The 56,738-nt window shown below is 70.3% G+C and carries 47 protein-coding genes (1 of these 47 running past the window's edge); 28 read left to right on the forward strand and 19 right to left on the reverse strand.

Features of this window, described 5'->3' with window-relative positions; translation table 11 throughout:
* Positions 1–656, reverse strand: a 656-nt coding sequence (locus tag D7Y13_RS03115; protein ID WP_120630631.1) for a GAF domain-containing protein, incomplete at its 3' end; no start/stop codon positions are given.
* Between the two features lie 329 nt (positions 657–985).
* Between D7Y13_RS03115 and D7Y13_RS03120 the strand changes: the two genes are divergently transcribed.
* The gene (locus D7Y13_RS03120) at positions 986–2,833 is read left to right on the forward strand and encodes a potassium transporter Kup (RefSeq protein ID WP_120531564.1); all 1,848 of its coding nucleotides are present in this window, start codon (positions 986–988) and stop codon (positions 2,831–2,833) included.
* A gap of 419 nt (positions 2,834–3,252) precedes the next feature.
* On the forward strand, positions 3,253–4,266 hold the full coding sequence (locus D7Y13_RS03125) for a hotdog family protein (RefSeq protein ID WP_199732684.1): 1,014 nt from the start codon (positions 3,253–3,255) through the stop codon (positions 4,264–4,266).
* A gap of 51 nt (positions 4,267–4,317) precedes the next feature.
* Here the strand turns inward: D7Y13_RS03125 and D7Y13_RS03130 are convergent, their stop codons facing one another.
* Both D7Y13_RS03130 and D7Y13_RS03135 read right to left on the reverse strand, forming a co-directional pair.
* Positions 4,318–4,899, reverse strand: a complete 582-nt coding sequence (locus D7Y13_RS03130) for a DUF2378 family protein (RefSeq protein ID WP_120582623.1) — start codon at positions 4,897–4,899, stop codon at positions 4,318–4,320.
* Positions 4,900–5,107: 208 nt separating this feature from the next.
* Positions 5,108–5,845: a metallophosphoesterase gene (locus tag D7Y13_RS03135; protein WP_120531567.1), complete on the reverse strand. Its 738-nt coding sequence runs from the start codon at positions 5,843–5,845 to the stop codon at positions 5,108–5,110.
* A gap of 431 nt (positions 5,846–6,276) precedes the next feature.
* On the opposite strand from D7Y13_RS03135, the gene D7Y13_RS03140 reads away from it, so the two are divergent.
* Positions 6,277–7,896, forward strand: a complete 1,620-nt coding sequence (locus D7Y13_RS03140; protein ID WP_120531568.1) for a golvesin C-terminal-like domain-containing protein — start codon at positions 6,277–6,279, stop codon at positions 7,894–7,896.
* A 76-nt stretch (positions 7,897–7,972) separates the two neighbouring features.
* Positions 7,973–9,025 carry a TolB family protein gene (locus tag D7Y13_RS03145; protein WP_370451633.1) on the forward strand — a complete coding sequence of 351 codons (1,053 nt, stop codon included), beginning with the start codon at positions 7,973–7,975 and terminating at the stop codon, positions 9,023–9,025.
* Here the strand turns inward: D7Y13_RS03145 and D7Y13_RS03150 are convergent.
* The 3 genes from D7Y13_RS03150 to D7Y13_RS45635 all read right to left on the reverse strand — a co-directional run bounded on the left by D7Y13_RS03150 (position 9,022) and on the right by D7Y13_RS45635 (position 13,342).
* Positions 9,022–11,016 (reverse strand): sensor histidine kinase, encoded by a 1,995-nt coding sequence (locus D7Y13_RS03150; protein WP_158620298.1) that lies wholly within the window; start codon positions 11,014–11,016, stop codon positions 9,022–9,024. The genes D7Y13_RS03145 and D7Y13_RS03150 overlap by 4 nt on opposite strands.
* A gap of 242 nt (positions 11,017–11,258) precedes the next feature.
* Entirely contained in the window at positions 11,259–12,101 is an 843-nt protein-coding gene (locus D7Y13_RS03155) for a carboxypeptidase regulatory-like domain-containing protein (RefSeq protein ID WP_120531571.1), read from the reverse strand.
* 260 nt (positions 12,102–12,361) lie between these two features.
* The gene (locus D7Y13_RS45635; RefSeq protein WP_158620297.1) at positions 12,362–13,342 is read right to left on the reverse strand and encodes a hypothetical protein; all 981 of its coding nucleotides are present in this window, start codon (positions 13,340–13,342) and stop codon (positions 12,362–12,364) included.
* 197 nt (positions 13,343–13,539) lie between these two features.
* On the opposite strand from D7Y13_RS45635, the gene D7Y13_RS03165 reads away from it, so the two are divergent.
* Positions 13,540–14,541 carry a hypothetical protein gene (locus D7Y13_RS03165; protein WP_120582621.1) on the forward strand — a complete coding sequence of 334 codons (1,002 nt, stop codon included), beginning with the start codon at positions 13,540–13,542 and terminating at the stop codon, positions 14,539–14,541.
* 61 nt (positions 14,542–14,602) lie between these two features.
* On the opposite strand, the gene D7Y13_RS03170 is transcribed toward D7Y13_RS03165, so the two are convergent.
* Positions 14,603–15,274: a DsbA family oxidoreductase gene (locus D7Y13_RS03170; RefSeq protein WP_120531573.1), complete on the reverse strand. Its 672-nt coding sequence runs from the start codon at positions 15,272–15,274 to the stop codon at positions 14,603–14,605.
* A gap of 203 nt (positions 15,275–15,477) precedes the next feature.
* Positions 15,478–16,497: an ATP-grasp domain-containing protein gene (locus tag D7Y13_RS03175; RefSeq protein ID WP_120582620.1), complete on the reverse strand. Its 1,020-nt coding sequence runs from the start codon at positions 16,495–16,497 to the stop codon at positions 15,478–15,480.
* A 77-nt stretch (positions 16,498–16,574) separates the two neighbouring features.
* Between D7Y13_RS03175 and D7Y13_RS03180 the strand changes: the two genes are divergently transcribed.
* The 5 genes from D7Y13_RS03180 to D7Y13_RS03200 all read left to right on the forward strand — a co-directional run bounded on the left by D7Y13_RS03180 (position 16,575) and on the right by D7Y13_RS03200 (position 25,381).
* Positions 16,575–18,008, forward strand: coding sequence for a sigma 54-interacting transcriptional regulator (locus D7Y13_RS03180; protein WP_199732682.1), 1,434 nt, complete (start codon positions 16,575–16,577; stop codon positions 18,006–18,008).
* A 68-nt stretch (positions 18,009–18,076) separates the two neighbouring features.
* Positions 18,077–18,382 carry a hypothetical protein gene (locus D7Y13_RS03185; protein WP_120531575.1) on the forward strand — a complete coding sequence of 102 codons (306 nt, stop codon included), beginning with the start codon at positions 18,077–18,079 and terminating at the stop codon, positions 18,380–18,382.
* 89 nt (positions 18,383–18,471) lie between these two features.
* Positions 18,472–21,366, forward strand: coding sequence for an isoleucine--tRNA ligase (gene ileS, locus D7Y13_RS03190; RefSeq protein WP_120582619.1), 2,895 nt, complete (start codon positions 18,472–18,474; stop codon positions 21,364–21,366).
* 65 nt (positions 21,367–21,431) lie between these two features.
* On the forward strand, positions 21,432–24,242 hold the full coding sequence (locus tag D7Y13_RS03195; protein WP_120582618.1) for a xanthine dehydrogenase family protein molybdopterin-binding subunit: 2,811 nt from the start codon (positions 21,432–21,434) through the stop codon (positions 24,240–24,242).
* Positions 24,239–25,381 (forward strand): (2Fe-2S)-binding protein, encoded by a 1,143-nt coding sequence (locus tag D7Y13_RS03200; protein WP_120582617.1) that lies wholly within the window; start codon positions 24,239–24,241, stop codon positions 25,379–25,381. Before D7Y13_RS03195 ends, D7Y13_RS03200 begins: the two co-directional genes overlap by 4 nt.
* A gap of 1 nt (position 25,382) precedes the next feature.
* Here D7Y13_RS03200 and D7Y13_RS03205 read toward each other — a convergent pair whose 3' ends face one another.
* A complete protein-coding gene (locus D7Y13_RS03205; protein ID WP_120582616.1) occupies positions 25,383–26,144 on the reverse strand; it encodes a Mut7-C RNAse domain-containing protein in 762 nt (253 codons plus the stop codon).
* Between the two features lie 255 nt (positions 26,145–26,399).
* On the opposite strand from D7Y13_RS03205, the gene D7Y13_RS03210 reads away from it, so the two are divergent.
* Positions 26,400–27,680 (forward strand): endonuclease/exonuclease/phosphatase family protein, encoded by a 1,281-nt coding sequence (locus D7Y13_RS03210; RefSeq protein WP_120582615.1) that lies wholly within the window; start codon positions 26,400–26,402, stop codon positions 27,678–27,680.
* Positions 27,681–27,753: 73 nt separating this feature from the next.
* Here the strand turns inward: D7Y13_RS03210 and D7Y13_RS03215 are convergent, their stop codons facing one another.
* Positions 27,754–28,107 carry a hypothetical protein gene (locus D7Y13_RS03215; protein ID WP_120582614.1) on the reverse strand — a complete coding sequence of 118 codons (354 nt, stop codon included), beginning with the start codon at positions 28,105–28,107 and terminating at the stop codon, positions 27,754–27,756.
* A gap of 140 nt (positions 28,108–28,247) precedes the next feature.
* Here D7Y13_RS03215 and lspA (D7Y13_RS03220) point away from each other — a divergent pair, with 140 nt between their 5' ends.
* The 6 genes from lspA (D7Y13_RS03220) to D7Y13_RS03245 all read left to right on the forward strand — a co-directional run bounded on the left by lspA (D7Y13_RS03220) (position 28,248) and on the right by D7Y13_RS03245 (position 32,925).
* Positions 28,248–28,880 (forward strand): signal peptidase II, encoded by a 633-nt coding sequence (lspA, locus tag D7Y13_RS03220; protein ID WP_120531582.1) that lies wholly within the window; start codon positions 28,248–28,250, stop codon positions 28,878–28,880.
* Between the two features lie 32 nt (positions 28,881–28,912).
* The gene (gene lspA / locus D7Y13_RS03225) at positions 28,913–29,521 is read left to right on the forward strand and encodes a signal peptidase II (RefSeq protein ID WP_120582613.1); all 609 of its coding nucleotides are present in this window, start codon (positions 28,913–28,915) and stop codon (positions 29,519–29,521) included.
* Between the two features lie 110 nt (positions 29,522–29,631).
* The gene (locus tag D7Y13_RS03230) at positions 29,632–30,933 is read left to right on the forward strand and encodes a prolipoprotein diacylglyceryl transferase (RefSeq protein WP_120582612.1); all 1,302 of its coding nucleotides are present in this window, start codon (positions 29,632–29,634) and stop codon (positions 30,931–30,933) included.
* 39 nt (positions 30,934–30,972) lie between these two features.
* Complete coding sequence (locus D7Y13_RS03235; protein WP_120582611.1) at positions 30,973–32,040, forward strand: MXAN_5187 C-terminal domain-containing protein; 1,068 nt, start codon at positions 30,973–30,975, stop codon at positions 32,038–32,040.
* 12 nt (positions 32,041–32,052) lie between these two features.
* Complete coding sequence (locus D7Y13_RS03240; RefSeq protein WP_120531586.1) at positions 32,053–32,574, forward strand: KdsC family phosphatase; 522 nt, start codon at positions 32,053–32,055, stop codon at positions 32,572–32,574.
* Between the two features lie 27 nt (positions 32,575–32,601).
* Complete coding sequence (locus tag D7Y13_RS03245) at positions 32,602–32,925, forward strand: energy transducer TonB (protein ID WP_120582610.1); 324 nt, start codon at positions 32,602–32,604, stop codon at positions 32,923–32,925.
* Positions 32,926–32,928: 3 nt separating this feature from the next.
* Here the strand turns inward: D7Y13_RS03245 and D7Y13_RS03250 are convergent, their stop codons facing one another.
* On the reverse strand, positions 32,929–33,549 hold the full coding sequence (locus D7Y13_RS03250) for a cupin domain-containing protein (protein ID WP_233595338.1): 621 nt from the start codon (positions 33,547–33,549) through the stop codon (positions 32,929–32,931).
* A gap of 223 nt (positions 33,550–33,772) precedes the next feature.
* Here D7Y13_RS03250 and D7Y13_RS03255 point away from each other — a divergent pair, with 223 nt between their 5' ends.
* Positions 33,773–34,198 carry a hypothetical protein gene (locus tag D7Y13_RS03255; RefSeq protein ID WP_341870392.1) on the forward strand — a complete coding sequence of 142 codons (426 nt, stop codon included), beginning with the start codon at positions 33,773–33,775 and terminating at the stop codon, positions 34,196–34,198.
* 7 nt (positions 34,199–34,205) lie between these two features.
* Here the strand turns inward: D7Y13_RS03255 and D7Y13_RS03260 are convergent, their stop codons facing one another.
* Entirely contained in the window at positions 34,206–35,033 is an 828-nt protein-coding gene (locus D7Y13_RS03260) for an SDR family NAD(P)-dependent oxidoreductase (protein WP_120582609.1), read from the reverse strand.
* A 229-nt stretch (positions 35,034–35,262) separates the two neighbouring features.
* Here D7Y13_RS03260 and D7Y13_RS03265 point away from each other — a divergent pair, with 229 nt between their 5' ends.
* The 3 genes from D7Y13_RS03265 (at position 35,263) to D7Y13_RS03275 (ending at position 37,247) form a co-directional block, all read left to right on the forward strand.
* On the forward strand, positions 35,263–35,475 hold the full coding sequence (locus D7Y13_RS03265) for a hypothetical protein (protein ID WP_120531602.1): 213 nt from the start codon (positions 35,263–35,265) through the stop codon (positions 35,473–35,475).
* Entirely contained in the window at positions 35,472–36,392 is a 921-nt protein-coding gene (locus D7Y13_RS03270; RefSeq protein WP_120531589.1) for a tetratricopeptide repeat protein, read from the forward strand. The genes D7Y13_RS03265 and D7Y13_RS03270 overlap by 4 nt, the downstream gene beginning before the upstream one ends.
* A 105-nt stretch (positions 36,393–36,497) precedes the next feature.
* Entirely contained in the window at positions 36,498–37,247 is a 750-nt protein-coding gene (locus tag D7Y13_RS03275; protein ID WP_120582608.1) for an SDR family NAD(P)-dependent oxidoreductase, read from the forward strand.
* A gap of 22 nt (positions 37,248–37,269) precedes the next feature.
* Here the strand turns inward: D7Y13_RS03275 and D7Y13_RS03280 are convergent, their stop codons facing one another.
* From D7Y13_RS03280 to gloA, 4 genes are all read right to left on the reverse strand, one after another.
* The gene (locus tag D7Y13_RS03280; RefSeq protein ID WP_120582607.1) at positions 37,270–38,178 is read right to left on the reverse strand and encodes a DUF6929 family protein; all 909 of its coding nucleotides are present in this window, start codon (positions 38,176–38,178) and stop codon (positions 37,270–37,272) included.
* Positions 38,179–38,215: 37 nt separating this feature from the next.
* Entirely contained in the window at positions 38,216–39,544 is a 1,329-nt protein-coding gene (gene mgtE / locus D7Y13_RS03285; protein ID WP_120531592.1) for a magnesium transporter, read from the reverse strand.
* A gap of 193 nt (positions 39,545–39,737) precedes the next feature.
* Positions 39,738–42,485 carry a YncE family protein gene (locus D7Y13_RS03290; RefSeq protein ID WP_120582606.1) on the reverse strand — a complete coding sequence of 916 codons (2,748 nt, stop codon included), beginning with the start codon at positions 42,483–42,485 and terminating at the stop codon, positions 39,738–39,740.
* A 123-nt stretch (positions 42,486–42,608) separates the two neighbouring features.
* Complete coding sequence (gene gloA / locus D7Y13_RS03295) at positions 42,609–42,995, reverse strand: lactoylglutathione lyase (RefSeq protein WP_120531603.1); 387 nt, start codon at positions 42,993–42,995, stop codon at positions 42,609–42,611.
* Between the two features lie 192 nt (positions 42,996–43,187).
* Here gloA and hemL point away from each other — a divergent pair, with 192 nt between their 5' ends.
* From hemL to D7Y13_RS03320, 4 genes are all read left to right on the forward strand, one after another.
* Positions 43,188–44,483, forward strand: coding sequence for a glutamate-1-semialdehyde 2,1-aminomutase (hemL, locus tag D7Y13_RS03300; protein ID WP_120531594.1), 1,296 nt, complete (start codon positions 43,188–43,190; stop codon positions 44,481–44,483).
* Complete coding sequence (locus D7Y13_RS47695; RefSeq protein ID WP_244222308.1) at positions 44,467–46,686, forward strand: serine/threonine protein kinase; 2,220 nt, start codon at positions 44,467–44,469, stop codon at positions 46,684–46,686. The genes hemL and D7Y13_RS47695 overlap by 17 nt, the downstream gene beginning before the upstream one ends.
* Before the next feature lie 70 nt (positions 46,687–46,756).
* Positions 46,757–47,179, forward strand: coding sequence for a cupredoxin domain-containing protein (locus tag D7Y13_RS03315; protein WP_120585507.1), 423 nt, complete (start codon positions 46,757–46,759; stop codon positions 47,177–47,179).
* Between the two features lie 66 nt (positions 47,180–47,245).
* Positions 47,246–50,185, forward strand: coding sequence for a helicase C-terminal domain-containing protein (locus D7Y13_RS03320; RefSeq protein ID WP_120585508.1), 2,940 nt, complete (start codon positions 47,246–47,248; stop codon positions 50,183–50,185).
* A gap of 75 nt (positions 50,186–50,260) precedes the next feature.
* Here the strand turns inward: D7Y13_RS03320 and D7Y13_RS03325 are convergent, their stop codons facing one another.
* A complete protein-coding gene (locus D7Y13_RS03325) occupies positions 50,261–51,166 on the reverse strand; it encodes a LysR family transcriptional regulator (RefSeq protein WP_120585509.1) in 906 nt (301 codons plus the stop codon).
* Positions 51,167–51,436: 270 nt separating this feature from the next.
* Here D7Y13_RS03325 and D7Y13_RS03330 point away from each other — a divergent pair, with 270 nt between their 5' ends.
* Both D7Y13_RS03330 and D7Y13_RS03335 read left to right on the forward strand, forming a co-directional pair.
* Positions 51,437–52,681 (forward strand): MFS transporter, encoded by a 1,245-nt coding sequence (locus D7Y13_RS03330; RefSeq protein WP_120585510.1) that lies wholly within the window; start codon positions 51,437–51,439, stop codon positions 52,679–52,681.
* A 60-nt stretch (positions 52,682–52,741) separates the two neighbouring features.
* Positions 52,742–53,833, forward strand: coding sequence for an alpha/beta hydrolase (locus D7Y13_RS03335; RefSeq protein ID WP_120585511.1), 1,092 nt, complete (start codon positions 52,742–52,744; stop codon positions 53,831–53,833).
* A 36-nt stretch (positions 53,834–53,869) separates the two neighbouring features.
* Here the strand turns inward: D7Y13_RS03335 and D7Y13_RS03340 are convergent, their stop codons facing one another.
* Together D7Y13_RS03340 and D7Y13_RS03345 are read right to left on the reverse strand one after the other, a co-directional pair.
* Positions 53,870–55,012 carry a cysteine desulfurase family protein gene (locus tag D7Y13_RS03340; protein ID WP_120585512.1) on the reverse strand — a complete coding sequence of 381 codons (1,143 nt, stop codon included), beginning with the start codon at positions 55,010–55,012 and terminating at the stop codon, positions 53,870–53,872.
* A 51-nt stretch (positions 55,013–55,063) separates the two neighbouring features.
* Complete coding sequence (locus D7Y13_RS03345; protein WP_120532838.1) at positions 55,064–55,786, reverse strand: TetR/AcrR family transcriptional regulator; 723 nt, start codon at positions 55,784–55,786, stop codon at positions 55,064–55,066.
* Between the two features lie 124 nt (positions 55,787–55,910).
* Here D7Y13_RS03345 and D7Y13_RS03350 point away from each other — a divergent pair, with 124 nt between their 5' ends.
* Positions 55,911–56,738: the 5' portion of an SDR family oxidoreductase gene (locus tag D7Y13_RS03350; protein WP_120585513.1), read on the forward strand. The gene runs 45 nt beyond the window's last position; 828 of the gene's 873 nt are visible here — the first part of the coding sequence; it begins with the start codon at positions 55,911–55,913; its stop codon lies beyond the right edge, outside the window.

Consider the following 56,738-nt stretch of genomic DNA (forward strand, 5'->3'; position numbering starts at 1 on the left):
AGCACCACCTCCGCCACGCGCGCGGCGGTGAGCGCCTCCGACAGCTCCGCGGTGACGTGCTGCAGCCGCGAGAGCCTGCCCGCCGCCACCTCCGCCGCCTGACGGGCCTGCCGCTCCGCCGCGTACGCCCGCGCCACGTCCAGCGCCATCGCCGCCCGGTCCGCCAGCTCCTGCAACAGCAGCTGCTCTCCGGGGTCGAACGGCTCGAACGGTTCGCTGGTCCGGGGCTCCGGCGCGTCCCGCCACACCGTCAGCGTCCCCATCGCTCGCCCGCGCGCCCGCAGGGGCAGCACCAGCACCGCCTCCACCCGCTGCGCCTCGCCCGTGTCCAGCACCTCCGCCGCCACGCCCTCGTCCGCGCGCATCCGCTGGGAGATGAGCGCCTGGAAGCGCACCCGGGACTCCGGCGCCGATGACGCCGACGCCACCGTGCGCAGCCACAGCCCGTCCTCCGAGAGCAGCCGCAGCGCGCACGCGGTCCCCAACAGCGGCACCACCAGCCCGCACAGCCGCTCCATCACCGCGGGAGGCTCCAGCGATGCATCCGCCAACACCCTGGAGGCCTCGGCCAGAAGCGCCAGCCGCTCCTCGATCTCCGGGGCATGCGCCCCGAAATGCCGCGCCTCGCCCAGCCTGCTGGTCGCCACCATCGTCATGCCATCCCCCCGCTGCCCCTCCATGGAACCACGTTCGCCCTCTGCACGCAGTGCGTCCCGGGTCCCGCCATCCCCGCTTTCACGGATGCAGGACACCCAAACCCCGGAACCGTTGGTGGACCGCACGCGCCTCGTTCCCGGGAGCGGCGCCCTGGGGGGCAAGGGGGGCGGTGCCCACATGGGAACACCCGGCGGTGCTTGGAAAGCAGAGGAGGGACGTGGCCACGGTTGCGGCGGCCCGGGGTTCGGCTAAAGCGGGGGCCGTGAACGCACCCTCGGATTCAACGGCCCCCTCCTCGGAGGGGCCGGATTCCCCCAAACGCATCGCGATGCTGGCGCTGGGCGCGGTAGGCATCGTCTACGGAGACATCGGCACCAGCCCGCTGTACGCCCTGCGCGAGTGCTTCACCGGCACGCACGGCGTCACCCCGACGCCGGCCAACGTGCTGGGCGTGCTGTCGCTCATCGTCTGGTCGCTCATCATCATCGTGTCGGTGAAGTACCTCATCTTCGTGATGCGCGCGGACAACCGGGGCGAGGGCGGCATCCTGGCGCTGATGGCCCTGGCCATGCAGCGCCCCCGAGGCCAGTCGCACCGCGCGCGGCCCCTGCTCATCACCCTGGGCCTGTTCGGCGCGGCGCTCATCTACGGCGACGGGGTCATCACCCCGGCCATCTCCGTGCTCAGCGCGGTGGAGGGCCTGAGCGTGGCCACCCCCGTCTTCGAGCCGTACGTCATCCCCATCTCGCTCGTCATCCTGGCGCTGCTGTTCCTGGTGCAGCGCAAGGGCACGGCCGGCATCGGCGCGGTGTTCGGTCCCCTGATGTGCGTGTGGTTCCTGGTGCTGGCGGTGCTGGGCGTGAAGGAGCTCATCCACAACCCCGCGGTGCTCTGGTCGCTGTCGCCCGTGCACGCCGTGACCTTCTTCATGGACAACGGGTGGCACGGCTTCCTGGTGCTGGGCGCCGTCATCCTGGTGGTGACGGGCGGCGAGGCGCTCTACGCGGACATGGGCCACTTCGGCGCGGGGCCCATCCGGCGCGCCTGGTTCATGCTGGTGCTGCCGTCGCTGGTGCTCAACTACCTGGGACAGGGCGCGCTGCTCTTGCGCCACGCGGAGGCCGCCCGCAACCCCTTCTTCCTGCTGGCTCCTGACTGGGCGCTGTACCCGCTCGTCGCCCTGTCCACCGCCGCCGCCGTGATTGCCTCGCAGGCCCTCATCTCCGGCTCCTTCTCCACCACCCGGCAGGCGATGCAGCTGGGCTACTGCCCGCGCATGGAGGTGGTGCACACGTCCGCGGAGGAGATGGGGCAGATCTACCTGCCCGGCCTCAACAGCGCGCTGCTGGTGGGCGTGGTGGCGCTGGTGCTGGGCTTCGGCTCCTCCAGCCGGCTGGCGGCCGCGTACGGCATCGCGGTGACGACGACCATGGGCATCACCACGATGCTCGCCTACGTGGTGGCCCGCGAGCGCTGGGGCGTCCGCCGCGCCGTGGCGCTGCCCATCGCGGGGCTGTTCATGCTGGTGGACCTGGCCTTCTTCGGCGCCAACGCCACGAAGATCGTCGACGGCGGCTGGTTCCCGCTGCTGCTCGCCGTCTGCATCTTCACCCTGATGACCACGTGGAAGCGGGGGCGCGACATCCTCGCGGCCAAGCTGCGCGCGTCGAGCATCAGCCTCAAGGACCTGCTGGGCAGCTTCGGGGACCACCCGCCGGTGCGCGTGCCCGGCACCGCCATCTTCATGACGGGCAACCCGGAGGGCACCCCGCCCGCGCTCCTGCACAACCTCAAGCACAACAAGGTGCTGCACGAGCAGGTGGTGCTGCTCACCATCATCTCCGAGGAGATTCCCCACGTGGTGGGCGCCGAGCGCGTGGAGGTGGAGCCCCTGGAGCAGGGCTTCGTGCGCGTCATCGCCCGCTACGGCTTCATGGAGAACCCCAGCATCCCGGACATCCTCAAGCGCTGCCGGGAGAAGGGCCTCCAGTTCCAGCTCATGGGCACCAGCTTCTTCCTGGGACGCGAGACCCTCATCCCCACCAAGAAGCGCGCCATGGCCGGCTGGCGCGAGGCCCTCTTCTCCTGGATGAGCCGCAACGCCCGCAGCGCCACCGCCTACTTCCGCATCCCGCCCAACCGCGTGGTGGAGCTGGGCAGCCAGGTGGAGCTGTAGGCCGGCGCCAGGATTTCCGGCGCCCCGGAACCTGACGCACGAGGACTTCACCCCGCGAAAAGAGAATCTTCTCACTCTTCACGCGGGGTCATTTCTTTGTTCCGAACACCTTTCGAGGTACAAGCCCCTGGAATCATTGGGATTTCAGGGGTTGCCCTGGGGTCGGAACGACCCTTCAGTGGCCGACAGTGGGGTCCAACCAGGGCTTTACGCAGGCGCTCGGCTGCTTCATCTTGCACCGCCGACGTCTACGAATTCCGGTTTGGATAAAAAAATACGGTAGGGCAGCAACACTTTGGCCGATGAATCGAGAATCTTTTCGCGGGGCAGAAATAATCCTGTCCCGGCGTACGAGAACTTGGTTACCCTGCGGCCAGGTGTCCCCCGACACCCGGCGTCTGAAACGAGGTCAGCCTTCCATGCTCCAGGCCATCGCCCCTGCCTCCATGTCCTCCTCGGTTTCCGCCGTGAAGTCCGTCATGCCGTGGGCCGAGCGCCCGCTGATGCCCCTGTCGGAGGCGGCGCCGTACACGGTGCTGAGCGCGCAGGAGCTGTACCCGCGAATCTGCGTGCGTGATCCGTACTTCGCGCTCAAGGACGTGACGGTGCTGCCGGGTGAGGTGGTGGCTCGGGTGCCGGTGCAGATGGACCCCGACGCGCAGGCGATGCCGATTGGACTGGGCGAGGCGGGCCGTCACCTGGCCATCCTGGGCTCCTGTGCCTCCGCGCTGGTGGCGCCCAAGGACGGGCAGCACTTCTACCTGGCGAGCGCCGCGCGCGGTCAGTGGCTGTCGTCGCAGCCGCAGGAGCGCACCACGGACCTGCTGTGGGCGCTGGCGCAGGCGGAGTACACGGGCAAGCGCACCTGCACGGCGCGCACGCTGCTCTCCGCGTCGGACGGCACGCCGCTGTTCCGGCTGGAGGTGGACTACAACGTGCTGTCCGCCGCCGCCTTCACCCGCCTGTTCGGTCAGGCGAAGCTGGAGATGCGCGCCGCCCCCCGCCCCGCGGACAACGTGCAGCGCACCCCGGAGGAGTGGGCGAAGCTGCGGCAGAACCCGTACAGCAAGCCGCTGGAGCTGTCGGACTGGCGGATGGACGGGGACACCCTGCGCTCGTCGCTGGTCGTCACGACGGAGCTGTGCAAGGGCCACTTCGCGATGCACCCGGTGATGCCGGTGGCCGTCGTCGCGGGCGGGATGACGCGCATGGCGACCACGCTGGGCCGCTCGCTGGAGCAGTGCGACACCGCCCGCTTCGTGGCGAAGGACGTGAAGCTGTCCGCGGACAGCCTGGCCTACGCGGGGCAGACGGTGGTGTTCGGCTCACGCCGCACCAGGGTGCGCGGCGCGGACCACACGTTCGAGTGCTTCGCGTCCGTCGGCGAGCGCGTCGTCGCGCAGCTGGATGTGACCTTCACCCGCGTCGACTGAAGCAGCGGCGACGCGGTGCGGGGAGCGGCGGGCGCGGGAGGACCGCGGCCCTCAGCTCCACTGGATGTCGTAGTCCACGCGGTCCAGGCCCTGCTGCTTCGCGGTGACGTTGCCCGTGAGCCCCAGGACCTTGAGCGAACCGGTGAGGATGCCCACGTGGTACGCGGGCGGCATCATGTCCCGGCGCATGCGCAGGGTGCCGGACTTGGTCCCCGTGGTGAGGTACTCGCGGTTGCCGTAGGACACCGCCGCGCTGTACGCCATCTGCGCGCCCGCGAAGAGCTTCTGCGGGTCGCCGCGGGAGATGATGCCGAAGATGAGCATCCCCGGCCCGGTGGAGTAGCGCGTGATGCTCACCTCGCCGCACGCCTGGAACACGGCCTCCGGTGAGCCCAGCTGGCCCTCCAGCAGGTCGGCCACGGTGTAGAGCAGCAAGAGCAGCTCCTTCGCCGGATACGAGCGCAGCTCCGCGTAGTCGTGGTCCAGCTCCCCTACGCGAACCTTCTCCATCCCGTTCGCGCCCGCGTGCTGCTGCACCAGGCTGAACACGGATTTGAAGATGAGCCCTCGGACCGAATCCCCGGACTGGAGGACGGCGATCCTGGCGGCGAGCTCGGTCTTGTCCGACGGCATGACTTCCAACTCCTTGCTTCCCGGTGGTGAGGAAGCGAACCCCAGCTTAACGGGACACTCCCGTCTGTCGACAAAGCACCTGCCCCGTGACTCCTACCCGGTGGGATTCCCCTGCACAACGCCGGGTGTCAGGGCGGACAGGACGACGTGGTGGGTCGGGTGCATCCCAGCCCGTCAAGCATGGGGAAGGAAACGCACGGGGGCGCCGTCAGCGCTCGTCGAGCAGCAGGGGCGCGAAGCCGGCGGCGTCGCATGAGGCGAGCACGTAGCGCACGCCGCCCCGGTCCCCGGTGAAGCCCGCGCTGATGCCGCCCGCGTGCAGGTGGCCGTAGACGCAGACCTTGGGCGCGAACGCTTCGATGGGGGCGCTGAACGCGGTGGGCCGCTCGTTGGCGTACACCGGCGGGAAGTGCACGGCGACGATGCGCGTGAGCGGCGTGGGACTGGCCTGCTCCTTCTTGCGCGCGTCCTCCAGCGACGTGGCCAGCCTTCGCGTCTCGCGCTCCACGTAGCCCGCGTCGGACGGCTCGTCGCCCATCTCCCCGCCGGGCATGGGCGGCGCTTCCGGCGCGGTCCACAGCCGCGTGCCGGCGATGACCCACGGGCCCATCACCACCGCGTTGTTGTGGAGGAAGCCCTCCAGCGTGCGGAACGGCTCCAGCAGCTTGCGCAGCTTGGACGCGGAGTCACCCCACCAGTAGTCGTGGTTGCCGCGCACCAGCACCTTGCGTCCGGGCCGCGCGTCCAGCCACGCCAGGTCGTCCATCACCTCGTGCGCCCGCGTGGCCCAGGAGATGTCGCCCGCGACGATGACCACGTCCTCCGGCCGCACCCGTTCGTCCCACGCGCGTTGCAGCGGGAGCGGATGGTCCGTCCAACCGAAGCGGTGCATGTCCTTCTGCCGCGTGGAGGGCAGGTGTGTGTCGCCAATGCCGAAGAGCCGCATGATGCTGGCGTCATAGCGGATGGCCCGCCCCCGTGGTGGCCCTTCGCACCCGCCCTCCGCCCGGGCCCGCCGCCCGTGCGGTCCGCTCCTGTCCGAATTCCAACCTGATACAGGAAAAGATGTAACAAAACGTTACGTCGCGGATGTCCTGAAACACGTCAGTGCGACAAACATGCACCACTCGCACCGTCGGTCCGCATCCACGGGCCCTGGGATGTAGGCAATTCCATGATTTCAGGGGCTTGGAGTCAAGGGGTGTCGGACGGGGTTCGCGAGGGTGGTGCATGGATGTACCGGTCGCGGAAGAAAACTGGACGAAGGTGACGGGCCGGACGGGCTGGCACGCGTGGTGCTGTAGAAGTGACGTGGGCCTCTCCCGTGGAAATGCGGGGGTGGGTCATGGAGTCCTCCCCCGACTTTGGAGTTCCCTCATGTCAACGTTCCGCAATCCGTTCGCGGCGGCCGCCGCCGCCCTGGTGCTGTCCGCGTGTGGTCCTCAGGCGCAGCCCACGGAGCCCACCCCTTCCGAGACCGAGACGCCGTCGCAGCCGACGGACACGGCCGGCAGCGCCCAGCCGCGTGAGTTGGATCCGCTGTTCGCGCAGGCCGCGCAGGAGTTCAACGTCCCGGCGGAGCTGCTCAAGGCGGTCTCCTACACGGAGACGCGCTGGCAGATGGTGCGGGGCACGGAGGAGTTCCCGGGCCAGCAGCCCGCGTTCGGCCTGATGGCCCTGCGCGGCGCGGACCTGGAGCAGGGCGCGGCGCTGGCCGGCGTGTCGGCGGAAGCGGTGCGCACGGACGCGGCGGCGAACATCCGCGCGGGCGCGGCGCTGCTCTCCCAGTTCGCCACCGAGGCGAAGGTGGAGCGCGGGGACCTGGGCGCGTGGGCGTCCGTGGTGGCGCGGCTGAGCGGCATCAGCAACGTGGAGGCGCAGGCGGAGCACGTGCACAAGGGCGTGTACGCGGTCATCAACGAGGGCGCGGTGGCGCTCAACACGGACGGCTCCGTGGCCGCCACGCTGGAGCCCGTGAAGGTGGAGGCGAAGTTCGAGCGCCCCCAGGTCCGCGCGATGGCGGCGGGGCCGAACTACGCGGCGTCCATCTGGCGTCCGGCGCCCAGCAGCAACTACGGCGCGCGCACGTCGGGCGCGGCGGGCGACCCGTCGATGATCATCATCCACACGTGTGAAGGCAGCTACTCCTCGTGCTGGAGCTGGCTCACCAACAGCGCGTCGGGCGTGAGCGCGCACTACGTGGTGAACGAGAGCGGCAGCGAAGTGTCCCAGCTGGTGAACGAGGCCAACCGCGCCTTCCACATCGGCGCGACGTACGACTGCTCGCTCAACAGCAGCAAGGAGTGCTGGCTCAACGGCACGCAGTCCAACCACTTCACCATCGGCATCGAGCACGGCGGCTTCGCCAGCCAGACCAGCTTCCCGGCCGGTCAGATTGACGCGTCCGCCAAGCTGTCGTGCGACATCGCGCGCGACAACGCCATCCTGAAGGACAGCTACCACATCGTGGCGCACGGCAAGCTGCAGCCCGCGACGCGCACGGACCCGGGTCCCAACTGGCCGTGGTCGTCCTACCTGAGCAAGATCAACAGCTACTGCGGCACCACGACGCCCACCGGGCAGATCATCATCGACAGCAACAGCGCCAACAACGACGCGGCCCAGGCGCGCTTCGAGCTGACGGGCACGTGGACCGCGGGCACCAGCGCCGGCTACTACGGCAGCGGCTACTACTACGCGGCCACGGAGGCCATCTCCGAGCCGGCGACGTTCTGGTTCTACCTGCCCACCGCGCAGACGCGCACGGTGGACGCGTGGTGGGTGGCGGGCACGAACCGCTCCTCCGCTGCGGCGTTCATCTCCTTCAACGCGGCCGGCACCAACCTGGGCACGGCGACCGTGAACCAGCAGGCCAACGGCGGCCAGTGGGTGCAGCTGGGCTCGTATAGCTTCACCGCCGGCTGGAACAAGGTGCAGCTGAGCCGCTGGCAGGCCGCGGGCTCGGTGGTCATCGCCGACGCCGTCCGGGTGCGCTGAGGTGAAGGCACGGGGCCTTGAACGGAAGGCGCGTTTGGGGCCCCTCCGGGCACGGACGTGGTGCGCCGTGCTCGGGTTGCTGGGCGTCGTGGGGTGCGAGGGCCGCTGTGGCGGCGCTTCCCCCGCGGCCCCGGGTACCCCGTCGCAGTTGTCGGAAGCGGAGCGCAGGGCCCTGCCGGGCACCATCGTCTTCCTCTCCGAACGGGCGGGACAGAAGGACGTCTGGCGGGTGACGCCTGACGGGCAGGAGACGCAGGTCACCTCCGCGCCGGAGGATGAATACCCCGGTCCCCCGTCACCGGATGGCCGCCAGGTGCTGGTGGTGGCGTCGGGCGAGGCGAACGGGCGCGTGTTCCAGCAGCTGCGCGTCCAGCCCCTGGATGGCGGCACGACGGTGGCGCTGCATCCGCCCCGGACCCGCGCGCGCAACGCGAGCTGGGGCCCGGACGGCACGTGGCTGGTGACGGAGTCGGACGCCCAGGGCTTCAGCGACGTGGTGCGCGCGCTGCCCACCGCGAACGCCGTGGACACGCAGGTGACGCACGTGAAGCAGGGCTGCTTCGAGCCCGACGTGTCCCCGGACGGCACGCAGGTGGCGTGCGTGTGCAGTGGCGACGGGGATCCGGAGGTCTACGTCTACCGCGCGGACGGCACGGGCGAGCCTCGCCGCATCACCACGTTCTACATGGAGGACCGCTCGCCGCGATGGAGCCCGGACGGGAAGTGGCTCCTGTTCGTGAGCAACCGCGAGCGCCGGGAGCGGATGTACCTGGTGCGGCCGGATGGCGCCGACCTGCGCGTGCTGTCCGGCGAGGGCTACGCGGGCGACGAGCGCGAGGCCGTGTTCAGCCCGGACAGCCAGCGCGTGGCGTACGTGGCGCGGTCGGCGGACGGCAAGAGCCGCATCTGGGTGGCGCAGGTGGCGGGCGGCGCTCCGGTGGCGCTCACGGACGGCACCCACCGCGACGACATGCCGGCGTGGAGTCCGGACGGCAAGGCGCTGGTGTTCGTCTCCGAGCGCGACGGCGACACCGACCTGTACCTGATGCGCGCGGACGGCACGGGCCAGACGCGGCTCACCACGGCGAAGGGCGCGGACTGGCTGCCCCGCTGGTTCACGTCCCGCTAGCCGGCCCGCTGCCTCACGGCCTCGGGTTCGGTGGCTTCGGACTCCGTGGAGCCGGGCTTCGAGGCGACGTCCAGCGGCACGCTGAAGAAGAAGGTGGCGCCCTGGTCCGGTTCGCTCTCCACCCAGATGTGGCCGCCGTGGGCCTCCACGATGAGCCGGCTGATGTAGAGCCCCAGGCCCAGCCCCTTGCCGTCCGCGGAGCGTCCGTCCTCGGTGCGGTAGTACTTGTCGAACAGGCGCGCGGCGTCGCGGGCGGCCAGGCCCGCGCCCAGGTTGCTCACCGACACCACGGCCTGGTCGTGCACGGCGGACAGGCGCACGTCCACCGGCGTGCCCTTGGGGCTGTATTTGATGGCGTTGGTCAGGAGGTTGGTCACCACGCGCTCCACCCGCGCGGCGTCCATGAGGACGGGGGGCACCGAGCACCCCAGGTGCAGCCGGAAGCGCTCGCGCGCGTCGGGGGCCACGTCGCGCTCCAGCACCTCCTCCAGGAAGCGGCCCAGGTCGCGCGACTCGCGGCGCAGGGTGACGCTGCCGGACTCCAGGCGTGAGCCCTCCAGCAGCTCCTCGATCATCGTGTTCATCCACTCCACGTTGTGGATGATGGCCTGGGTCATGTGGCCCTCGCGCTCCAGCTTCCGCTCGTGCAGCGCGCGCTGGAGCAGGTGGGCGCGCAGGTTGATGGTGTGCAGGGGGTTGCGCAGGTCGTGGGAGATGAGGCCCACGTATTCCTCGCGCAGCTTCTCCAGTTCGCGGCGCTCGGTGACGTCGCGCAGGACGGCGATGGTGGTGGCGTCCTCCTCGCCCTCCAGCGGGGACAGCCGCACCTCCAGGGGCACGCAGGTGCCGTCCTGGCGCCGGCCGGACACCATCCGCCCGCCTCCGGTGGGGCGCGGCGTGGCGCTGGGGTTGGACGGGCCGTGCAGTCCCTCGGGCACCAGCAGCTCCACGCTCCGGTCCAGCAGGGCTTCGCGCCGGTAGCCGAACACGCGCTCCGCCTCCGCGTTGGCGAAGCGCACGCGGCCGGTGGCGTCCAGCACGACCATCGGGTCGGGCGCGGTGTCCAGGAAGGTGCGGAATCTCACCTCGGAGGCCTCCAGCGCGGTAGTGGCCCGTCTGCGTTCGGTGTCCAGCAGGTCCAGCGCGCGCGCCGCCATCAGCACCAGCGTGGCGCCGCCGGCGGCCACCACGGTCGCGAAGAGGGGGAACTTCGCGTCGTGGCTGAGCCTGCCCGACAGGTGCATCACCACCAGCGTCAGCCCCAGCACCGGCGGCCCCATCAGCGTCACCGGCACCAGCCGCCGCGCCACGAAGCCGCCCAGCGTGTCCTGCGTGAGCCGCGCCATCAGCCCCAGGTCCGGGCGCGCGCACAGCGTGCCCACCGCCAGGAGGATGAGCATGCAGGTGGTGTGCAGCCCCATGCTGCGCTCCTGGAAGAACGGCACGGCGGGCGTCACCAGCGGGCCCAGCAGGAAGCCGTTGAGGCCCAGCAGCGCCGCCATCAGCGCCAGCGCCACCAGCGCGTCGGACCAGGACAGCCGCTGGGGAGAGCCCTTGTCCAGCAGCGCCAGCGCCGGGCCCAGCAGCATCAGGCACAGCGACGTCAGCGGCGAGGGCTTGATGCCGGGCGACGCGAAGCCGTCCTCGCCGAAGAGGCGCAGGAACAGCGCATCCAGTCCGCCCCGCATGCCCCCGATGACGAGCCCGTCCACGAGGCTCGCCGCGCCCACGACGGCGGTGGCCCAGGCCAGCACGGTGCCCAACTGGCGGTGTCGGGGGCTCGCGCCGCACCGCAGGCGCAGGCCCAGGGCGCCGCCCGCGAACATCAATCCGAGCGCGGCGCTGGGCCGCATCGCCGGCAGCGCGGCGCCCATGGACTTGAGCACCATGACGTCCAGTGCCCAACCCACCAGCACCAACAGGCCCACCAGGCAGGCGGCGGCCGCGGAACTGCGCGCAAGGGCACGGACCAACGCCGTGCTTCGTGGCATGGATCGGCCGCTCATTGTCCGCGTCCCCCCCGGAACGCCAGCATCGCACCTGCCCACAACATCACGCCTCAAGGGCCGCTCCGGCAATACGACGCCAGGGCCGTCGCATGTCCGCCGAAGGCAGGGATATCCGACTTGTCGGGGTGAGATACGACAACGGCCGGACATCGTGCGGCGGCGGAAGGCGGGTCCAGGCTCCCTTGAGGGAGGCCCCTCGCGGGAGGCCTCGTAACGAGGGGAAATTACGGCGCGTAGCGTCCCGGATACACGGTGAGCACCACGCCCAGGCCGGGGCCGGCGTCCACGTTGCGCGCGACGTAGGCGTCCTGACCTTCAACGGACACCTGGAAGGACTCCACACCGGCAGCGGAGTGCACATAGAGGAACAGTCCGTGGGACGCGGTGCCTGCCTGGCTCACCGACGTGAGGTCCTCGGACGGGTAGTAGAGCCGGTCCGCCAGCTCCGCGCGATCAAGCGCCACGCGCACACCGCTCACGGGCTGACCGTTCAGGTCCACCACGCGTCCGAGCACGAAGCCCGCGGTGGCCAATGTGGCCGCCGGGTCGCCGGTGTGACCCACGAGCCGGGGCGCTCCCACGGCGGTGCCCAGCTGGTCGACGAAGGCGATCGGCAGGGCCCACGCGTGCGCGTCGATGATGTCCGTTCGTGGACGGGTGCCGGTGAAGGCGGTGTCGTAGATGAGCGTGGTGCTGCGCACGAGGCCGTCGTGCGCCAGCCCCACCCCCAGCCCCTGGTGGATGTCGCGCACGGGCACGTCGGTGATGCGGAACGCGCCGTCCTCGGACACCTCACCGGTGGCGAAGGTGGCGGCCGCGTCGTTGACGGCCACGCGCAGGGGCTCCTCGACGGTGAGCGCCATCCCGGCCAGCGAAGGCGCTCCTGCGCGCACGGCCTCCGGGAACACGGCGGCCTGACCGCTGACGAGGATGCGAAGGTTTTCCAGGTCCACGGCCTCGGCGTCCTCGGTCCGCACGCCGGGGTCCGGTGTGAAGCCGCCGTCGCCACAGGCCAGTGCCACCAGCCCGAGCACGGCACCACCCGCCGCCCGAATAAAGTGTCTCATCGCGCCGCAACATCTTCACGGTCCGTCGCGATCGCAATCCGTCGCCGGGCTCCGTCCGTCCCCTGCAGGACGCCCGGGTGTACGCGAGGGCAGGAGGCCTGGGACGGCGAGGCTTCCGGATGTTGAAAACACGTCGGCACCGGGAGCCTGCCTTCCGCCAGTGACGGAAGGCCGCGCCCGGTGCCGGGGTCCTGCGTGGGATGCCAGGGAGCGGGCGGAGCGCCTACCCGCGCGCCCCGCCTTTGTTGTGGGTGCTGAAGCTACCTGCCCGTGTTCCAGCCGCCGCCGCTGCTGCCACTGCTCCGGCCGTTGCTGCCACTGCTCCGGCCGCTGCTGCCGCTGCTGCCGCTGCTGCCGCTGCTACCACTGCTGCTTCGGCCACTGCCGCTGGGGCTGCCCCAGCCACCACCGCTGCTGCCGCTGTTGCCGCTGCTGCTCCGGCCACTGCCGCTGCTGCCGCTCCCGCTGTTGCCGCTGCTGCTCCCGCTGTTGCCAGGGCTGCTCCAGCCGCCACCGTTGCCACCGCTGTTGCCGCTGCTGCGGGGGCTGTCGTTGTCCTTGTCGTCGTCGCGGCTCTTGTTGCCGGGGCTGCCCCAGCCACCGCTGTTGCCCTTGTTGTCGTCGTCGTTGTCACGCCGGCTGTTCGCGGCGGGGGCGGCGTTGCTGCGGCCCCAGCCGTTGTTGGAGGAACCACTGGGCGGACGGGCGCCGGTGCCATTTCCACCCGGAGGGCCGCGGCGGCCCACGTTGCTGTTGCCGTTGCCGTTGTACGGAGCCGCCTGACGCGACGGGCCGGTGTTGTAGCGGATGTTCCCGGCGGAGGCCGCGTGGGTCCGGTCCCAGCGGTAGCCCCGGCTGCCGCGGTCATACGAGTACCCATGGCCCCAGGAGCCGTGCGGGTAGAAGTCGTGCGAGTGGCGCCCGTGGAAGCTGCAGTAACCGCCGCTGGGGATGGGGTGGTAGTCCCAGTACCAGACCAGCGTCGGGCCCCGGTAGTAGTAGACGTCGTCGGTGTAGACGTAGGACGCCTGGGGCGGCTCGTAGTCGTGGACGTGGCTGTAGTCCTCCGGGCACCACCCGCTGCCGTAGTCGTCGGGGATGGGGTGCGCTCCGGCGAAGCGGTACTGCACCACGGGGGCGACGTAGGCCGCGCGGGTGGGGCGGTGATAGTGGCCGTCCACGACACAGCCGGTCCCCATCAGCAGGGCGAAGGGGACGACCAGGGCGAGCAAGCGGTTCATGGAGAATCTCCTGGCGCGGAAGTGGACCCCCAAAGCGTCCCGCTCCGCAACCTCTGTGCCCTCATGACGGCCGGTGGCGCTTTTAATTCATCCCGGCGGCCTGCCTGCCAGGGCGGAGGGGAAGGGCGCCCGCTGATATGACGCACGGGGCGCCCCAGGGCCTGGGGCCGGGGACCGCGCCACAGGGAGACACACGGATGTCGGACATGGATTTCGGACGGGAGGCGGGGGCGTCCTGCGCGCTGCACCCCGAACAGGTCGCCACGGGCACCTGCGCGCGGTGCGGCAACTTCATGTGCGACACGTGCAGCCAGGGCGGAACCTCCCCGCGCTGTCCCACGTGCCGGGCGCGCTTCGGCGCGGAGTTCCCCCTGAACCGGGACAACTGGACCCTTGGCGGGCTGTGGGAGGTGTGCTGGCCCATCTTCCAGCGCGAGTGGGGCATGTTGTCGCTGGCGGTGTTGATCAGCTTCGGCGTGTCCTTCGGCTCGCAGCTGCTGGTGACCCTGGGCCAGGGCATCGGCAGCGCGCTGGACAGCACCGTGCTGGCCGTCGTGTTGAGCCTGGTGGGCTTCCTGGCGCAGCTGGTGGTGCAGGGGCTGGTGCAGCTGGGCCTCCTGCGCGTGTGCTTCGACGTGCTGCAGGGAGGGCGCGCGGACGTGGCGCGCCTCTTCAGCCAGATGCACAAGGTGGGGCCCTACCTGCTGACGATGCTCGTCGTCTTCGCCATCATCGTGGTGCCGCTGCTCATCCTGGGCGCCCTGGGGTTCCTGGTGGCCATGGGCGCGGGCTTCGCGGATGCCATGCCGTGGAACGCGAACGCGGCGGACATGTCGTCCGCCGAGCGCTGGGACGCCGTGGCGCCCGTGCTGGCGGTGATGGGCGGTGTCTCCGCGGTGCTGCTCATCCCTTTCATCTACGTGACGCTCCCGCTGTACTTCGTCCAGCCGGAGCTCGCGTACGAGGACGTGCCGCCGGGCCCGCTGCAGCTCTTGCGTCGCTGCTGGGAGTACGCCCGGGGCCAGCGCCTGGCCATGGTGGGCGTGGGCTTCCTCGTGGGCGCCATCGCCCTGGCGGGCTTCTTCGCCTGCTGCGTGGGGCTGATCCCCGCCATGGCGCTGGCCCAGCTGCTCATCTCGGGCATGTATCTGGCGCTGCGCCCCCGTTCGGACGAGGTCGCGGGCCCGCTGCACGGCTGACGTCCTTTCGTCTCCACCGCGCGCCTTCGCCAGGAAGCGAAGGCGCGCCGTGGGGGGAGGATCAGTGCACCAGCCGCTCGGCGGAGCCGGAGCGCGGCAGGGTCACCTTGCCCAGGCACGCGAGGATGTGCTCGCGGTACTCGGTGAGCTCGCGCAGGCCGCACAGCATCCACCGGCCGCCGATGACCAGCGTGGGGACGCCCCTCACGCCGCGGCTGTTGGCCAGCCGGTGCTCGTCGTGGATGAGCCGGCGCGTCTCTTCCGACCGGAAGGCCGCGGAGAACTGGTTCATGGACAGGCCCACGCGCGATGCCAGCTCGAACACCACGTCCGAGCGCGACACGTTGACGCCCTGTTCCAGCGCCGCGCGTTGCATGGACCGCGCGAGGAAGGCCCGCGCCTGCGGACCCTGCAATCGCGCGGCTTCGAGCGCCGCCAGGGCCGGCACGCTGGAGCGGGGAGGGTCACCCCCCAGCCACAGGTCCGTGGAGAGCAGCGCGGCGGTGGGTTCGGCTTCGCGCTGGGCGCGCTTCACCTCTTCCACCAATCCGCGCACTTCGCGCTCCGTGGGCAGCACGTCGTGCAGCCGCAGCGGGTAGGGTCGCACGCTCCAGCGGACGGCTTCGCCAAACTCCTGGCGAAGCACGTCCAACCGCAGGTCGGCGAGGTAGCACCAGGAGCACAACACATCCTGGTAGACGGTGATCTGCAGCGGCTTGTGCAGCGTTTTCATCGGGGGTTGCCAGATTAGAGGCGCATCCCCGTCGCTGCCAACACCCCCCGACAATCCGCGCCGGTTGGCATTCCCGTATTCCTGTGGAGCATGCAAGGCACCGTGCGCACCGTGAGGCCTCGCACGCACGCCGTGAAGCAGGCGGGCAGGCACCCATCCACTGCTCGCGTGCCTGCTGTCACACCATTAGCAGGCCCTCCCCGCTAGGGAGCACGCCCCGCGCGCGCGACGAGCGCACTGCCCCGGGTCCCCGCGTACACCAACGCGTGTTCGACGATGGTCCCGGCGATGTCCTGACCGGTGGCGCCCTCCAGGCCCTCGAAGCCGGGGCTGGAGTTGATCTCCATCAGGCGCGGCCCATGCCGGCCCTCCAGCATGTCCACGCCCGCGACCTCCAGCCCGATGATGCGCGCGGCCTTCACCGCGGCCTCCATGTAGTCCGGGGGCAGCACGATGGCGCGGCCCTCGCCGCCCCGGTGGATGTTGGAGCGGAACTCGCCCTTCTTCGCCTTGCGGCGCATGGCGCCCACCACCGTGTCGCCCACCACCAGCGCGCGCACGTCGCGGCCTTCGCTCTCCGCGACGAACTCCTGCAGCACGATTTCCTGGCCCAGGTCCCAGAAGGTGTCGAGGATGGTCTGCACCTCCGGCAGCGTGTGGGCGATCATCACGCCCACGCCCTGGGTGCCCTTGATCAGCTTGATGATGACGGGCAGGCCACCCACCTCCTGCACCAGCTTGCGCACGTTGCCGCGGTCATGCGCCATCACCGTCCTGGGCATGTCCAGGCCCGCGCGGGCCAGGAACTGGAGCGCGCGCAGCTTGTCGCGGCTGCGCGCGATGGAGGTGGGGGGGTTGAGCACCGGCACGTCCATCATCTCGAAGTGGTTCACCACCGCCAGGCCGTAGGCGGTGATGGACGCGCCAATGCGGGGAATCACCACGTCCACGCCCTTCACCTCCGCACCGCGGTACGTCATGCGCGGGCGGCCCTGGGCCAGCATCAGGCAGCAGCGCAGCGTGTCGAAGACGAGCGCCCGGTGCCCGCGCGCCTTGATGGCCTCCACCAGCCGGCGCGTCGAGTACAGCGAGCGCTTGCGGGACAGGATGGCCACGGTCTTCTTGGCGCGGGGGCGGCGTGGGCGCGGTGCGTCGCCACGCTCGGGTGCCTGCGCTCCAGGCGGGACGGGCGCCTTCTTCGGCTTCACTTTTCGGGGGGGCATGCGGGGCGCGGGACACTAGCACGCACGGGCCGTCAGGCATGGTGCGTGGGCTCCCTTTGCTATCCTCGCGTTCACTGATGACCGCCTCCAACCCGCATCCCGACGACATCCACACGAATCCAGGCGACGTGGGACTCGAACTGGCGTCCCAGTCCTCCCTGCTCGGGGAGACGCAGGTGGTGGATCCGCGCGCCAGCGTGAAGCTGCACAAGTGCCGGCTGCTGGTGACGGCGGGGCCGGACACCGGGCGCTCCATGGCCAGCGACAAGGAGCGGCTTCGCTGCGGCGCCCACCCGGGCAACGACCTGGTGCTGGTGGAGGACCGCACGGCGAGCCGCCACCACTTCGAGGTCCAGTACACCGAGCGCGGCTACCTGCTGGTGGACCTGAACTCCACCAACGGCACCTTCCTGGACGGCCGGCGCATTGAACGGGCCTACCTGTCCCCGGGTTCGCAGATCCGCGCCGGCTCCTCCGTCATCACCTTCGCGCCGCTGGAGGAGGAGGTGGCGGTGGAGCCCGACCGCGAGGGCGAGCTGTGCGGCATGGTGGGCCAGAGCGTGAAGATGCGGCAGGTGTTCGGGCTCATCAAGCGCATCGCGCCCATGGACGTGTCCGTCATCATCCAGGGGGAGACGGGCACCGGGAAGGAGCTGGTCTCCAGCGCCATCCATGAGCTGTCCGGCCGCAAGAAGGGCCCCATGGTGGTGCTGGACTGCGGCGCCATCCCGCCCAACCTCATCGAGAGCGAGCTGTTCGGCCATGAGAAGGGCGCCTTCACCGGCGCGACGTCCGGCCGCCCCGGCGCCTTCGAGCGCGCGCAGGGCGGCACCATCTTCCTGGACGAGCTGGGCGAGCTGCGCCTGGACCTGCAACCCAAGCTGCTGCGCGTGCTGGAGAACCGCGAGGTGCGCCGGGTGGGCGGCAACGACGTCATCGAGGTGGACGTCCGCGTCATCGCGGCGACGCACCGCGACCTCGTGAAGGAGATCGCCGCGGGCAACTTCCGCGAGGACCTCTACTTCCGCCTGTCCGTCATCAACATCCAGCTGCCGCCCCTGCGCCAGCGCCGCGACGACATCCCGCTCATCCTGAAGCAGGCCCTGGCGGAGCCGGAGGTGGTGGACAAGCACGGCCGCAAGCGCTTCTCCGCGGAGGCCCTGGGCCTGCTGATGGCCTACGCGTGGCCCGGCAACGTGCGCGAACTGATGAACGTCCTGTCCCACGTGCTGACGTTCTCCGAGGGCGAGGAGATATTGCCCTCCCACCTGCCCCCGCGCGTCCGGGGCCAGGCCCGCGAGGGGCCGCTGCCCTTCAACGAGCACCTGGCCTTCAAGGACGCCAAGGAGCAGCTGCTGGAGAACTTCGAGCGGGAGTACGTCACCAGCGTCCTCACCCGCTGCGAGGGCAACCTGTCCCGCGCGGCCCGGGAGAGCGGCCTGCACCGCAAGTCCATCGAGCGGCTGGTGAAGAAGTACCAACTGGACGCCAAGGGCCTGAAACCGCGCTGAAGTAGAGTTCCCGCCCTGCGTCGGACATCATCATGACCATGAAGACCCGAACCGCTGTGCGTGGCTGGATGGGAGCACTGACCCTGGGCGTCGCCTTGCTGGCCCCTCCGGCTTTCGCCGGCGCGCCCAACCAGTGTCAGACGAACTGCAACCAGTCGGTGGGGGGGCAGATGCAGTCGTGCACCCTCGCCTGTCCGAAGCCGGGCCATGCGTCCGCGAAGGCGACGTCGGACAACCAGGCCTGCATGCAGCGCTGCGCGGTGAAGATGAAGACCGCGATGGCCAAGTGCAACAAGAAGTGCCCCAAGGGCGGCCCCAAGGCCAAGCCGGCGCACACCGGGCACGACGGCGACGAGGATCACCACGACGAGTGACGCAGGGCAGGGGGCGGGGCGCCGCGAGCGTCCGGCCCCGGGCCGTCCGGATTGAAGCCCTGGCGGGAGGGTGTTACGGCCGCTGAGCCATGAGCGACGCCCCCTCCCGCAAGGACCTCGACGCCACCGTCCACCTGCCGCGCACGGAGTTCCCCATGAAGGGGAACCTGTCGCAGCTCGAACCGCGCCTGCTCTCGTGGTGGGCGGAGCGCGGGGTGTGGAAGCAATTGTTGGAGAAGAACGCGGGCCGTGAGCCCTTCGTGCTGGCGGACGGGCCCCCGTACGCCAATGGCCACCTGCACGCCGGGCACGCGCTCAACAAGGTGTTGAAGGACATCGTGGTGAAGTACCGGAACCTCTCCGGACGCCCGTGTGACTTCATCCCCGGTTGGGACACGCATGGCCTCCCCATCGAACAGGCGGTGGAGAAGCGGCTGAAGGAACAGAAGCTGGACAAGCGCACGCTGTCGCGCGACGCGCTCCTGGAGCGCTGCCGCGAGTACGCGCTGGAGTTCGTGGACATCCAGAAGGCGGAGTTCCAGCGGCTGGGCGTCTTCGGCTCGTGGGACGCGCCCTACAAGACGCTCGACTTCACCTACGAGGCGCAGGAGGTGCGGGAGCTGGCCACGTTCGCGCGCCGGGGCATGTTGTACCGCCGCAAGAAGCCGGTGGCGTGGTGCCTCCAGGACCAGACGGCGCTCGCGGAGGCGGAGGTGGAGTACGCGGAGCACACCTCTCCGTCCGTGTACGTGGCCTTCGACGCGGGGGCTTCGCTCGGTGAGCGGCTGCCGCAGCTGCGCGGCCAGCGCGTGTCCTTCGTCATCTGGACCACCACGCCCTGGACGCTGCCGGCGAACCTGGCCATCGCGGTGAACCCCACGTTCGAATACGTCTTCTACCGGCTGGAGGACCGCGTCCTGTGCGTGGCCAAGGACCTGCTGGCGAAGGTGCTGGCGGAGGTGAAGGCGGACGAGCTGGCGGTGAAGCACGTGCAGCTTCCCACCGGGGAGGTGTCGTCCCCGGCGCTGGTGGACCCCTCGCGCATCCTCGCGTACGCGACGGGCGAGGACCTGGAGCACGTGACGTACCAGCACCCGTTCCTGGAGCGGCAGGGGCGCGTGCTGCTGGGCGGCCACGTCACCCTGGATGCGGGCACGGGGCTGGTGCACACGGCGCCGGGCCACGGGCAGGAGGACTACGAGGTGGGGCTCGCGTACGGGCTGGACATCTACAACCCGGTGCGCGCGGACGGCCGCTACGACGACACGGTGGGCGAGGCGCTCGCGGGCCGGCGCGTCTTCGAGGCCAACCCTGTCGTGCTGGACCTGCTGGTGCAGCGGGGCGCGCTGCTCAATGACAAGTCAGACACCGTCACGCACAGCTATCCGCACTGCTGGCGCTGCCACCAGCCCGTCATCCAGAGCGCGACCTACCAGTGGTTCATCCCGATGGACGCGGCCTTCCACGGCACGCAGACGTTCCGTCAGGCGGTGCTGGAGCAGGTGGACAAGGTGCGCTGGGTGCCGTCGTGGGGCCAGTCGCGCATCCGGGGCATGTTGGAGGGCCGGCCGGACTGGTGCATCAGCCGGCAGCGCAGCTGGGGCGTGCCCATCCCCATCGCGTACTGCGACGGGTGTGACGACGCGGTGGTGTCTCCGGAGGTGATGGAGCGCGTGGCGGCGGCGGTGGAGAAGGAAGGCGCGGGCGTGTGGTACCGCACGCCGGTGAAGGCCTTCCTCGGGGAGGACTTCCGCTGCCCCCGCTGCGGCACGGGAGACTTCCACCGCGAGACGGACATCCTGGACGTGTGGTTCGACTCCGCGTGCATGGCCTCCGCGGTGCTGGAGAAGCGGCAGCGCGTGCCGGCGGACCTGTTCCTGGAGGGGAGCGACCAGCACCGGGGCTGGTTTCATTCCTCGCTGCTGGTGTCGGTGGGCGCGCGCGACGTGGCGCCCTACAAGGCGTGTCTCACGCACGGCTTCGTGGTGGATGGCCACGGCGAGAAGATGTCCAAGAGCCGGGGCAACACGGTGGCGCCGGACAAGGTCATCCAGCAATACGGCGCGGAGGTGCTGCGGCTGTGGGTGGCGGCCAGCGACTACCGCAACGACGTGCGCCTGTCGGATGCCATCCTCAAGGGGCTGTCGGAGGGCTACCGGAAGATCCGCAACACGCTGCGCTACGCGCTGGGCAACCTGCACGACTTCAACCCGGCGAAGGACGCGGTGCCGGCGGAGGCGCTGTCGCCGCTGGACCAGTGGGCGCGCGGGCGGCTGTCGCAGGTGGTGACCCGGGTGCGGCAGGCCTATGAGGACTACGAGTTCCACCTCGTCTACGCGACGGTGGTGGACTTCTGCGCCAACGACTTGTCCGCCGTGTACTTCGACATCCTGAAGGACCGGCTCTACACGGCGAAGGCGGACGGGCCCGCGCGCCGGGGGGCGCAGACGGTGCTGCATGAGGTCGTCACCGTGCTGCTGCCGCTGCTCGCGCCGGTGATGAGCTTCACGGCGGAGGAGGCGTGGCAGCACCTGCCGGGTGAGCACACGGAGAGCGTGTTCCTGGCGGGCTTCCCGGAGCCGAAGGGCGCGATGGCGCCCGGCCTGGCGGAGCGGTACGCGAAGCTCTTCGCGGTGCGCAGCGCGGTGCAGGGCGTGCTGGAGGTGGCGCGGCGGGACAAGCGCATCGGTGCGTCCCTGGAGGCTCGCGTGGTGCTGTCGGCCACTGGCCCGGTGGCGGAGCTGCTCCAGGCGCACCTGTCGGAGCTGCCCGGGCTGTTCATCGTGAGCCAGGTGGAATGGGCACAGACGGCCTCCGACGCGGCGACGGCGCTGGATGTGTCCCAGGCGTTCGGTGACGGCGCGTCCCTGTCCGTGGAGGTGCTGCCGGCCCAGGGGACGAAGTGCCCGCGCTGCTGGGTGTATTCGGAGGCGGTGGGGCAGGGCGACGAGGTGTGCCTCAAGTGTCGGGAAGCGTTGTCCTGAAGACAGACGTCTCACCCTGAGGGGATGCATGCCCGTACTTTGGGTGTGTTAGGTCATGGGGCCACATGCCCCCATTCCTTGGTGACCGTGAAGACAAGGTCCGCGGCAAGAAGGTCTACGGACGCGACTTCAACACGCGAGACCTGGGCTGGGAGGGGGAGTGCCGTCACGCCTACCTGCTTCGCGTCACCTCCGCGGACCGCAAGTATCTGGGTCTGGATGACGCGCGGCTGGCGGAGGTCTTCGCGATGCTGGAGATCCAGCCGCCGGAGATCTTCCAGGCCGCGGACCTCCACGCGCGCGGTTTCACGGCGCCGTACAGGCAGAAGCCCCCCGGTGGGGGTGGGGCTCGGACGGTCGTGCACCCGGCCCAGGGGTTGGCGCTGGGGGACAAGAGCGTGGCGCCCGACTTCTTCGGGATGTACTGGCTGACCCCGCCCGGCGGCTACGCGGACCACATCGGTCAGCCCGTGGCCATCCTCCTGTTCCGCAAGAGCCACGACCTGCGGAAGTTCGCCACCTGGAACCGGGACCCCAGCCGACATGAAGGCAGCCCGCTGCTGCGCTTCGATGCCAGCTCGCGGGTGGAGTGGCAGCAGGACATCCAGCGGCTCGTCAATCCGCTGCTGGGCGCCAGGGTCTCCAAGGAAGAGGCCATCTACGGCGCCACCCACTTCATCCGCAGCCAGGTGAAGGACTTCGAATTCTCCTCCCAGGGGCACAAGGACCACGACCCCAACGCGCTGGGGCCGGACGTGGACCCCGCGAAGCGGGCCATCAACCTCCAGGCGAACAAGGCACGCGAGGCCATCCGCCGGTCCGTCTCCGAGGAGGGGATGACCGTGTTGCGCCGCACCTTCTTCAGCCAGAGCATCGATCCGATGTTCATGGAGCTGGAGACGGGCCTCGCCTTTCTCACCCGGGATGGTGAAGGCAAGCGGGTCCTGCGCATCGCGGCGGGGACGCAGTCTCCGCGCAAGGACCGGGAAGGCGTGGAGACGCTCACCGCCCTGTGGCCCGAGGATGAGGCCCCCAGGGTCGAGCTGACGACCTATGCGATTGGCGGGGGCTTCGGGGGACGGGACCTCGCCACCTTCCCGATGTACCTGGCCCTGGCGGCCTTCTTCTGCGACGGGCCCGTGCGCCTGGCTTTTGACCGGTACGAGCAGTTCCTCAGCGGCATCAAGCGACACGCCGCCGTGGTCCAGAACGTGCTGGCCTACGGTCTCAAGGACCCCGAGAAGCCGGAGGACGGGTACGTCCTCCACTCGCTCGACTCGACCATCTCCATGGACGGCGGCGGCGTGCTGAACCTCACCAAGCCCGTCGTGCAGCTGTGTGCCCTCCACGCCGCCGGGCCGTACCGCTTCACGCACAACGCCATCAGCGGTTACGGCATCAGCACGGACGGCGCTCCCTCCGGCTCCATGCGCGGCTTCGGAATTCCGCAGGCGGCCTTCGCCATCGAGTCCATGATCGACGAGGTCGCGACCACGGTTGGCGTGGATCCCATCGCGTTCCGGCGCGAGAAGCTGCTCAAGCAGAACGACGTCGACATCACGGGCTTCGAGCTGCGGCACCATCTGGACACCGAGCATCTCTGCGCACTGGCCGCGAAGGAGCCGCTCTGGACCGGGCGGGAAGCGAAGCGGGCCGAGTACGCCGCCCGGGGCAACGGGCTGGTGAAGTACGGCGTCGGGTTCGCCTGCGCGATGCAAGCGATTGGCACCAGCGAGGACGCGGTCTTCGCCGAGGTCAGCATCGGTCCGACGGGCGAGGTGACGGTGCGCTCCACCGCCATCGAGATGGGGCAGGGCAGTGAGACCTCGCTCGCCATCGCCACCCGACCGCTGCTGGGCCGGGATGCGTCCCGGGTCGTCATGGGCGTGCTGGGCCGCTTCGACTCCGAACACATCCGGCTGACCAAGGGCGCCTACGCCCCGGGCCAGCCGCGGAACACGCCGAAGCTGGACAACACGATGAGTGCTTCGGTGACGGCGTTCTTCCACATCCACGCGGTCGAGGAGGCCGCGCGGGTCGTCTTCGATCACGGCCTGAAGCCGTGCGCGGCGGCCATCTGGGGTGACGTCCCGGAGACCGCCCACTGGGAGGATGGGAAGCTGGTGGCTCCGGGCCGTTGCCCCATTCCCATGGAGGAGCTTGCGTCCAGGGCCCACGCCCGGGCGAAGGAGGAGGGGCTGTGCACCGGCGCCATCGTGCACACCTACTACCGCAACGCGTACGCCTGTTCGGAGTACACCCTGGGGGGCACGACGCGGCTGCGCTACATCGACGGGCTCGCCGTCCTCCACGGAGGCGATGCCGAGGACGTGGCGGGCTACCAGCACGTCACCCGGGTGGACGTGCCCTATGACGGGGTGGCGAACGACGCGAAGCACCACATCCGGAGCGTCTACGCGTCGGCCGGGCACCTCATCGCCGTCACGGTGAACACCCGCTCCGGGGTGATTGATGTCGTGGATGCCGTCACCCTGCTCGACGCGGGTGAGGTCCACCACCAGAAGATCCTCGAAGGTCAGGTGGACGGTGGCTTCGCGATGGGCCTGGGGATGACCCTGTTCGAGAACATCCCTCCGGCGCCCGTCGGCGTGGACGGCCTGCTCAACCTGCACCGCTATCCGGTCCCCCGGGCGACGCACATGCCTCCTTCGGGCGTGCAGCTGCGGCTGCTGACGCTTCCGCAAGGACAGCAGATCCTGAAGTCCGGCCCTCCCATCCGGAAGAAGGGGATCGCCGAGGCCGTGATGACCACGGTGATGCCGGCCATCGCGAACGCGGTCGCCCATGCCACGGGAGTACGCCTGAGCGTCCTGCCCTTCACCCCGGCGCGCGTGTTGGAGGCGCTGAAGCCATGACCGAGTCCCTCAAGCGTACCGAGCGCGAATACACCCTCCACATCAATGGCATCCCGAGGACCGTCGTCGCGTCGGGGGAGGACCTGCTCGTCGACGTGCTGCATGAACAGCTCGACCTCACCGGCACGAAGCTCAGCTGTGGCATCGGCTCGTGCGGGGCCTGCAAGGTCGTGGCGCAGAAGGCGCCCGGCAGTCCCAAGATGGCCATGCTGGCGTGTTACGCGCGCATGGACTCCATCGAAGGGCTGCACTTCACGACGGTGGAGGGACTCCCGGGTCCGGGCGAGCAGCTCCACCCGCTGCAGCGCGAGTTCCTGGAGTGCTATTCCTTCCAGTGCGGGTTCTCCACCCCGGGCTTCCTGATGGCGGCCGACGTGCTGATGGATCAGCTGGCCCGCAGGCCCATCCCCGTGGCCCAGCTGGACAATCGCATCCGTCAGGCCATCTCCGGGAACGTCTGTCGTTGCACGGGGTATGTGAAGTACGCGGAGGCCATCAAGAAGACCATCCTCGCGGACCCGCGGCTCACCTGTGAGACGCCGGGGCCAGCGGAGCCGCAGCGCTCGGTCGTCACCTTCCGGGTGCGCAAGCAGTCCTCGAACGACCTGGAGGAGAAGGCGCTCGTGGGCTTCCTGGACGAGGTGGAGGCGACCATCCGGTTCGAGGAGTGGCTCCGCCTGGACACCTGCACCGCGCAGGTGAGCGCGAAGACCCGCTCCGTGCGCACGGGTGAGCCGGTCCGCGACTTCAACCTGGGGAAGTTCTTCTTCAAGACCCTCGAGTCCGTGGACTTCACGCTGGACTCGGTGGACACGCTGGACGGCCGCTACCAACTGGATGCGGTGCCTTTCGGCACGGCCATCCCGGTGAACATCCGGGGGCGCGTCTGTGCGGCCGGCATCAAGCTGCCGGTGACGGCGGATGCGGTGGTGACGGTGCTGGAGGGCACCAGCCTGCGCATCACCTCGCGCGCTCCGGTGACGCTCGACATGCGGGACCTGGGCCTTTCCGTGGATTCCTTCGCCAAGGAGTTCTTCCTCCGGCTAGCGCGCACGGTGGAGATCACCTTCGACCTGGTGCTGGAGAAGAACGAACCCCGGGGCCCGGAAGTGTGGGCCACGGTCCCCCGGAGCCGCTGATTCAGGTGCCGACGGCTTCCAGCCTTCGCAGCGTGTCCACCAGGGCCTGCATGCGGTCGTGGTGGGTGCCGGGCCAGAAGACGCGCTGACAGCCGGGACACTGGCGGAAGTGGGAGTGGCGTCCGGCCACGCCTTCGGGGACGCGGCCCTGCACCTCGTCCGGCGTGGCGGTGGACAGCGGCGCGTTGCAGGCCATGCAGCGGCTGAAGGGCCGCATGCGCGACGTCAATGCGTAGCGGCGCACCACCTCCACCAACTGGTGCGCGGGATCCGTGGCGCGCGGGAAGTAGCCGTGCTCCACCTCCGAACGCTTGAGCACGCCCAGGTCGCGCGTGAGCAGCACGCGCGACTCCTGACGTGACAGGCGCGCCAGATGATCATCCGCGAAGTCGTTGCGCCACAGCGTGTCGAAGCCGAGCATCCGCAGGAAGCCCGACAGCCGCCCCAGGCCCACGTCCAGCACGAAGCGAGGCATCTCCGGGAGCGGCGGTCCCACGCGCGCCTCCGGGGGAACACCGGGCGCCTGGAGTGCGGGGTAGACGACGAGGCTCGTGTCCGGTTGCGCCCGGTGCTCGAAGCCCACCGCTTCGCCGTCCACCAACACCACGTCCACCTCCGGGTGCGGCGGCCCCAATGACTCGATGAGGTCCTTCACCGAAGGGCTACCCTGCAGGGCATGCGTGAACGCCACGCCCCGGCGCTCCGGCGCGAGGAAGTCGTTCAGTGCGCCGTGGAAACGCACCGTGAGCTGCCGTGCTGACATCGTGGACTCCTCACGTCCCGCTGCGTTGTATCGCTGCGTCGTTGCCTGTTGTGGCGATGCCTTTCCTTGAATTCAAGCCTTCCGCAGATACATGCGGATGGGGGCTCTCGGATTCTGCGAAAGGAGCAGCAAAAACCTCACGGGCGGTCATGGGACAGCCACCCTGCAAACTTCTATAATCACGCGCCAGTCGGCGCGCCGAAGCCGACGGGCCAGCCCCTCGTCCCCCTCGGAAGCAAGGATTCAGGTTCCCGTATGTCGATGAAGCTCCCCCCGTTTCTCCGCGCCCTCGTGGCGGTGGGGACCCTGGCGACCGCCTGCGGTCCGGGTGATGAGCCGACGAGGCCTCCGGACTCCGGGACCTCGGTGGATGCAGGAACCCAGAACGACGCGGGGACCGGGACGGATGCCGGCAGCAGCACGGTCGATGCGGGTGGCGGCGGAGAGGACGGCGGTCGCTCGATCGACGCTGGCCCCGACGCCGATGCGGGCTCCGAGAGCGACGCTGGCACCACGGTGGATGCGGGCACCACGGTCGATGCGGGCACCACGGTGGATGCGGGCTCCGAGAGCGACGCTGGCACCACGGTCGACGCGGGCACCACGGTCGACGCGGGCACCACGGTCGACGCGGGCACCACGGTCGACGCGGGCTCCGGGGACGCTGGCACCACGGACGCTGGCACCACGGACGCGGGCTCTGGCGACGCGGGCACCACGGACGGTGGTTCGGACTCCGATGCTGGCTACACGAAGATCCGCATCATGGCGGCCAACATCACCAGCGGTAACGGCCAGGACTACGACCAGGGTCACGGCATCCGGCTGATGCAGGGCGTGAAGCCCGACGTCGTGCTCATCCAGGAGTTCAACTACAAGGCGAACTCCACGGCGGACATCCGCGAGATGGTCGACACGACCTTCGGCCCGAGCTTCTCGTACTACCGCGAGACCGGCGCGCAGATCCCCAACGGCATTATCAGCCGCTTCCCCATCATCGAGTCCGGCGAGTGGAAGGACACGCAGGTGTCCAACCGCGACTTCGCCTGGGCGCGCATCGACATCCCGGGGCCGCACGACCTCTGGGCCGTCAGCGTCCACCTGCTCACCAGCGGCTCCGGCGTCCGCAACACGGAGGCCACCAACCTGGTGAAGTTCATCAAGGACAATGTCCGTGAGTCCGACTACCTGACCATCGGCGGCGACTTCAACACCGACAGCCGCTCCGAGTCCTGCCTCACCACCTTCAAGCAGGTGGTGACGACCGTGGGGCCGCACCCGGTGGACAAGAACAACAAGGACGGCACCAACGCGAGCCGCAGCAAGCCGTACGACCACGTGCTCGTGGACAACGACCTGTACCAGTACCGCGTGCCCACCGTGATTGGCGCCAGCAGCTTCGCCAACGGGCTCGTGCTCGACAGCCGCGTCTACACGCCGCTGTCGGAGATCTACCCGGCGCTGTCCAGCGACAGCGGCGCCTCCAACATGCAGCACATGGGCGTGGTGAAGGACTTCCTCACGCCCAACTTCTAGCCGGCGGACGCGACACGGCCGGGCACCGGAAGTCCTTCGGTGTCCGGCCGGGGTCCTCGCCTTCAGAAGCGCTTCAGAAGCTCCACTTGTGCTTGTTCTTCGCCAGGAAGCGCGCCACCGGCGGGATGCGAGCAATGAGCGGCGTGAGCACGAACACCGCCGCCAGCCGCAACGGCTTCACCGCCTGCGACGCGACGTAGGCCGCCCCCCAGGCGCCCGCTTGCGCCCCGGTGCTCTCCGGCTGGAAGCCCGCACGGATGGCCGCCCAGAAGCCCACGATGACCAGGCCGAAGATGACGTAGTTCACCGCGATGGCCAGCGGGCCGTAATCCACCATCAGCGCCTTGAAGCGCGCCATCAGCGACGGCTTCGTCGCCGGGGCCGTGGTGGTTCCGGGTGGGGCAATGTCGGGAGTGGAAGGTTTCACGTCGGGCTCAACAGGCGCCATGGGCGCACCATGCCCGAAAGACGCGGCGTTCGGGAGTGTTCGGGCAGGCGGCCCGGCGGGCGCCTTGAGGGCCCCGGGTTGTCAGGGCTCCCGGGGGCGCGATAGAGGTCGGACACCGCATGAAAGCCTCCCTCCGCCTCCTCCTCGTCGTGGTCCTCGCCGTGCTCGCGGCGGATCAGGTGACCAAGTACCTGGCCGTGTCCCGGCTGACGGAAGCCCTGGATGGCCGCGAGGGCATGGCGCGCGTGTCCGGCTTCCTGAGCGAGCAGAACCTGGACAACGACCCTCCGAAGGAGGGCGAGTTCCGGCGCAACACCCGGCCGTACCGCTTCATCGAGGACTACTGGCACTTCCGCTACGTGGAGAACCCGGGCGCGGCGTGGGGCATGTTCGCCAACCTGCCGGACACCGCGCGCAAGGCGTTCTTCCACGTGGTGAGCCTGGCGGCGCTGGCGTTCATCCTGGTGCTGTACCGCCGCACGGAGGCGTCGCAGAAGTCGGTGCGGCTGGCGCTGGCGCTCATCACCGGCGGCGCGCTGGGCAACTTCGTGGACCGGCTCATCCGGGGCTACGTCATCGACTTCATCGACTGGCACTGGCGCAACCAGCCGGGCATGCGCTGGCCCACGTTCAACGTGGCGGACGCGGCCATCGTGGTGGGCGTGGCGCTGATGCTGCTGGACTCCGTGTGGGTGCGCCGGCCGGAGCCCGTCTCCACCCCGCCGCTCACCCCCCAGAGCCCTCAGCCGTGACGGGCCGGGGTGGGCTGGTATAAGCCGTCCCCGTGCCGCGCAAATACGTCATCCTCCTCGCCCTCACGCTGGGCGTCATCGTGCTGGACCAGTGGACGAAGTACCTGGTCGTGCGGGACCTCACCACCCGCTTCGACGGGGCCACCACGCTGGGCCAGCGCCTGGGCGCGATGTATTCGCCCGCGGAGGCGGCCGGCCGCTACGGCCTGCACTTCCAGCCGCGCAGGCACGTGGAGGTGGTGGATGACTTCTTCCGCCTGCGCTACGCGGAGAACCCGGGCGCCGCGTGGGGCATGTTCCGCGACCTGCCCCCCAACGTCCGCGGCCCGCTCTTCCACCTGGTGAGCCTGGGCGCGGTGCTGCTCATCTTCTTCTACTTCCGGAAGCTCACCGGCACGGACCCCGCGGAGAAGTGGGCGCTGTGGGGCCTGCCGCTGGTGCTGGGCGGCGCGCTGGGCAACTACATCGACCGGGTGGCCCGGGCCTTCGTCATCGATTTCCTGGAAGCGCATTGGTACGACAAGGCCGCCTGGCCGTCGTTCAACGTCGCGGACGCGGCCATCTGCATCGGCGTGGGCATGCTCGTGGTGGACGCCTTCGTCCGCAAGGAGAAGCCCTCCTCCGAGCCCGCCAAGGCCTGACGCCTGCTGTGGTGCGTGGCCGGTGCGCGGGAATGTCCCGCCCGGCCGCTCTGGTTGTCCCCGCCGTTTCCGGGCGCGGTTCGCCTTCTCGCCGCCCGGCCAAGGTCCCCATGATCCCCGTCCTCCTGCGCCTGTCCTTCACCAGCCTCTGGATGCAGCTCCTGCTGTACGCCGTCGCGGTGGGGGTGGTGTCCTCCATCGCCTACAACGGCTGGCAGGGCGCGGTGGGGCCGGTGGACGCGAAGACGGACAAGGCCGCGCCCGCGTCGCTCCAGGACAAGCTGCTGCGCGCGGGGGGCTTCGCCGCCATCGGGCTGGCGCTGGCGTACTTCGGCTTGATGTACGCGCTGCCCGCGGACGCCTTCCCGGGCGGCAAGGGCGAGGGCATCCCGCTGCACACCTACGGCGTGCTCCTGGCCGCCGGGTTCAGCTGCGCGGTGGCGGTGGCGGGGCGGCTGGCGCAGGACGAGTGGCGCCGGGTCACCGCGGTACCGGGCCGGGGCTTCGTGGATACGGAGGGCCCCAAGAAGCGCGAGCAGGTGATGGACCTGGCGTTCTGGGTGCTCGTCGGCGGGCTCGTGGGCAGCCGCGTGCTGTTCGTGATGGTGAACTGGCAGGACTACGCGAAGGACTGGACGCAGGCGTTCTCGCTGGGCGGCGGGCTGGTGTTCTACGGCGGCCTCATCGGCGCGGGGCTGGCGGCGTACCTGTTCGCCCGGAAGTACGACCTGGACTTCCTGCGGCTGGCGGATGTGTGCATCCCCACCGTGTCGCTGGGCCAGTGCCTGGGGCGCCTGGGGTGCTTCTCCGCTGGCTGCTGCTGGGGCGACATGGCGGGCAGCCACTCCCACACCGGGGTGACCTTCCCCGGCGCCGGGGTGGCCCAGGACCTGTTCGGCCGGCTGGGGCACGCGTCCAGCCTGGCCTACGGCTCCCAGGCGGGGGATGACCGCTTCGTCGTGGAGGCCACCGGGCAGGTGCTCCACCAGGCGGCGCCGGGCGCGGTGCGCATCTCCGACTGGGTGGCCCAGCACGGCACCACGCTGCCGGTGTACCCCACGCAGCTCTTCGAGTCGGTGGGACAGCTGGGGCTCTTCGTGGCGCTCTTGTACGCGCGCCGCTTCCGCCGCTTCCATGGGCACATCTTCGCCCTCTGGCTGATGGCCTACGCCGTCCTGCGCACCACGGTGGAGCTGTTCCGGGGCGACGTGGAGCGCGGCACCCTGCACGGCCTGCTGGAGTCGCTGGGGGCCCAGGGGCTGGCGGCGGCCGTGCCCCTGGAGGCCTGGTACAACGTGTCCACCAGCCAGTTCATCTCCCTGTGCATGTTCACCTTTGGTGCCATCCTGCTGGCGCGCCACCGACCGGTGGGTGAGGCCGCTGGCCTGGGACCGACACCGTCGGCGGCCTGAGGTTGCGAGCAGGCCCCGGGTTGAGGACACTCCCGATACATGCCGCCGCCCGATAACGCCCGGTCCGCCAACAAAGGTGGGGCCCGGTCCGCGCAGGACGCCAGCTCCTCCAGCGAAGCCGCCCTTCAGGAGTGTGAAGCGCTGGAGGCGGAGCTCGCGGAGCTGCGCCACACCTACGAGCAGTACTTCCTGGGCATGGAGCGGCAGGCGCCCATCCGCGCGCACGAGGACCTGAAGAAGCGGATGATCCGCCTCAAGGGCGCCTTCGTGCGCAGCACGTCGGTGAAGTTCCGCGTGCAGACCATCCACAACAAGTTCCTCACCTATGAGCGACTGTGGGTGCGCACGATCCAGGAGATCGAAGCCGGCACCTACCACCGCGACCTGGCCAAGGCCCGCCGTCGCTCCGAGGCCCAGAAGAAGCCCGCCGCCGCCGGTGAGCGCCGCAAGGACGTGGTGGAGCTGCCGGAGGAGATCTCCGACATGGAGATCGAGGAGATTGAAGAGCTGACGGGCCGCCGTCCCATCAACGAGCCCAAGGTCCCCGGCCGTCCCATCAACGAGCCTGTGGTGCCCGCAGTGGCGGCTCCGGCCTCCGGCACGCCGTTCCGGGGGACGCCCGCGGTGGCTCCCGTCACCGCCCCGGTGGCGCCCGCCGGTGGCACGCCGTTCCGGGGGACCCCCGCCGTTCCTGCGGTGGCCGGCGCCACGAAGCTGCCGTCCCTGACGCCCGCGGTGCCCGCGGTGGCCGGGGGCACGCCCGCCGCGGGACGTCCCGCCGTGCCTCCGGGCATGGCTGCGAAGTCCGCGCCCCCGGCGGCGGGTGCTCCCGCGCGTCCCGTGGCCGCTGCCGCCGCCGCACCCCGGCCTGCTGCCGCCGGCCCGGGTGGCGGGATGTCCGACGACAAGCTGCGCGCGGTGTACGACGCCTATGTCACCGCGAAGCGCCGCTGCCAGGAGGACACGTCCAAGCTGTCCTACGAGTCGGTGGCGGCCACGCTGCGCAAGCAGGTGCCGGAGCTGCTCAAGCAGCACAATGCGAAGGCCGTGGAGTTCAAGGTCGTCATCAAGGACGGCAAGGCCTCGCTCAAGGCCGTGCCCAAGTAGGGGTCGCGCGCGATGAACCAGGACCTGGAATCCCTCAAGGCGCGGGTGGCGCGTCTGTCGGTGATGATCTTCGACATCGACGGCACGCTCACCGACGGCCGCATCTTCTGGGTGCCCAACTCCGGGTGGACGCAGATGTACAGCGTGCGCGACGGCATGGGCATCAAGCGCCTCCAGGAAGTGGGCATTGAAGTGGCGGCCATCTCCGGCGGCGACAGCCTCTCCGCGCAGATGCGCATGCAGTCGCTGGGCTTGCGCCACGTGCACTTCGGCAGCAACGACAAGGTGGCGCACTTCGAGAAGCTATTGGGCATCCTCAACGTGTCCGCCGAGCACTGCGGCTACATGGGGGATGAGGTCGTGGACCTGCCGCTGCTCAACGCGGTGGGCTTCTCCGCCACCGTGCCCGAGGCCCCGGACGAGGTGCGCTCCAAGGTGCACTACGTGGCCCAGCGCGCCGCGGGCTTCGGCGCCGCGCGCGAGGTGTGTGAGTTCATCCTGAAGCACCGGGCGCGCATCGCCCCGGTGCCTTGAAGAGGGAAGCACCGCATGAAGAGGGGGATGTTGTTGGCGGGATTCGTGGTGCTCGCGGGCTGCGCGAGCACGAGGCCCGTGAAGGCACGCGCGGTCGTGGACTGCATCATCACGAAGCTGGGACGGGCGGAGAACTGCCAAGCCCGCAAGTGGGATGCGGCCCTCTCCCCCGAGCAGGTCCGCGAGCTCATTGGCCACATCCAGTCCCGCGAGTACAAGCCCGTCACCTACAACGGCAAGCCGCTGGACGTGCCCTACACCTTCCACTTCGAGTTCCGGGATCCGATGCCTCCCGCCGACGGTGGACGCCTGTTCCCCGCCGACGCTGGCACTCCGTCGCCGGAGTCGTGACGGCTACTTCCAGGAGCGCGGCACCGCGCCGTCCTTCCCGGTGACGGGGTCGCTGGAAGGCACGGGCACCTGCGCGATGCGCTTCACCGACGCGTCGTGTGTCTTCGCATCCGGCCGCTGCAGGTCCCACTGGCCGTGCCCCTGTGGGTACGCACCCACGACGAGGAAGTCGCCGCTCGACTCCACGCGCTTGTGGCCGGTGCCCGCGGGCAGCACCACCACGTCCCCCGCCTGCACGCTGACGACCTGTCCCGCTTCACCGCCGAGCATCAGCTTCGCGGTGCCCTTCGCCACGCCCAGCACCTCATGCGCGGTGGAGTGGTAGTGGTGGAAGTCATAGACGCTGGAGCGCCACTGCGGCGGCCAACCGTTGGTGGCGAAGCGCTGCTCGAACGCCGCGGCCACGTCGCCTTCCTTCGCGAACACCGCGCGGTACACCAGCACCGGGAAGCGGCTGTTGGGCACCTGCCCGTCGTCCTTGAACTGGAGCCGCGTGGGCTCCGGGGCTTCCGCGTGCGCACCGGCCGAGGCGAGCGACAGCGCAGCACCCGCGACCGCACCCACGGACATCCACCGTGAAGCGCCCGGCGTGTGGGAGTCCTTCGGCTTGCGGAAGTCCTTCATCGCGCACCTCCCTCGCGGCGTCGGACCGCGAACATGACAGGGCCAACCTGTGAAGGGTCCGGGGCTCGCGCAACGCTGGAACGGGGGCCCTTCTGACTCATCGTCAAACCGGAGGGATGGGTAAATGTCCCAAACGTTCGTTCCTGAAAAAGCCTGCTCCCCCATCGTGAGTCCAGGTTGTCGCTCCCGGAGGCCGTTCCTACCTTGCGCTGCCTGACGGTCGGTGGACGACCCGAACCACCTGGGAGGCGACGTGGGGATGCGGCGGATGTGGCTCGGACTGACAGCGGTCGTGGGGCTCGCCGTGGTGTCCACCGGATGCGGGGGGCCGACGCCGGAAGACGCCGAAGCGCGGCTCGCGGTGCTGGAGGCTGAAGGCAAGCAGATGGACCAGGCCCTGGACGCGGTCGAGGACCGGCTCATGGGCAGCCAGGGCCGGCTCGCGATGTGGAGCGAGCTGGGGCGGCGTCACCAGGAGGTCAGCGTCGTCCAGTGCAAGGTGGCGGACGCGCACCTCGCCGCCATCATGAAGCACTACGACAAGCAGGACCAGAAGGCGCGCACCGTCAAGCAGCGCAACTCGATGGCGTCCGTGGACACCTCCGTGCTCACCTCCGGCAAGGCGCCCGCGCAGCAGGGCCGCCCCTAGAGTCCGCTCAACCTTCGCGGGCCAGGCGCGCGCGGAAGTGCTTGTCCACCGCGATGACGCCGTGGAGGAACAGGCCGGGCATCCACCGGCGCATGCGCCAGAACCAGCGCGCATCCATCATGGGCAGCACGTGCGGTGCGTTCCGGTCCACGGCCGTGAGCAACCGCGCGGCGACCAGCTCCGGTCCCACCTTCGAGCCATCCACCAGCTTCGCGCCCATGCCCTTCAGCGTCGGATCCGAATAGCGCGCCGACGCTGCGATGTTCGTCCGGAAGAACGTGGGGCACGCCACCGTGACGCCCAGGCCCAGCGGCCTCAGCTCCGCGTAGAGCGTCTCCGACAGCGCGACCACGGCGGCCTTGGACGCGTTGTAGGCCGCCAGGTGCGGCGCGAAGATGAGCCCCGCGGCGGACGCGATGTTGAGCACGTGTCCGGTGCCCTGCTTGCGCAGGCGCGGCACGAAGCTGTGGCAGCCGTGGATGACGCCCCACAGGTTCACGTCCAGCACGCGCCGCCACTCGGCGAGCGGCAGCTCTCCCACGTCCCCCGCCGCGCCCACGCCCGCGTTGTTGACGAGCAGGTCCACGCCGCCGAACGCGTCATCCGCGGCGCGCGCCAGGGCCTCCACCGCTTCGGGGTTCGTGACGTCGCACGGGAACACGCGCGCTTCGCCGCCCCGTTCGGTGACGCGGCGGGCGGTCTCCTCCGCGGTGGCCGGGTCCACGTCCGACACCACGACCCGCGCCTGACGGGCCGCCAGGGCTTCACACAGCGCGCGGCCCAGGCCACTGCCGGCACCGGTCACCACCGCGCGGGGACGAGAGGGAAGGCTCATGGTTTCAAGGCTCCTGACCCGGTGATGGGGCGGCGTGGAACGTCGTGACGCGACAGGGCTAGCACGCCGGGTGAGGGAGTGGCCATGCGCCCGGAAGGGCCCGGGGGCGGCCTCACGTTTCCCGACGAGCGGGCAGGCGGGCGCACGATTCGTGACCCGGGGGCGGAAGTTGGCTAGAACCCAGGCCGTGCAATGCGCCTGGTTCGGAGCTCTGGCGGTGGTGTCGGCCATGCTCCTGGGATGCAACAACCTGGAGTCCTGCGGCTCCACGTCCGTGGACATCACCCGGACCGACGGGAGTCTCTACCGTTGCGTCACGTCCGAGGACTGCCCCCGCACCTCGCGCGTCTCCGTGTGCGTCACGGACGTGTCCTCGGAGCGTGAATGCGTGCGCTGCGACGAGACGCGCTGCGTGCGCCTCATCCCGGAGTCGTGCGAATGAAGCAGGCAGCCCGACGCTGGGTGTTCGCGTTCGCGGTGGGGACGCTGGCCGTCACGGGCTGCCGCGACAAGCCGGTGGACCACATGCAGCGCGCGCGTGACGCCATCTTCGAGAAGCGTCCGGACGAAGCGCTGGTGGAGTACCGCAAGGCGTACGACATGCTCCTGCGCGACGAGGCTCCGGAGGCGCTGGTGATGCGCGCCCGGGCCCTCAAGGGCGCCGCGGACGTGTACTGGCTGGAGCAGCGCAAGGTGAAGGAGGCGGTGTCCGTCTACCGCCAGCTCATCCAGCAGTGCCCGGAGTCCCCGGAGGCGCTGGACGCGCGCATCATCCTGGCGGAGCTGCTGCGGGTGCACTACCGCGACCTGCGCGGCTCCATCGACCAGCTCACCGCCGCGCTGCACCGCAACCCGCCGCAGGGCGCGGAGCTCCAGTACCAGGTGGCCAAGCTCTACTTCGAGCTGGCGGACTATCCGCAGTGCGAGCTGGAGGCGCGCAAGCTGCCCGAGCGCTTCGCCACCAGCGTGTACGTGGACGACTCCATCTACCTCCAGGCCCAGGCGCTGGCCATGATGGAGGGCAAGCGGCAGGAAGCGCTGCGCACCTTCGCGGACCTGCGCTCGCGCTTCCCGGACTCGGAGCTGGCGCCGCACGCCCTCTTCGAGATGGGCAAGCTGCGCGCGGACGCGGGCGACAACGAGAAGGCCATCGAGACCTGGGTGGAGACGCTCAAGACGCACCCGGATCCGACGCTCGTGCAGGACGCCATCGTGAGGGCACGCCGCCGGCTGGCGAACCTCACGGTCGAAGGCATCGGCAAGAAGGAAGTGGCGTTCGACCGCGCCAAGCAGGCCCGCACCTCCGTGGAAGCCATGGGAGGCACCGCCGAGGAAGCCGCCCGCGACCGCGGGGACTGAAGCCGGCTGGCGGGCGCATTCGCGTGCGCCGTCCTCCCACGCATGCCATGTAACGGCGAGGCCGGGCCCTGTCGGGCCGGGCATCTCTCTCGTGGGAGGAATCACATGAACGTGCTGGTGACAGGGGCCACCGCGGGCATCGGGCTGGCCGTCGCGCGCCGCTTCGTGAAGGAAGGCGCGCGCGTCATCGCCACCGGGCGCCGGGGCGAGCGGCTGGACGCGCTGAAGGCCGAGCTGGGCGAAAGGCTCCTGCCGGTGACGCTGGACGTGACGGACCGGGCGGCCGTGCAGCAGGCCTTCGAGTCGCTGCCCGCGGACTTCGCGCAGGTGGACGTGCTGGTCAACAACGCGGGGCTCGCGCTGGGGTTGGACCCCGCGCAGACGGCGCGGCTGGAGGACTGGGACGTGATGGTGGACACCAACGTCAAGGGGCTCCTGTACTGCACGCGCGCGGCGCTGCCGGGCATGGTGGCGCGCGACCGGGGCCACGTCATCAACATCGGTTCCGTCGCGGGGGAGTTCCCCTATCCGGGCGGCAACGTGTACGGCGCGACGAAGGCGTTCGTGCACCAGTTCAGCCTGAACCTGCGCGCGGACCTGCACGGCACGTCGGTGCGCGTGACGGACATCGAGCCGGGGCTGCTGGGCGGCACGGAGTTCTCCAACGTGCGCTTCCGGGGCGATGACGCCCGCGCCGCGTCCATGTACTCGAACACGCAGCCGCTCATGCCGGAGGACATCGCGGACACGGTGCACTGGGTGGCCTCGCGGCCCGCGCACGTGAACATCAACATCGTGTCGATGATGCCGGTGGCGCAGTCCTTCGGCGCGCTGCCGGTGAAGCGCCAGGGCTGAAGCCTGACGCCCGGGCTTCGCTTCAGCCCGGTACGGGAAGGACTGCTTCCAGGAGCGGCGCGGGCACCGAAGGGTCGTCCGCGTCCGCCACCAGCAGCAGGTGGATGCGGCCGCGCTCCACGCGCGCGTCCACGCCCTCCAGCTTCACGCCCGCGTCCACCGCGTCCAAGTAGACCGGCGTCCCATCCGGCGCGAGCACGCCCACCGCGGAGCCCTTCACCGGCCCATCCGCCACGCGGTCGCGCGAGTCCTCCGCCGTGGCGGTGAACACCACGCGTCCATCCGGCAGCGCGGACGCGTCCGTGAAGGACAGCCGGACGCCGTTGGCCTCCCCCAGCTCCCACCGGCGCACGGTGCGCACCGCCGCCGGCCCCAGCGCGCCCGCGTCCACGCCGCCCAGCACGCGGTCCAGGTCCAGGTCCACCAGCGCGTCCACGCCGCCCTCGCCGTTGCCCCGGTTGAGCAGCCGCAGGAACCTGCCCGTCACCGCCGCGCCTTCCACGTTGAGCGCCACCAGCTCGCGCTCCAACTGCACGTAGAGCCCCGTGCAGTCCACCGTGCGCGGCGGCCCCGCCAGCGTCCCGTCCGCGTTCAGGGGCAGCACCGACGCCCGGCGCCGCACCGGCGTCGAACCCGAGGGCAGCGCCAGCAGCGCGCCGTGCGCGAACGCGGCGGAGGGGCCCAGCCGGCACAGCGCCTCCAGGTCGGGCTTGGCCGCCTTGCGTGCCGAGTGCTCGTCGGGAAGCTCTCCGGGAAACAGGCGCACGGAGTGGCCCGGCGCGTCCCCGGTGGCGGGGAACACGGCCAGGTGGAGCGCGTCGTCCGCGACCACGTAGAGCCAGTCCCCCACGCGCACCAGCCCGCTGGCGGCGGCGACATGGCCGGGCGGGTCCGTCAGGGTCAGCGTGCGCCGCGGGGTGGTGACGATCATGGAACGGCCTCCGAGCCTGGGGGCGCAGCGTCGCGGATTACAGCAGGGTGCCGCGCAGGAAGAGGCTGGCCGCGGTGAAGTAGATGACGAGTCCTGTCACGTCCACCAGCGTGGCCACGAAGGGCGCGGACGCGCTCGCGGGGTCGAAGCCCACGCGCCTCAGGATGAACGGCAGCATGGACCCGGACAGCGTGCCGAACAGCACCACGCCCACCAGCGACACGCCCACCGTGAGGCCGATGACCACCGCATGGTCGCCATAGCTGTGGAACAGCGCCTGCCACACCATCACGCGGATGAAGCCCACGAGCCCCAGCACCGAGCCCAGCGCCAGCCCCGTGCCCAGCTCCCGCCGGGCCACGCGCCACCAGTCCTTCAGCCGCATCTCCGACAGCGCCAGCGCGCGGATGATGAGCGTGGTGGCCTGGCTGCCGGAGTTGCCGCCCGAGCTGATGATGAGCGGGATGAAGAGGCTCAGCACGACGGCGCGCGCGATCTCGTGTTCGAAGTAGCCCATCGCCGTGGCGGTGAGCATCTCCCCCAGGAAGAGCACCATCAGCCAGCCGGCGCGCTTCTTGAGCATCGCCAGGAAACCCACGTCGAAGTACGGCGCGTCCAGGGCCTCCATGCCGCCGACCTTCTGGATGTCCTCCGTGGCCTCCTCCTGCACCACGTCCACGATGTCGTCCACCGTGACGATGCCCTTCATGCGCTGGGCCTCGTCCACCACCGGCATGGCCATGAAGCTGTGTTCGGAGAAGGTGCGGCTGACGGCTTCCTGGTCGGTGTTCTCCGCCACGGTGATGACGTCGCGCTGCATGACGTCCGCCACGCGCTTGTCCGGCGCGGCCTGGAAGAGCTGGCGCAGGGACAGCACGCCCTGCAAGCGCTGCTCGGTGTCCAGCACATAGGCGTAATAGACGGTCTCCACCCGCTCGCGCGCCTGCTTGCGCAGGTAGCCGATGGCCTCGTCGATGCTCATGTCCGGGCGCACGCGGGCGAAGCGCGGGTTCATCAGACCGCCGGCGTCGTCCTCCGCGTAGGCCAGGAGGATGTTCACCTCGCGGCGGCTGGCGTCGTCCAACTGCGACAGGATGGCGTTGACCTGTTCAGGCTCCACCGCCTGGACCAGGTCGGCCAGGTCGTCCGGGGGCAGCAGGCGCACCCAGGTGCGGCGCTCGCCCTGCGGCAGGGTCAGGATGAGCTCGGCCTGTTCTCGCGCGGACAGCCCGAGGAAGAAGTCGTCCGCCACCGCCGGGGGCAGCAGGCGGAAGCCTTCCAGGCGCTCGTCCACGGACAGCACGGCCCAGGCCTCGTGGAGCTCGTCGGGGGACAACGCGTTCTGGCTCTGGGGACTCTCCACCATGAAGTGCCTCGGAAGGGGAGGGCGCGCGCGCTTCGATGCGCGGCGCGCCGGCCTCTCTACACCCCCGAGGAGGGCGCGGCGAGTGGAAGGCGCGAAACATCGCCCTGAAACTTCGCCCGCCTGCCTGGTCCGTCCATCGACCCCCGGGCCACGGCCTCATGGCCCGGGGGCCTGTCTGCCTTCGCGGCCTGTCTCAGGGGTGGTTCGGGTCGTCCGGCCGGGTGCCGTGGTCCAGCTCGTCCTGGTCGAACACGCCGTCCTCGTCCCGGTCGATGCCGATGCGACGCTCGGTTCCTTTGGGCACCACGGTCCAGGTCAGCTCACTGCCGGCGGAGGCCAGTGTGCGCAGCAGGGAGGTGCTCACCGTCTGGGCGGCCCGGTCGGACTGGAAGCTGTTGCCGCCCACGTAGGTGAAGCCTCGGGCCATGCCCCCCTGCCGGCCCTTCACCACCACGCCCACCTTGCCCGCGTCCGCCAGGGACAGGAAGGCGGTGAGCCGCAGCTGCTGCGCGGCCGTGGGGCTGGCGGTGGTGAGCGTCACCTGCTGGCCCACCGCCGCGTGCGTGTCCTGGCTCGGGGGGCCGGGCGGCTCCATCAGGCGGGTGTTGGAGCCCGTGGGCAGCTCCGAGCCGGAGAAGGCCAGCATGAAGGCCACCATGTCCGCCAGCTCCTGGTCGCTCTGGAAGGCGAACACGGGCTCGGAGAGGAAGCGCTCGATGGTGTCCACGCTGCCGTCGTGGATGACGCCGAAGCCGGACTGGCTCACCGTCTGGGTGAGGTTCATGCCCGCCTTCTCGTAGAGGTTGCGCAGTTGGGGCACCTTCATGGTCACGTTGGTGAAGCCATCCATGGCGACGAGGCCCAGGTGGTGCTCGCCGTTGGGGCCCACGGGAAGGGGCACGTAGCGGTTGCCGTTCCAGGACATGTCCGGGCCCAGGCCCGTGGGCAGTGTGTGGCAGGTGGAGCAGGCCACCAGGTTGTTGTCGAGCAGCCGGGGCGGCCGGAACAGGTTCAGCCCGCGCACCGCGTTGCCGTCCGGAAGGGGCTGGCCCGCGGGGCCGAAGCGTCCGGTGGTGAAGTGGCCGGGCAAGGGCACGCGCGTGGGCAGCGAGTTGTCCAGCGCGCGGTAGGGATTGGGCGGGAAGGTGAGCGTGGCGAGGAAGTTCTCGAACTGCTGCATCTCATTCACGGAGAGCTGCACGTCGTCGCCGTTGAGGGACATGAAGGCGGGGTTGAAGGCCTCGATGCCCTCGCGGTCGCCTCTCCAGTGCAGCGGCTCCTTGCCGATGATGTCCTGGAACGTCTGGGTCGTCATGGGCCCCTTCATCGCGTGCCAGGACTGGAAGCCCGTGCTGAGCACGGGCAGGCCCATGCCCAGGTTCTGCCCGGTGGGGGACTTCATGTCGCCGGCCGGGTCTCCCAGGTCCCACGCCAGTCCATCCGTCCGCGCGTCGATGTGACAGGACGCGCACGCGATGTGGCCCAGGCCGGAGGTCTTGTGCGTGTCGTACAGGTGCGGGCGTCCCATCCGGATGGGGATGGGGGTCGGGTCGAAGAAGGGCACGCGCGCCACCTCCATGTTCGTGGCGGTGTTCACCACGGAGAGGGTGGAGGCGAACTTGTCGAGCACGAACAGGCGCCAGCCGGACGGCTCGATGACGATGCCCGTGGGGCCTTCACCCACGGGGAACTGGGTGATGCGCGCGCCGGTGGCGTCCACCACCGCGACGGTGTTGGAGCCCATGCCGGTGATGTAGCCCCGACTGCCATTGGCGTTCCACACGATGCCGCGCGGGTCGCCCAGCGACAGGTCGCGCATGGCCTGGGGCACGGTGCTGGTGGTGTAGGTGAGGTGCGGGTTCAGGTCGAAGCGGGTGGTGTTCGTGTTGGGGTTGCCGGGGTCCACGGACGCGCCCATGACGCGCAGGAAGCGGCCCTTGAGGTTGGGCTCGAAGCGCACCTCGTTGGTGGCGTCGGTGCCCACCACGGTGACGCGGCCGGAGGGGTGCACGGCGAGCGCCATGTCGTGCGCCATCAGCCCGGAGGCGTACGTCACGTCGAGCAGGGTGGTGTTGATGATGGCCAGGTCGTGGTCGGGCAGGTCCCAACCGAAGGGGCGGCCGGAGAAGGACGCGTTGGGGCCGGAGACGAGCGTCGTCCAGTCTCCGGCGTTGTCATCCATCCACCGTCCGGCCGCGTTCTTCTTCACGATGAGGCTGACCGGAGGAGGGGTGGGGTTGCCGGGCTTCATGGGCGGCTGGAAGGCGCTGCCCGCGTTGGGCGGCGGGTTGGCGCCGCCGTGCGGGCCCACGCTGTTGCTGACCACGTTGGGCGGAAACGCGCCGGGGCCCATGGCGTTGCCGCCGCCCAGCACGGTGCTGCGGTTGCCGGACTCGAAGAGGGCCACGTAGACCTCCGTGGCGGCCGCGTTCGTGGCGAGCGCGCGGGGCTCCTCACCCTCGATGGGGATGCGCGTGGGCGCGTTGAGGGGGTTGGCGGGGTCCACCACCAGCACGGTGTTGGCCTGGGAGCAGGACACGAAGGCGCGCTTGGGCAGGCCGGCGAAGATGACGTCCGCGGGCTCGTCGTCGGTGGGCACCGTGGCCTTCACGTTGAGCGTGGTGAGGTCCACGATGCTGACGCTGTCGGAGACGTGGTTGACGACCCACGCCTCGGTGTTGCTGCGCGCGCGCACGGACACCGGGTCCAGGCCCACGGGGATGGTGGCGGTGAGCACCGGTTCGCCCGTGCCGGCCACGTTGAAGACGAGCAGCCGGTTGTCCGCGGTGTTGACCGCCAGCAGCTTCAAGCCGTCCGGGGTCAGGTCCAGCGGGTGGACGTGCGGATGCTCCCAGTTGACGAACGAGCCGGCGGCCCGGGCGGGGCCGGACAGCACGAGGCATGGCAGCAGCGCCGCCATGGCCAGACGGATGACACGCATGGACTCTCCACTTTTCTTGGGGTTCGACGGGGGGACACCGGAGCGTCCCCGTCGAACCCGGAGGCCCGCGGGAAGTTGCGGGCTGATTCCGGAAAAGCGGAAGAGGTGACCTCGTAGGGCGGATCAGGTCTTCTGCTGGATGAGCTCGACCTTGTAGCCGTCCGGGTCCTCGACGAAGGCGATGACGGTGGTGCCGTGCTTCATGGGGCCGGGCTCGCGGATGACCTTGCCGCCGGCCGCGCGGATGGCATTGGCGGTGGCGTGGATGTCGCTGACGCCCAGCGCGATGTGGCCGTAGGCGGTGCCCAGTTCGTACTTCGCCGTGTCCCAGTTGTGGGTGAGCTCCAGCGCGGGGTGGGTGTCTTCCGGGCCGAAGCCGACGAAGGCGAGCGTGAAGCGGCCTTCCGGGTAGTCGTGGCGGCGCAGCAGCGTCATGCCGACGACGCGGGTGTAGAAGTCGAGCGACTTCTCCAGGTCGCCGACGCGGAGCATGGTGTGGAGGATTCGCATGCGGGCGGTCATAACCGCCGGGGCCGTCAGGGTGAAGCCGCGTGTGCGGTGTCCACCGGGGAGGGCGAGCCCCCGGGTCCGGGAGGGCGGTCCGTCGCCGTGCGGGCAGGCATCCGCATGGGGGTGGAAAGGCGACACCGGAGCCCTACGCAAGGCGGGGAGCGGCGCCCGGCGCGTGCTATGGAACGCGGCATGAAACACGCTCAAAGCCAGGCCCTCTTCGCCCGTGCGCAGGCTCGCATCCCGGGTGGCGTGAACTCTCCAGTGCGCGCCTTCCGTGGCGTGGGGGGTGACCCCGTCTTCTTCCGGGAGGGCGCCGGCGCGTGGCTCACCGACGTGGACGGCAACCGCTACGTGGACCTGGTGGGCAGCTGGGGCCCGCTCATCCTCGGACACGCATACCCGCCCATCATCGAGGCCATCCTGGAGGCCGCCCGTCGCGGCACCACCTTCGGCGCGCCCGTCGCGGCGGAAGTGGAGTTCGCGGAGCTGCTCTGCGCCACGATGCCTTCGCTGGAGAAGGTGCGCCTGGTGTCCAGCGGCACGGAGGCCACGGTGGCGGCCGTCCGTGTCGCGCGCGGCTTCACCGGCCGCGAGCACATCCTCAAGTTCGAGGGCTGCTTCCACGGCGCGGGCGACCCGTTCCTCGTGAAGGCGGGCAGCGGCGTGGAGACGCTGGGCCTGCCGGACTCGCCGGGCGTGCCCGCGGCGCTGGCGGCGCTGACGCTCACCGCGCCCTTCAACGATTTGGAGGCGGTGGAGCGCATCTTCGCGGAGAAGGGCCAGGACATCGCCTGCGCCATCATCGAGCCGGTGGTGGGCAACATGGGCGTGCTGGTGCCGCGTCCGGGCTACCTGGAGGGGTTGCAGGCGCTCTGCCAGAAGCACGGCGTGCTCTTCGTGCTGGATGAGGTGATGACGGGCTTCCGGCTGGCGCGCGGTGGGGCGCAGGAGCTGTACAAGCTCAAGCCGGACCTGACCACGCTGGCGAAGGTGGTGGGCGGCGGCATGCCGCTGGGCGCGTACGGTGGCCGGCGCGACATCATGTCCAAGGTGGCGCCGGAAGGGCCCGTGTACCAGTCCGGCACGCTGTCCGGGAACCCGGTGGCGGTGGCGGCGGGCATGGCGTGCGTGAAGGCGCTGGCGGCTCCGGGCACGTATGCGCGGCTGGAGCAGCTGGGACTCCTGTTGGAGGAGGGCTTCCGCGCGGAGGCGAAGGCGGCGGGGGTGCCGGTGACGGTGAACCGCGTGGGCAGCATGCTCACGGTGTTCTTCTCGGCGGAGCCGGTGTTCGACTACGCGTCCGCGAAGAAGGCGGACACGGCGAAGTTCGGGCGCTTCTTCCACGCGATGCTGCAAGAAGGGGTGTACCTGCCGCCCAGCCAGTTCGAGGCGGCGTTCGTGTCGCTGGCCATCGGCGAGTCGGAGGTGGCGCACGTGCTCGCCGCGGCCCGCAAGGCGTTCCGGGCGCTTGGCGACGCCCGTTGAGCCAGAGCCCCTGAAGGGGCCGCTGCGCTTCGGTCCCTACACGCTCGTGCGCCGCATTGGCGCGGGCGGCATGGGGGAGGTCTTCCTCGCGCGCGAGGAGGGCGTGCGGCGCGCGGTGGTGGTGAAGAAGGTGCTGCCGGGGCTCGTGGAGAACCGGCAGTTCGTGGGGCGCTTCCGCGACGAGGCGCGCGTGGTGGTGCGGCTGGCGCACCCGAACATCGCGCGCGTGTACGCGATGGGCGAGGTGGACGGGCAGCTCTACCTCGCGATGGAGTACGTGCAGGGCAAGACGTTGAGCCGGCTGGCGTACCGGCTGCGGCAGCGCCAGCGGATGATGCCCCTGGGCGCGCTGCTCCAGATGGGGCAGCGGCTGTGCGAGGGCCTGGCGTACGCGCATGACGCGACGGATGAGGACGGGCACCCGCTGCACCTGGTGCACCGCGACCTGTCGCCCGCGAACGTGTGCGTGAGCTACGCGGGCGAGGTGAAGATCATCGACTTCGGCGCGGCGCAGTCCACGTTGAAGGAGCAGCAGACGGCGCCGCGCGTGGTGATTGGGAACCTCACGTACATGGCGCCGGAGCAGGCCCGCAAGCGCACGGTGGACCGCAGGGCGGACGTGTACGCGGCGGGCGTGGTGCTGTGGGAGTTGTTCGCGTGGAAGCCGCTGTCGCAGCGGGGCGACCCGTTGGAGCGCTGGCGGCGCGCGGCCTATCCGCAGTGGGAGCCAGCGGGGCGCTACCGGCCGGACCTGCCGCGCGCGGTGGACGCGTTCCTGGTGCGCGCGCTGGCGCCCGAACCCAAGGACCGCTTCCCCACCGCCGCGGCGATGGCCGAGGCGCTGGCGGCACTGAAGGAGAAGCTGGCGCCGGGCGTGACGGACCAGGACCTGGTGCGGCTGATGTCGGCGGCCTTCCCGCGTGAGAAGGTCATGGAGCAGCAGATGGTGGAGGACCTGCTGCGCGAACAGCCGGAGCGCGCGAGCACGCGGCAGGAGTTCCCGTCGGTGCTGGCGCCGCCGGGCGCGTCGGTGTCGGAGGAAGCCGAAGTGCTCCGGGCGCAGGAGGACATCGCGACGGAGGCGCTGGACGCGGCGAGGTTGCGTCAGGCGGCGGCCGAGGCCGAGGCGCGCACGGACGTGGCACCCCGGGAGCTGAAGCCCTGGGAGGAGCCGGGTGCACGCAAGGCGCCCCCGGTGCGGCTGCACAACCAGGAAGTCACCAAGGACGCCTGGGTGCCGGGCGTGGGCGTGGAGGAGTCCACCGCGCCCGCGCCCGGAGGTTTCGCGCCGGGCGCAGCGGCCCGTCCCTCCGCGCCCCGGGCACCGGGCATGGGCGGGCCTCCTCGCTCGGGTGGTCCTCCGGGCCGCTTCGGTCCCCGGCCCTCCACGCCGCGCCCGCCGCCCACGCCGGAGCAGATCCTGGCGCTGGCCACGCGCGAGCACGTACCGGCGCGCATCGCCAAGGGGGAGCTGGAAGGGAAGATGAAGGCGCGCATCTGGCGCAAGCTGCACGCCGAGGAGGCGAAGCGCTTCGACCAGGTCTACGAGCTGATGGGCCAGACGGCGGGCCTGTCGCTGGGGGACGCGTTCGGCATCCTCCAGAGCGGCCTGACGGTGGCGGAGTTCATGGCGCGCAAGGAGCGCAGCCAGCGCAAGGCCGCCATCAAGCAGGCGCGCGGCCAGGTGGACAACGCGCTGGTGGCGGACTTCCTGGGCGCGTTCATCGAGCAGAAGACCGAGCTGTCGGTGGTGCTCGCGGAGCGGTCGCTGCTGGACACGCTCCTGTCGGAGGAGGCCATCGCCTTCACCTTCGAGCGCACGGGCCGGCTGGAGAAGCTCCAGGTGGTGCTCATCGCGCGGCGGGGTGATTGGGAGCGGCTGATGCCGACCCTGGACCGCGACGCGAAGCTCACCCAGAAGCCGGCGCAGGTGGCGCGTCAGCCGGACAAGCGGCCCTATTCGGATCCGCGTCCGTTCCTGCCGCACATCGGGCAGACGGTGAAACTGGTGATGCGCAACGGCATCACGGTGGAAGCGCCGCTGCTGCGCGTGGGCCGCTTCGACGTGCTGCTGGGCGAGCCGGGCCACGAGCTGTTCATCCCGCTCCACGCCCTCCTGCGCTTCGAAGCGCCCCCGGCTCCGCCCGAGGACGACGACGACGTCGACGACCTGTCGGTCCCGGACTCGGACCACCAAGGCTGAGGTCCGCTGTTCTCTTCCGGGCGGCCCCGCTTCCACGCCGGGCCGCCCTTCTTCTTTCGGAGTCCTGCCCATGCGTCCGTTCTTCTCCCGCATCATCAAGCCCTGGCTGGCGCTCACCGCGGCGGCGATTGTCGCGGGGGCCTCCCAGCAGGCCTGCACCAAGGACGCGACCGCGAAGGCGCCGGACGCGCCCGTCGCGGCGGAGGTGGGGCGGCGGGAGAACGGCGTGCACGTGGTGGAGCTGGCCGTCACGGAGAAGGGCTACGAGCCGTCCCCGGTGCAGCTCAAGCAGGGCGAGCCGGTGAAGCTGGTGGTGACGCGCAAGACGGACATGACGTGCGCCACCGAGCTGGTGATGGACGAGTACAAGATCGACACGAAGCTGCCGCTGAACACGCCGGTGGAGATCGCCTTCACCCCCAGTCAGTCCGGCACGCTGCGGTACGGGTGCGCGATGGGGAAGATGATCGCCGGCACCTTCGTCGTGGAGTAGCTCCGGAGCCCGCGCCAGCGCGTTAACTGGCGATGTCCCCCCGGCCGGGTAGGCTCGACGCCCTGCATGGGCAGCTCGGAGCTCTTCACCCGGCACGTCTTCCTGGACCTCGAAACGACGGGGCTGGACCCGCGCGTGGACGAGGTCATCGAGGTGGGCTGCCTGTTCTTCGAGAACGGCCGCGAGGTGGACCGCTTCAGCCGCCTGTACGCGTCCTCGCGCCCGCTGAACCTCACCATCAAGCGCCTCACGGGCCTGGGGGACGCGCAGCTCGCCGGCCAGCCCCGCTTCGACACCGAGCGCGCTGAATTGCGCGAGCGGCTGCGCGGGTGGACGGTGGTGGCGCACAACGCCCCGTTCGAGAAGGGCTTCCTGCCGGACGTGCTGGGCCCCATCCGCGCCCCGGTGCTCGATTCGTGCGAGCTGATGCACTACCTGCACCCGGAGCTGCCCAGCCACTCGCTGGAGTCGCTGATGCGGTGGGCGAAGCTGGGGCAGCAGCAGCCGCACCGCGCGCTCCACGACTGCGCGGCGGTGCACGCGGTGCTGGTGCATACGCTGGACGGCTGCGTGCGCGACGGCCGCGCCGAGGACGTGGCGGACCTGCTCTCCACCCTGGATCCCCGCGCGCGCACGTCCCTGCTGGGGCCCACGCCGCTCTTGGACCCGGCCTCCGCGGAAGACGAGCGCGACCTGGCGACGGACGCGGAGGCGCGCCCGCTGGTGGAGCTGCTCTCCCGGCTGTGGGAGGCGTGCCGGGCGACGCCGGTGCCGCTGGGCCTGGAGACAACGGGCGGCTTCCTGCGCGCGCGGCCGGAGCGGCGGCGGGCGAATGGCGCGCGGCCTCCCCCGGAACCCGAAGCGGATGCGACGCCGCTGCCGGTGCGGCCGGAGGAGGTGTCCGCGGTGCTGGGGCCCGACGGCGCGCTGGAGCGTGGGGGCGGGTTCCTGTCCCGGCCCGCGCAGTTGGAGATGGCGCACGCGGTGGCGCGCACGCTGTCGGACGGCGGTCAGGTGGCGGTGGAGGCCGGCACCGGCACGGGCAAGTCGCTGGCGTACCTGGCGCCCGCCGCGCTGTTCGCCGCGCGCAACGGGCTGAAGGTCGGCGTGGCGCCGCACACGAAGACGCTCCAGGACCAGTTGCTGGAGAAGGACCTGCCCCGGCTGCATCAGGCCACCGGGGGCGCGTTCGGCTATGCGCTCTTGAAGGGCCAGACGAACTACCTGTGCCGCCGCCGCGCGCTGGAAGCCACGCGGGTGGAGCCGGGGATGAACCACTCGGCGCGGGCGCCCCGGGCCTACGTGCGCGCGTACATGCGCCGCAGCACGGATGGGGACCTGGACCGATTGAGCCACTGGTTCCGCGAGCGCTTCCCCGCGATGCACGGGCTGGTGCCAGCGGTGCGCTCGGAGGCGGCGACGACGCTGGGCGAGCGGTGCCCGCACCACCACAAGTGTTTCTACCACTCGGCGGTGGCGCACGCGCGCGAGGCGGACGTGCTGGTCATCAACCAGTCGCTCGCGTTCGCGTGGCCCGCGCGCTACCCGCGCCTGGACCACCTGGTGCTGGACGAGGCGCACGAGTTGGAGGACGTGGCCACCACCGCGCTCACGCTGGAGCTGTCGGACCTGGCCTTCATGCGCCTCACGGAGCGGCTGCACGGGCGCGACGGACGCCGGGGCCTCTTCGCGGAGCTGCGCCGCGCGCTGGCGGCCACGCGCCGGGAGGAGTCCCGTTCGTTGATGGGCGAGGTGGACGACGCGCTGCGCACGCTGCTCCAGGAGGCACGCGCCCTGGGCGAGCAGGTGACGGCGCTGTGCGAGCCGGCCTCCGCGATGCCCGGCGAGGACGCGGACGACGCGGCCTATGCCCCGGAGCTGCGGGTGACGGACGCCGTGCGCGCCCTGCCCGCCTGGGAGCCCGTGCGCGAAGGGCTGGACGCCGTGCGCGGCGCGCTGCAACGCGTGCACACGCTGCTCGCGGTGCGGGCACTGGCGGCGCTGCCGGAGCTGGCGGTGAAGCAGCCCTCGCTGGAGCGCGAGCTGGCCGGGGCCACCACGGAGCTGGGCGAGCTGGGTGTGCTCGCGGGCGAGCTGGCCGGCGAGGCGGATGTGAAGCGGTGCTACGCGGCGCGCGCGGAGCCTCGCAAGGGGCGCTGGAGCGTGGGCGCGCAGCCGGTGGACGTGTCCGAGGCGGTGGCGAAGGACTTCGCCGCGAGCAAGCGCGCGCTGGTGATGACGTCCGCCACGCTGGGCACGGGCGACAACGTGCCCTTCGTGCTCAAGCGTCTGGGACTTCGGCCGCCCATCCTGCGCGCGCCCTCCCCCTTCCACCTGGGACGGCAGGCGCTGGTCGTGCTCGTCACCGATGCGCCGCGCGCGCACGAGGAGCCCTTCATCGACTGGGCTTCGGGGCGCATCTCCGGGCTGGCTCAGGTAATGGGTGGACGGGTGCTGGGGTTGTTCGCCTCCACGCGGCGGCTGGAGCGCGTGGCGCGCGAGGTCCAGGCCCGGCTGGAGCCGCATGGGATTGAAGTGCTGCGCCAGTCGCGCGGGCACGGCCGTTCGCTGGCGGCGCGGCAGGAGCGCGACACGGGCACGGTGCTGCTGGGCACCAAGAGCTTCTGGCAGGGCGTGGACATCCCCGGGCGCGGCGTGGGGTGTGTCTTCATCGACAAGCTTCCGCTGGAGCCGGCGTCGCGTCCGCTGGTGGCGGCTCGCGAGGAGCCGCTGGCCCGGGGTGGCAATGAGTACCTGGGCTTCCTCCAGTACCGGCTGCCGCGCGCGCTGTTGATGCTGCGTCAGGGCGTCGGGCGGCTCATCCGCTCCACCACCGACCGGGGCATCGTCGTGGTCGCGGACCCCGGGCACGCCAGCTACCGGCCCCTGCTGCTCCAGGCGCTGGATGGCTACCGCGTCGTCGCGATGCCGTGGGCCCAGGCCCGACTGCTGCTGCACTCAGAGCTGATGCAGATGGGTCTGGCCGCGGACACCGCGCGCGTGTGATTCCGCGCAGGTGCGGACATCGCTCCAGGGTCCGAATCGAGAGGTCCGTGGCGGTCCGAGCGTGCCCGGGCAAACTCAGCCCGTCCTGCCGGCCAGCTCCTTGGCTGCCTCGACAAAGAGGCGCAGGGGCTTCGAGCGCTGTGCGCGGCTTGGGTAGTAGAGGAAGAAGCCAGGCACGGTGGGCGCGTAGTCCTCCAGCACCCGCACGAGGCGTCCGGAAAGCAGCTGATCCTGGACGGCTGGCTCCAGGACGTACGCCAGCCCCCCGCCCTCGGCGGCGAGCGCCGCGCCGGCCAGCTCGTCGTTGGTGGAGACCCCCTCGCGCATCGGGACGCGCCAGGTCTTGCTTCCGCGCTCCAGCTCCCAGGCATAGGGAGTCCCGGTCGTCGGTGAGCGCAGGACGATGCAGTCGTGCCGGAGCAGGTCCTCGGGGCGCTCTGGGGTGCCACGCGCCTCAAGGTAGGCCGGGGCACCCACGATGACGAAGCGGAAGGCGCCGGTCAGGCGCACCTGCACCATGTCGCGCTCAAGGGTCTCGCTCAAGCGCACGCCGGCGTCGTAGCCCTCCGCGACGATGTCGACGAGGCGCTGTTCGACGACGACGTCCACCTCCACGCGAGGGTATCGCGCCCGGAAGGCTGGCAGCACGGGCGCGATGAGGAGGGGCACCGCCGCGCGTGGCACGGACAGCCGCAGCCGTCCGACGACCTCCCCGGGCTGGGCCGAGGTCCCTTGAAGGGCGGCAGCGGCTTGAGCAAGGCCCGGACCGGCCTCCTCCACCAGCCGCCGCCCCACGTCCGTCAGGGCCACGCTGCGCGAGGTGCGGTTGAGCAGGACCACGCTCAACTGCTCCTCCAACTGCCGCACCGACTGGCTCACGGCGGCCGTGGAGACGCCGAGCTCGCGCGCCGCGCCCCGGAAGCTCTGGAGTCGCGCAACGGCCAGAAACACATGGAGCTGATGGAAGAGGACCGTCTTCATCGCGGTGGTTCCCATGAAATGAAGTGCCGGTGTGGAGTGTCGTGACGGCCCTGTGAACGGGGATGGCCACTTTCGGCAAATGCAGGGCCACCATCAACCCCTGCTTAACGGCCCGTTCGCTCCTCATCGTCTGGTGCCCGGGGGGCGCGCCGCGTAGTTCTTTCACCAGGCACTGCTGCTCCAGCGAGCACGACGCGCGGGGCACCTGCGACGAAGGCCCGACACGGACGTCGAGACCTTCAAGCGTGCCCCACAACCTGGGAGAGAATCATGTCCATCCAACTCGCCAACGCGCCCGTGGCGTCGGCCCCGCGCTCCGCATCATGGGGCGCCGTGTTCGCGCTCACCCTCTGCGTCTCGACGCTCGTCGCGTCCGAGTTCATGCCGGTGAGCCTCCTGACGCCCATCGCGTCGGATCTCCACCTGAGCGAAGGCCGCGCCGGTCAGGCGATCGCCGTGTCCGGCCTCTTCGCCGTCCTGGCGAGCCTCACCGTCGCGTCCGCGGCCCGGTCCATCGACCGCCGGAAGCTGCTCCTCGGCCTCACCGGCGCGATGCTGGCTTCGGGCCTCGTGACGGCCCTGGCGCCGAGCTACACCGTGCTCATGTTGGGCCGCGCGCTCGTGGGTATCGTGATTGGCGGCTTCTGGTCGTTGTCCGCGGCCACCGTCATGCGGCTGGTCCCCGAGGGTGACGTGCCGCGTGCGCTCGCCCTGCTGAACGGTGGCAACGCGTTGGCCACCACCATCGCGGCGCCGCTTGGCAGCTTCCTGGGCCAGTACATCGGGTGGCGTGGTGCGTTCTTCGCGGTCGTTCCTCTCGCGGCCATCACCCTCGTGTGGCAGTTCTTCACCCTGCCCCCCATGCCCACGGAGCGCGCCGCTCCTCCTCCGAGCGCGTTCGCCCTCCTCCGACGCCCCAAGGCGCTGTGGGGCATCCTGGCGGTCACGCTCTTCTTCATGGGCCAGTTCGCCCTCTTCACGTACCTGCGTCCCTTCCTGGAGACGGTCACGCGGGTCGGGGTGTCCACCCTCTCGCTGGTCCTGTTGGGGATGGGCACGGCGGGGCTCCTGGGCACGTACCTCATCGGGTTCCTCGTGGCCAAACGGCTGTCCGCGGTGCTCATCGCCGCGCCGGTCGCGATGGCTGTCATCGCGGTCGCACTCGCCGTCTTCGGCCGGTCCCTCGCGGCGACGGCCGTCCTCCTTGCGGGGTGGGGGCTCATCGGCACGGCGGCGCCGGTCGCGTGGTGGACGTGGATCAGCCGCACGCTGCCGCGCGACGCGGAGGCTGGCGGCGGCCTCATGGTCGCGGCCATCCAGCTCGCCATCACGGTTGGCGCCTCGCTCGGAGGGCTGTTGTTCGACCGCAGCGGCTACCAGAGCACGTTCGTGGCGAGCGCCGCACTGCTCGGGGGCGCGGCCCTCCTGGCCCTCCGGGCGTCGAGAGAGACCTGCGTTGGCGATGCCGAGGTCCGCATGGCGTCGCTGGAGAGCGCCGCTCAGAGGAATGCGTGAACGCGGCTGCCATTACCCGCTCGGCCCCTGCCGAACCTCACACCCACGAGGATGAAGACAATGACGAAAATGAAACTGCCTTTCGCGACGCACCGACGTTCCTTGCTCGGTGCACTCCTGCTCGGTTCGTTCACCGCACTGTCGGCCTGCGCATCGTCCTCGGCATCGGTGGCACGTCCGACACCGGGCCTCGCGTCTGGGGACACGGCCAACGGCGCGGACAATTTCTACACGAGTGACAAGGTCACCATTCAGAAGGTCGTCTTCCAGAACCAATACAAGATGAATGTCGTTGGGAACCTGTTCGTCCCCAAGGACCTGGATCGCGGCGCGAAGGGTCCGGCGATCGTCGTCGGACATCCCATGGGCGCGGTGAAAGAGCAGAGCGCGAACCTGTACGCCACGAAGATGGCGGAGCAGGGATTCGTCACCCTGTCGTTGGACCTGTCTTTTTGGGGCGAGAGTGACGGCCAACCCCGCAATGCCGTTGCACCGGACGTCTACGCCGAGGACTTCAGCGCCGCGGTGGACTTCCTGCGCACCCAGCCGTTTGTCGACAGGGAGCGGATTGGCGCCATCGGAATCTGCGGCAGCGGGAGCTTTGTCATCAGTGCGGCCAAGATCGATCCGCGCATCAAGGCCCTCGCGACAGTCAGCATGTATGACATGGGCGCCGCCAGCCGCGACGGGCTCAGGCATTCGGTGACCCTCGAGCAGCGAAAGAAATTCATCGAGGAGGCAGCGCTGCAGCGCGACGTGGAGTTCGCGGGGGGTGAGACCCGATATACGGGCGGGACGCCCGAAGAGCTGAGTGACCAGTCCACTGCGATTGATCGTGAGTTCTACGACTTCTACCGCACGTCGCGGGGGCACAGCCCAGACACCACGACGCATCCGACGCTCAGCAGCAGCACCAGGTTCATGAACTTCTACCCGTTCGCGGACATCGAGACGATCTCTCCTCGTCCGATGCTCTTCATCGCGGGCGAGAACGCCCACTCCAGGGAGTTCAGCGACGAGGCCTACCGGCTTGCCGGTGACCCCAAGGAACTCGTCATCGTGCCTGGCGCGGGTCACGTGGATCTCTACGATCGTGTCAACCTCATCCCCTTCGACAAGTTGACCACGTTCTTCCGAACGAAGCTGAAGTGACCCAAGCGTCTTGGCGCCTGCCGGCGTTCGCGCTGACTACGGCCCCGTGAGTCGTGTCCACGAGCGCACCAACGCCACCGTCGCGCGTTCGATGTCCTCCACCGTCGTGCCACGTCCCACGCACAGGCGCACCGTGCCGAGCGCGGCGTCCAGCTTGATGCCCATCGCGAGGATGACGGCGGACGCGCTTTCGTGGCCCTCGTGGCAGGCCGACCCCGTCGAAGCCGCGACGTCTGGCGCCCCCGCGAGCACCGCGTCCCCGGAGACGTCCGGGAAGCGGACGCTGAGCGTGTTCGGCAGACAGAGGTCCCGGTGGCCGTTGAGCGCCAGCCCCGGAATGGCCGATGCGAGGCGCTCCCAGAGCAGGTCCCTGCGCGCCCGCATGCGCGACGCGACGGTCTCCAGCTCACGGCCCGCCACCTCGCACGCGACCCCGAGCCCGACGATGGAGGCCACGTTCTCCGTGCCGGGACGCAAGCCGCGCTCGTGCGACGCGCCGAGCGTGAAGGGCACCAGCGACGTGCCGCGCCTCACGTAGAGCGCGCCCACGCCCTTGGGCGCGTAGAGCTTGTGGCCCGCGACGGACAGCAGGTCCACCCCAAGGTCGCGCACGTCCACCGGAGTCTTGCCCAGCGACTGCGCCGCATCCGTGTGGATGACCGCGCCCGCGGCGTGCGCGAAGCGGGCCAGCTCCGCGACGGGCTGGTAGACGCCGGTCTCGTTGTTCGAGTGCATCACCGTGACGAGCGCCGTGTCCGCGTTGACCACGTCCCGGGCCTCGTCGAGCCGCGCGCGGCCCTCCGTGTCCACCCCGAGCCGGGTGACGCGCCAGCCCTGCATCTCCAGCCAGCCACAGGGACGCGCCGTCGCGGGATGTTCGATGACCGTCGTCACCAGCTGGCGCCGGGCCCCGGCGGCCTCCGCGACACCGCGGATCGCCAGGTTGTTCGCCTCGGTGCCTCCCGATGTGAAGAGGACCTCATCCGCTTCGCACCCGAGGAACGCGGCCACCTGTTCGCGCGCGTGGGCCACGGCGGCGCGAGCCCTCGTGCCGTAGACGTGCCCGCTGGACGGATTGCCGAAATGCTCCCGCAGGTAGGGCAGCATCGCGTCCAGGCACTCTGGAAGCAGCGGCGTCGTCGCGTTGTGATCCAGGTAGACGGGCGCGTCATGGGTCATGGGGAGTCCTTCCACCTGAACGTGAGCATGATGGACCGACGCGCGGCTCCGTCATCCGGCGTCCGCGATGCGCTCCAGCAGTTCGCTCAACAGCAGGCTTTCGCCTTTCGTGAGGACACCGAGCCGGTCAATGGAGGCACGCAGCGCGGCCGCCACTGCGCGGACATCCGTGTTCGCCGGGGTCGCCGCTTCGCTCGTGATCGCGGCCACGGTCGCCTCGCGCGCGGCATCGGAGAGTCCGAGGTCGCGTTGCCCTTCGGGCTGGCGCAGGAGCGTGAGCACGGCCCCGGTGCCCATCGACACCACGAGGCCGAGCGCCCGCTCCTCACTGACCCGCAGCCGGCCCGCGAGCGCGATGTTCCGGATGCGCCTGCGCAGGACATCCTCACCATCCCCGACGGCGGAAGGCTGCGAAGCCAACTGCGGATCGCTGCTCATGAGCGCGAACAGCCCCGGATGGCTGAGGCCGAACGCGACGTGCATGTCCCAGCCATCGCGAAAGTCCTGAAGCGGGTCGGGGTGCGGCGCGCGCGCGGACTTCTCCGACACGTAGCTCTTCAGTGCGTGCTCGATGACGGCCGCGAGGAGGCCGCGCTTGTCGCCGAAGAGCCGGTAGAGGGTGGGCGCCTGCACACCCGCGGCGGCGGCCACGGCACGCGTGGTCGCGGCATCAGGCCCCCCGGAGGAGATGAGCTCCGCGGCGGCCGTGATGATGCGCGCGCGCACATCGGGGCCCTCGGCGTCTTCCGCAGCGGACTTCTCGCGGTCCTTCATGAGGCTGGGAATAGCACGCGGCTGCGGGAACGCCGATAACATTGACTTGATAACGGCGTTAACGACCGCTACGTTATCAATGGAAACGACGGCTCGTTTCCGTCGATACCTCAAGGAGCATCCAATGATTGTCGTGACCGGGGCCACCGGGCAGCTCGGCCGTCTCATCGTGGAGAAGCTCGTCGCCCGCGTACCGGCGGACCGGATCGCCGTCAGCGTCCGAGACGAGCAGAAGGCCCAGGACCTCGCGGCACGCGGCGTTCGGGTGCGCAGGGGCGACTTCACGGATCCGAAGAGCCTGGAGCAGGCCTTCGAGGGAGCGTCCCAGGTGCTGCTCGTCTCGTCGAACGCGAGCGCGTATGGCGGCGATCCCCTCGCCCAACATCGCGCCGCCATCGACGCCGCACGGTCCGCTGGCGCGCGGCGCATCGTCTACACGAGTCACATGGCCGCGAGCCGTTCGTCGGCGTTTCCTCCGATGCTCGACCACGCGGCGACGGAGCAGATGCTGGGCGAGTCCGGCCTGGCGTGGACCGCGCTTCGCAACGGCTTCTACGCCGCGAGCGCGATGTTCCTGCTGGGGAAGGGCCTGCAGACGGGAGTCTTCGAGGCGCCCCCGGACGGAAAGGTCTCCTGGACCCCGCACGCGGACCTCGCGGAGGCGGCGGCCGTGATTCTCGCGAACGAGGGCCAGTACGAAGGGCCGACACCGCCGCTCACGGCAGCGCAGGCGCTCGACTTCGAAGCCCTGTGCGACCTCGCATCGAGCGTCCTCGGACGTCCGCTCCGTCGGAGCACCGTGTCGGAGGACGAGATGCGCACGAAGCTCGCGGCCTCTGGCATGCCCGCGCATGTCATCGCCATCTCGCTCGGGCTCTACCGCGCGAGCCACGACGGCGAGCTCGCGGCCACCGACCCCACGCTTGAGAAGCTGCTCGGGCGCGCGCCGACG

The sequence above is a fragment of the Corallococcus praedator genome (assembly GCF_003612125.1).
Taxonomy (GTDB): Bacteria; Myxococcota; Myxococcia; order Myxococcales; family Myxococcaceae; genus Corallococcus; species Corallococcus praedator.

Coding starts and splice junctions, on each gene's coding strand:
- D7Y13_RS03315 (WP_120585507.1), top strand. CDS start 46,757: ATGCGTCCGTTCTTCTCCCGCATCATCAAGCCCTGGCTGGCGCTCACC.
- ileS (WP_120582619.1), top strand. CDS start 18,472: ATGAGCGACGCCCCCTCCCGCAAGGACCTCGACGCCACCGTCCACCTG.
- D7Y13_RS03240 (WP_120531586.1), top strand. CDS start 32,053: ATGAACCAGGACCTGGAATCCCTCAAGGCGCGGGTGGCGCGTCTGTCG.
- D7Y13_RS03340 (WP_120585512.1), bottom strand. CDS start 55,012: ATGACCCATGACGCGCCCGTCTACCTGGATCACAACGCGACGACGCCG.
- D7Y13_RS03265 (WP_120531602.1), top strand. CDS start 35,263: ATGCTCCTGGGATGCAACAACCTGGAGTCCTGCGGCTCCACGTCCGTG.
- D7Y13_RS03335 (WP_120585511.1), top strand. CDS start 52,742: ATGACGAAAATGAAACTGCCTTTCGCGACGCACCGACGTTCCTTGCTC.
- D7Y13_RS03155 (WP_120531571.1), bottom strand. CDS start 12,101: ATGAGACACTTTATTCGGGCGGCGGGTGGTGCCGTGCTCGGGCTGGTG.
- D7Y13_RS03260 (WP_120582609.1), bottom strand. CDS start 35,033: ATGAGCCTTCCCTCTCGTCCCCGCGCGGTGGTGACCGGTGCCGGCAGT.
- D7Y13_RS03185 (WP_120531575.1), top strand. CDS start 18,077: ATGGGAGCACTGACCCTGGGCGTCGCCTTGCTGGCCCCTCCGGCTTTC.
- D7Y13_RS03120 (WP_120531564.1), top strand. CDS start 986: ATGCTGGCGCTGGGCGCGGTAGGCATCGTCTACGGAGACATCGGCACC.
- gloA (WP_120531603.1), bottom strand. CDS start 42,995: ATGCGAATCCTCCACACCATGCTCCGCGTCGGCGACCTGGAGAAGTCG.
- D7Y13_RS03200 (WP_120582617.1), top strand. CDS start 24,239: ATGACCGAGTCCCTCAAGCGTACCGAGCGCGAATACACCCTCCACATC.
- hemL (WP_120531594.1), top strand. CDS start 43,188: ATGAAACACGCTCAAAGCCAGGCCCTCTTCGCCCGTGCGCAGGCTCGC.
- D7Y13_RS03210 (WP_120582615.1), top strand. CDS start 26,400: ATGTCGATGAAGCTCCCCCCGTTTCTCCGCGCCCTCGTGGCGGTGGGG.
- D7Y13_RS03180 (WP_199732682.1), top strand. CDS start 16,575: ATGACCGCCTCCAACCCGCATCCCGACGACATCCACACGAATCCAGGC.
- D7Y13_RS03150 (WP_158620298.1), bottom strand. CDS start 11,016: ATGCCACGAAGCACGGCGTTGGTCCGTGCCCTTGCGCGCAGTTCCGCG.
- D7Y13_RS03130 (WP_120582623.1), bottom strand. CDS start 4,899: ATGCCGTCGGACAAGACCGAGCTCGCCGCCAGGATCGCCGTCCTCCAG.
- D7Y13_RS03330 (WP_120585510.1), top strand. CDS start 51,437: ATGTCCATCCAACTCGCCAACGCGCCCGTGGCGTCGGCCCCGCGCTCC.
- D7Y13_RS45635 (WP_158620297.1), bottom strand. CDS start 13,342: ATGAACCGCTTGCTCGCCCTGGTCGTCCCCTTCGCCCTGCTGATGGGG.
- D7Y13_RS03250 (WP_233595338.1), bottom strand. CDS start 33,549: ATGAAGGACTTCCGCAAGCCGAAGGACTCCCACACGCCGGGCGCTTCA.
- lspA (WP_120531582.1), top strand. CDS start 28,248: ATGAAAGCCTCCCTCCGCCTCCTCCTCGTCGTGGTCCTCGCCGTGCTC.
- D7Y13_RS03290 (WP_120582606.1), bottom strand. CDS start 42,485: ATGCGTGTCATCCGTCTGGCCATGGCGGCGCTGCTGCCATGCCTCGTG.
- D7Y13_RS03320 (WP_120585508.1), top strand. CDS start 47,246: ATGGGCAGCTCGGAGCTCTTCACCCGGCACGTCTTCCTGGACCTCGAA.
- D7Y13_RS03325 (WP_120585509.1), bottom strand. CDS start 51,166: ATGAAGACGGTCCTCTTCCATCAGCTCCATGTGTTTCTGGCCGTTGCG.
- D7Y13_RS03135 (WP_120531567.1), bottom strand. CDS start 5,845: ATGCGGCTCTTCGGCATTGGCGACACACACCTGCCCTCCACGCGGCAG.
- D7Y13_RS03125 (WP_199732684.1), top strand. CDS start 3,253: ATGCTCCAGGCCATCGCCCCTGCCTCCATGTCCTCCTCGGTTTCCGCC.
- D7Y13_RS03245 (WP_120582610.1), top strand. CDS start 32,602: ATGTTGTTGGCGGGATTCGTGGTGCTCGCGGGCTGCGCGAGCACGAGG.
- D7Y13_RS03140 (WP_120531568.1), top strand. CDS start 6,277: ATGTCAACGTTCCGCAATCCGTTCGCGGCGGCCGCCGCCGCCCTGGTG.
- D7Y13_RS03205 (WP_120582616.1), bottom strand. CDS start 26,144: ATGTCAGCACGGCAGCTCACGGTGCGTTTCCACGGCGCACTGAACGAC.
- D7Y13_RS03235 (WP_120582611.1), top strand. CDS start 30,973: ATGCCGCCGCCCGATAACGCCCGGTCCGCCAACAAAGGTGGGGCCCGG.
- D7Y13_RS03195 (WP_120582618.1), top strand. CDS start 21,432: ATGCCCCCATTCCTTGGTGACCGTGAAGACAAGGTCCGCGGCAAGAAG.
- D7Y13_RS03270 (WP_120531589.1), top strand. CDS start 35,472: ATGAAGCAGGCAGCCCGACGCTGGGTGTTCGCGTTCGCGGTGGGGACG.
- D7Y13_RS03170 (WP_120531573.1), bottom strand. CDS start 15,274: ATGAAAACGCTGCACAAGCCGCTGCAGATCACCGTCTACCAGGATGTG.
- D7Y13_RS03230 (WP_120582612.1), top strand. CDS start 29,632: ATGATCCCCGTCCTCCTGCGCCTGTCCTTCACCAGCCTCTGGATGCAG.
- D7Y13_RS03280 (WP_120582607.1), bottom strand. CDS start 38,178: ATGATCGTCACCACCCCGCGGCGCACGCTGACCCTGACGGACCCGCCC.
- D7Y13_RS03165 (WP_120582621.1), top strand. CDS start 13,540: ATGTCGGACATGGATTTCGGACGGGAGGCGGGGGCGTCCTGCGCGCTG.
- mgtE (WP_120531592.1), bottom strand. CDS start 39,544: ATGGTGGAGAGTCCCCAGAGCCAGAACGCGTTGTCCCCCGACGAGCTC.
- D7Y13_RS03345 (WP_120532838.1), bottom strand. CDS start 55,786: ATGAAGGACCGCGAGAAGTCCGCTGCGGAAGACGCCGAGGGCCCCGAT.
- D7Y13_RS03275 (WP_120582608.1), top strand. CDS start 36,498: ATGAACGTGCTGGTGACAGGGGCCACCGCGGGCATCGGGCTGGCCGTC.
- D7Y13_RS03175 (WP_120582620.1), bottom strand. CDS start 16,497: ATGCCCCCCCGAAAAGTGAAGCCGAAGAAGGCGCCCGTCCCGCCTGGA.